Raw genomic sequence first — 57,671 nt, 5'->3', positions numbered from 1 at the left:
TTTGGCGACATGACGACTAGACGGCCATGCGGCATGACCTGCATGACCAGCATCGCCGTCATGACCGCCAATCGCCGGGTATGGTCCAATCGAAGGGAGTTCTATCGCGCATGGGCATCGAAACACTCAGGCAAATGCTGGCCGAAGCGACCGACAGGCTCAAGGATGCGGGCATCGAAACCGCCCGATACGACGCCCGATTGTTATTCGCCGAAGCTTGCGACACCAGCCCGCGCGACATTGATAAAGCCCTGCTCATGGGCGACGGATTCGAAGCCAGCGACCGTCAGCTCGCCGACTTCCACTCGATGATGGACCGTCGCGCTTCGCGTGAACCGTTGCAATATATTGTCGGTCATGTCCCGTTCCGCTACCTCGATTTGCAGGTCGGACCGGGCGTGTTCATTCCCCGTCAGGAAACCGAAGTCGTAGTGCAGGCAGGCATCGATTGGCTGACCCGTGAAGGCCTGTACGCCCCGAAAGTTGTGGATTTGTGTGCGGGCAGCGGTGCGATCGGCCTGTCCATCGTCACCGAAGTGCGCGGTGCCGAAGTGTGGGCTGTGGAGAAGTACCCGGAGACGCTCGCGTGGACGAAGCGCAACGCGAAACTGGTCGCAGGCAACGATCCCGCGGCCGGCTACAACTATCACCTCCAGGCCGGGGACGCCACGGATACGACCACACTGGCCGCGCTGGACGATTCGGTCGATCTTGTGGTCACCAATCCGCCATACGTGCCGATGTCCCAGCCGCCGCAACAACCCGAGGTACGTGATTACGATCCACAGGCGGCGTTGTACGGCGGTTCGGCTGACGGCACGCTGATTCCGGAGCAGATTGTCCGCCGGTCCGCGGCCCTGTTACGCAAAGGCGGCGCGCTGGTGCTTGAGCATGACATTACCCAGGCTGACCGGATGCTCACCTATGCGCTGTCGAACGGCTTTTCGCAGGCGCGCACCGGCTTGGATTACACGTCACGGCCGCGGTATCTGTTCGCAATCAAGTGATGCCGCCCGGCACTTCGCGTCCTGCGGCCCGAGCGCACGCCGGCTGGCCGGCACGTCGGGACGCGATGGTGCAATAGTGGTGAAACAATCGGAGGTTTTATGGGCGAGGTATGCACAGTCGATGACGGGTCCATTGCGCGGGCGGCGCAGATTATCAAGGATGGCGGGGTTATCGTCATCCCCACGGACACCGTGTACGGTATCGCCTGCGATCCGTTCAACAGCAAGGCCATCGACCGGATTTACGAACTCAAGCGGCGTCCGAGGTACAAGGCGTTGCAGGTGATCATGGCCGATGCGGACGATGTGGAGGATTTGGGCCTGTACCTTCCGGCCCCGTTGAACCGTCTTGCCGCGGCCTTCCTTCCGGGGGCGTTTTCGCCGATTGCCGTCGCTGAACAGGATTGCCGGTTGAAGACGATTCGCCGTGAATCCGATGGGCATGCGACGCAGGCGATCCGTGTGCCGAATTCCGCGTTGTCGTTGCGTATCCTGCGTGCGACCGGCCCGGTGGCGGCCTCCAGCGCGAACCGGTCCGGCGATGAAAGCGCCCAGACCGTTGACGAGGCCGTCGCCGCGTTCGGCGACCAGGTCGATCTGTATCTTGACGGCGGCCCGACCCAAGGCCATATTGCCAGTACGGTGGTCGCGGCCGACCCGACGGAACGCGACGGCATCAACGTTCTGCGCGAAGGCGTCATCCATCAGGCGGCGATTCGCGAAGCCCTGCACATCAACGGCGGGGGATTGGGCGCATGAGGGTCTACCTGTTCATCGCCGCGGTCGCCGGGGGAGCCACGTGGCTGATCACCCCGCTGATTCGCCATATCGCCATTCATATCGGCGCGGTCGGCAGGGTTCGCGCACGTGACGTGCACACCATCCCGACCCCGCGCATGGGCGGCTTGGGCATGCTGATCGGATTCGTGGTCGCCATGCTGTTCGCCAGCCGCATCCCGTTCATTTCCGGCTTGTTCACGGCGAATCATCAGGCTTGGGTGGTTATGGCGGGCGCGATCATGATTTGCCTGCTCGGCATGGCCGATGACTTGTGGGATTTGGACTGGATGCTCAAACTCGCCGGTCAGCTGCTCATCTCGGTGTTCGTGGCGTGGGGTGGCCTGCAGATTATCTCGCTGCCACTCGGGTCCTTGGTTACCGCGTCCCCAACGCTGTCGATGGCCATCACCGCATTCCTGATTGTCGCGTCCATCAACGCGGTGAATTTCGTGGACGGCCTGGACGGGCTAGCCGCCGGCATTGTCGCCATCGGCGGTATCGCGTTCGGCTTGTATTCGTATATTCTCGCGCGCTCGTCACCCAGTTACGCATCGATGGCTACGCTCATCGATGTCGCGTTGGTCGGGGTCTGTGTCGGCTTCCTGCTGCACAACTGGCATCCTGCGAAACTGTTCATGGGCGATTCCGGCTCGATGCTGCTCGGCTATCTGATCACCTGCGCGTCGATTGTGATGACCGGGCATTTGGATCCGGCTTCGTTGCACACGAGCGTGTATGTCCCGGTATTCATGCCGATTTTGCTGCCGATTCTCGTGCTGTTCCTGCCGGTGCTGGACATGTGTCTGGCCATTGTGCGGCGTTTGAGCAAAGGCCAGTCGCCGATGCACCCCGACCGCATGCATTTGCATCACCGGATGCTCAAAATCGGCCATTCCGTCCAAGGGGCGGTGCTGATTCTGTGGGGTTGGGCCGCGCTGATTTCCTTCGGGTCGGTCACCATCCTGTTCTTCCCGGTCAGATATGTGGTGATTGGCTTCCTTGTCGCCGCGGCGGTGCTGACCGTGCTCACCATGTTGCCGTATCTGCGCAGGAGGATTCCGGAGATTATGGAGGAGGACGCCGCGTATTCGAAGCACCATGCCGCCCAGCATGTGTGTCCGCAGTCGGGGCGGGGTGCCGATCGGCCGACTTCCGAGGCCGGGAATGAATCGCGGGATGCGGGAAAGGACAGGGAAAAGGACGCGGATCGTCCGTCGCAAGCGTGATCGGGCCTGTCTACCAGCAGGCGGATGCGGGATTGCGGCGCGAGCCCACGGTCCATGTCTTGCAACGCTGCGCTCGAAAAGCTCGTAATGACGCCCATTTCGGTCGTTCGCGTGTCGCAAGTCAGGTCACGACCTTATAGTGTGGTTATGGCTTCAAATTTTGATACGCAAGCGCAAGCATATGCTCCCGTCCCTCCGATTTTCGCCAAGCTCGGCCTCGCGTATGACGATGTGCTGCTGCTCCCGAACGAGACGGATGTGATTCCGTCTGAAGTTGACACCACCACCCACCTCACCCGCGAAATCACCATGAAGACCCCGGCGATTTCCGCGGCTATGGATACCGTCACCGAATCCGATATGGCTATCGCCATGGCCCGCAACGGCGGCATCGGCGTGCTCCACCGCAACCTGTCCATCGACGATCAGGCCGCTCAGGTTGATATCGTCAAGCGCAGCGAATCCGGCATGATCACCGACCCGCTGACCGTGAACCCGGAAGTCTCGCTCGCCGACCTTGACAAGCTGTGCGGCAAGTTCCACATCTCCGGCCTGCCGGTCGTGGACAAGGACAACAAGCTCGTCGGCATCATCACCAACCGCGATATGCGGTTCATTCCCTCCGAGGATTACGATCGTCTCGAGGTCAAGGACGTCATGACCAAGGACCACCTGATCACCGGTCCGTCCAACATCTCCAAGGAAGACGCGCATCGTCTGCTCGCCAAGTACAAGGTCGAGAAGCTGCCGCTCGTGGACAACGAGGGCCATCTGACCGGTCTGATTACCGTTAAGGACTTCGTGAAGACCGAGCAGTACCCGGACGCCACCAAGGACGACCAGGGCCGTCTGCGCGTGGCCGCAGGCATCGGTTTCTTCGGTGACGCCTGGCAGCGTGCCTCCGCCCTTATGGAGGCCGGTGTTGATGCGCTCGTCGTGGACACCGCCAACGGCGAAGCCCGTCTGGCACTCGACATGATTCGTCGCCTCAAGGCCGACAAGGCGTTCAACGGCGTGCAGATCATCGGTGGCAATATCGCCACCCGCGAAGGCGCACAGGCCATGATTGACGCCGGCGCGGACGCGGTCAAGGTCGGTGTCGGCCCGGGCTCCATCTGCACCACCCGCGTGGTCGCCGGTGTCGGCGTCCCGCAGCTGACGGCTGTCTATGAGGCCGCCCAGGCGTGCAAGGCCGCAGGCGTCCCGTGCATCGCCGACGGTGGCATCCACTATTCCGGCGATATCGCCAAGGCGCTGGTGGCTGGCGCGAGCACCGTCATGCTTGGCGGCGTGCTCGCAGGCTGCGAGGAAGCCCCGGGCGAGAAGGTCCTGCTGCATGGCAAGCAGTACAAGCTGTATCGTGGCATGGGCTCGCTGGGCGCAATGGCTCCGCGCGGCAAGAAGTCCTACTCCAAGGACCGTTACTTCCAGGCCGATGTCACCAGCAACGACAAGGTCGTGCCGGAAGGCGTCGAAGGCGAAGTCCCGTACCGCGGACCGCTCAACGCCGTGCTCTACCAGCTGATCGGCGGCCTGCACCAGTCGATGTTCTACGTCGGCGCGCACAACATCAAGGAACTGCAGGAGCGTGGCCGCTTCATCCGCATCACCGACGCTGGCTTGCGTGAATCCCATCCGCACGACATCGTTATGACCGCGGAAGCGCCGAACTACTCCGGCTTCCACAACAACTGATGTCCTGACAGCCCCGCGGGCGTGATTCCGCGGATTGCTGCCGGATTGCAAGGCGGCCGCCCTGTTGCCAGTGCATCAGAGCGGCCGCCTTCTTGGTACTACCGACGAAAGAGACGAACGAAAGAGACCTGCGAAAGACGTCCGCCCGCCCCACGGATAGGCTGCACACGTCGTCGTCATGATTGAGAGAAGAAGGGTATGGTCACCAAAGACTTCTGGGTATTGCTCGCCATGGTGCTGTATTTCGTCGCCATGCTGTCCATCGGATTCGCCTATTCGAAACGTTCGAACTCCTCGGCGAAACAGTATTTCGCCGGCGGTCGCGGTGTCGGCCCGTGGTTGACGGCCCTGAGCGCCGAAGCCTCCGACATGAGCGGCTGGCTGCTCATGGGTCTGCCCGGTCTGGCCTACTTCACCGGCGCTGCCGACGCCATGTGGACGGCGATCGGCTTGGCAATCGGCACATATCTCAACTGGCGGCTGGTGGCCCGGCGTCTGCGGCGATATTCGGTAGTTGCGGGCGACGCCATCACCGTGCCGGATTTCTTCTCCAAGCGCTTCCATGACAAGAAGAACGTCATCTCCACCATCGCAGCGCTGATTATCCTTATCTTCTTCTGCGTGTACGTGGGCAGCTGCTTCGTGACGGTCGGCAAGCTGTTCTCCACCCTGTTCGGCTGGGATTACCATCTGACGATGGTCGTCGGCGCGGCTGTCGTGTTCGCCTACACGCTGATCGGCGGCTACCTGTCCGTGGTTGTCACCGACTTCATCCAGGGCATGCTCATGTTCTTCGCGCTCGCCGTCGTGTTCATCGGCTCGATCGTCTCGGTCGGTGGCGTGGATAACACCGTGACCTTCCTGCGCGGCATCCCGGGCTTCCTCGACGGCACGCATCTGGCCACCCCGGTGCTCAACTCCATGGGCGAACAAATCGTGCGCGACGGCAAGGCGGTCTTCGGCGCGCCCACCGATTACGGCATTATCACTATCATCTCCATGCTCGCTTGGGGGCTGGGCTACTTCGGCATGCCGCAGGTGCTGGTGCGCTTCCTGTCGATCCGTAGCTCCGAGGAGATCCGCAAATCTAGGATCATCGCCACCACCTGGTGCGTGATTTCACTGGCATGCGGCGTGTGCATCGGTCTCGCGGGACGCGCGATGATGCCCACCCAGTTCGGCACGCAGGCCGCCGCCGAGAACATCTTCATCGTCATCGCACAGGCGCTGCTGCCGAGCTTTATCTGCGGCATCGTCGTCTCCGGCATCTTCGCCGCATCCATGAGCTCCTCCTCGTCATACCTGATTATCGGTGCGAGTGCGGTGGGGGAGAACATCTACCGCGGTGTCATCAACCGCAAGGCCACCGACAAGCAGGTGATGATGGTGGCGCGCACCACGCTGCTGGTCATGTTCCTGTTTGGCATTTTCGTGGCCTTCGACCAAAATTCCTCGATTTTCCAGGTCGTTTCCTACGCGTGGGCGGGGCTCGGCGCGTCCTTCGGCCCGCTGATGCTCCTGTCCCTGTACTGGCGTCGCACGAACAAGTACGGTGCCATCGCCGGCATGCTCGGCGGCACGGTCACGGTGCTCATCTGGCATAATCTCATCAAACCGCTCGGCGGTGTCTTCGCCATCTACGAGCTGCTGCCCGCGTTCATCATCTCGCTGCTGCTCATCGTCGTCGTCTCGCTGCTCACACCGGCGCCCGAAGATTCGGTGCTGTACGAATTCGACCACTATCTCGACGATCCCGCCGACCGCAAGGTCGATGACGATCTGGTCGCAGCCGAAATCCAAGCCGCCGAGGAACGTTCGCAAATCTGAGACGCGATGCTTCTCCCACCCCCGCGGTAACCTGAGAGGTCCGGTCCGCGGGGGTTCGCATGCCGCCGAAGTCGGACATGACCGTTGATACATGAGGAAAGAGGCACCATGGTAGACGCACATGACGCAGAGACCTATACCGCGCAAGATTCGCGCATGATCTGGATTGATTGCGAGATGACCGGACTGGATATCTTCCACGACGAGCTGTGCGAAGTGTCCGTCGTCCCCACCGATTTCGACCTCAACGTGCTCGACGAGGGCGTGGATTATGTCGTCAAGCCGTCCGACGCGGCTGTCGCCCATATGAATGATTTCGTGCGCGCCATGCACACCCGTTCAGGCCTGATCAACGAATGGGAACACGGGCTGAGCCTTGAGGAAGCCGAACGCAAGGTGACCGAGTATGTCGCGCGGTTCACCCCAGACGGGGTCAAGCCGTTGCTTGCCGGCAATTCCGTTGGCTCCGACAAGAAATTCCTCGACCGCTACATGCCCGGCCTCATGGAGCACCTGCACTACCGGGTCATCGACGTGAGCACCATCAAGGAGCTCGCCCGCCGCTGGTATCCGGACGTCTACCGCAACCGTCCGGCGAAGAACGGCGGCCACCGTGCGCTCGCCGATATCATCGAATCCATTGACGAGCTGCGCTATTACCGCGATATGCTGTTCGTCCCGACTCCCGGTCCGGATGCCCCGGCTGCACAGGCGGGTGCTCGCCATATCGAAGCGACCAGCCTGCTGCGTACCTACGAGAAGAACGGCAACGCCCTCGAGTAACGAGCTGTAACATGCCGTACCATGCCGGCGAGGGCTCTGGAAAAATCAGGCACGCTGCCGGCATTCATCGGCGATACCTCAATCGGCGATACCATCATGGGAAAGGACCAAGCATGAGCGCAACGCGATGGACCGCATCCACGCCGCTTGACGGCGATATCTCGATGGTGGTCGCTGATATGGACGGCACGCTGCTTGACGGCGACAGCCGCATTCCCGAGGGGTTCTGGCCGCTGCTGGAGCGGATGCAACAGGCAGGCATCGAGTTCGTGCCAGCGAGCGGACGGCAGATTTTCACATTGCGCGACATGTTCGGCGAGGCCATGCCATCCGGCTCATTCATCGCCGAAAACGGCAATCTTGTCGTCGCCCAAGGCCATACAGTCAGCGTGACCGCGCTGCCCGCGGACGCGGTGATGCGGATGATCGATATCCTTGCGCTCGCCGACCTGCCTCAAGGCCATGATGTCGGCATGGTGGTGTGCGGGGAACATAGCGCGTATATCAACCGCCGGGATACACCGTTTGTTGACGAGTGCCGGAAGTATTACCACCGTCTTGAGTTTCTCGACGATCTGCATGAGGCGGTGACCGGTGAGCGCGCTGACCGTGTTCTGAAAGTGGCGGTATTCGATTTCGGTGATGTCCGGGTGCCCGCGGACGAGCTGTTCGCACCATTGCGCGGACAGTATCAGGTGGTGGTATCCGGCGCACATTGGGTGGACATCATGGACGTGAACACCGACAAACGTCGAGGGGTGCTCGCCTTGCAACAGCAGCTGGGCATTACGCCCGCGCAGACCATGGTGTTCGGTGACTATCTCAACGACCTGCAGATGCTCGGCGCAGGGCAATGGTCGTTCGCCATGGCCAACGCGTACCCGGATGTGGTGGACCAAGCGCGTTTCATCGCCCCCGCGAACACGGACCAAGGTGTGCTGCGCGTCATCGAGGCCATGCTCGATGCTCGAGAGAACCCGGAATCATCAGGGGCATCCCATGCTGCAGACTGACGCGCTGAGGATCCTTGATACGGGCACAAGCGTATTCCTTACCGGCGCTCCGGGTGCGGGTAAGACGTATGTGCTCAATACCTTCGTCAAGCAGGCACGGGCGCGTGGAGCGTCCGTTGCCGTCACCGCATCCACGGGAATCGCTGCGACGCATCTTGACGGGCAGACCATCCATTCGTGGAGTGGCGTCGGCGTCGCCGAAGCGATGACCGACAGCCTGCTGAAACAGATCAAGACACGGCGTGGCAAACGGATTCGTGCCACTGACATCCTTGTCATTGACGAGATCTCCATGATGCACGCTTGGCTGTTTGACATGGTCGATCAGGCGTGTCGTGCGGTCCGGCGCAATCCGGAGCCGTTCGGCGGGCTTCAGGTGGTCATGTCCGGCGATCTGTTCCAGCTGCCTCCGGTTTCCCATGCCCGACGCGACCGCGAACTTATCGTTCCGCCGCCCCAGATGGTCGCCATGCGTGAACGATACGAGCGCGCGGGGCGCAATCCTGAAGGATTCGTCACCGAATCGCTGGTGTGGCCCGAGCTCAATCCTGTCGTATGCTATCTGACCGAACAACACCGTCAGAATACCGGCCAGTTGCTCGATGTCCTGACCGACATCCGGCATGGCGCCGTCACCGATGCCGACCGTTCGGCACTGGGCACCCGCATCGGCGTCGAACCGTCTGACGATGACGTCGCCGTCTACCTGTTCCCCAACAACCGGCAGACCGACGAGCTGAACAATCGTCGTCTCGCGCAGATCGACAGCCGTGAGCACGTCTTTGAAGCCGAGGCGTCCGGCCCCGTACAGTTGGTGAAACGGCTCAAAAGCACGATGCTTGCCCCTGAACTGCTGACGCTGAAGGTCGGGGCGGCTGTGATGGCGTTGCGCAACGACACCAATCAGCAATATGTCAACGGATCGCTTGGCACGGTGGTGGATTTCGTCGCCAATCGTGACGGCGACGAGTATCCGATGGTCCGTTTTGACAACGGGCATATCGTCGTCATGCAACCCGCCGCATGGGAGATGATGGACGGTGAAACGGTACTCGCCTCGGTCAAGCAGGTGCCGCTGCGCTGTGCATGGGCGATCACCATCCACAAATCGCAGGGCATGACTCTCGACCGCGCGCGGATGGATTTGCGTCGGACTTTCGCGCCCGGCATGGGGTATGTGGCTCTCTCCCGCGTCGAATCGATGAACGGCCTGTACTTGGATGGCATCAATGATCGCGCGTTTCTGGTGTCCCCCCAGGCGGTGGGGCTTGATGGCATTCTGCGCGACCATTCGCAGATGGCTGAGCGTGAGCTTGCCGAGCATGGCGAGGATGCCTTCCGTGACAAGGGCGAGGAGCCTCCAGAGGACGAATTCATGCAGGGCGGATTGTTCTAGACGGGGTTGCAGGCGGACAATCAATCTTCCCCGGGCTTCCCATGTGTGGTTTTCCGCGTGTGGATTCCCGCGTCACGGCGATGAGCAGGCTACACTGGTGGTATCGGATGCGTCCGGCTCATAGGAGAGCAGAACGCCATCGCAAGGAGGTTCGCCATGAAGAAATCGACTGTGGTATCCATCATCGGCTTGTTGATCATGTTCGTCGCGTTCGTGCTGTTCCAAACGTGGCCGCTTGTGCTGTTCGGCACGCTGAAACTCACGGATGTGCTCACCTTGGTCGGCGGCCTCATGTTCATCATCCCGGTATATCTTGATTCCGTGAAACGCAAGAGCGCCGACAACGCCCCGAATCCGGCGGTGTGGTCGACCTTGCCGCCGATCGGCATGGCCGTGGTTTGCGTCGGCATCCTGCTGCCGAACAGTTTGACGTTCTTCCATCTGTTCTCGCTGCCTGACGTGTTCTATCTGGTCGGCTGCCTGATGATGCTGCCGATTTTCCTGTACCCGATGTCCGGGCTGGAGCGTGCGGAACTCGAAGAGACCGTCGAGGAGGAGGTTGACGAAACAACAAGCGCGCCTGCGGGTGTCAAGAAGCATCAATAACAAACACATGGCCCTCTGCCTCGCTGGCATTGCGCTCAGCGTCGGCAGAGGGCCATGTTGGTATGGGGGAGAGATCACCAGATGGTGTTGAGCGTGTTCACCTTGCACGCGGTGACGTTGCCTTGGGCCTCGAGCTTCATCCGCACCTGCGGCTCACCGGCCTGGAACAGCATGGTTTCCGCTGCCTCGCCGTCATTGAGGAACACCTCGGCGACCTGATGGTCGAAGAACACCTCGATGTGGCGCACATCGCGAATGCCGCTGTCATAGGTGTTCTTGTCGAAATCACCTTGCCCGCTCGTCGCCAGACGGGTCACTCCATCACGACGCACCAAGCGCAGGCTTTCCGGCGTGCTGCCGTTGGTGTTGCGGTTCTCGGCGATCGTCAACGTGAAGTCGGCGTCGTCGTCCAGCGTGATATCCGCGTAATACAAGTCGTTCGGGCATGTCGCAGACCACTGCTTGACATTCGATGTGGTGCTGGTGGAGGCGTCGATCTGGATCGGGGCGCCGACCAGCTGATCGTACACTTCCTTGATCGGCTTGCCGATCAGACGGTCGTTGACGACGTGGAGTTCGCGCGGCAGCGACATGATGCCGTTGGCGCGGCATGGCCCCTCCCGACGGACGCCGGCATGGTCGACGATCCATGCGATGACGATACGGCGGTCGTGGTCATCGCGGAAGCTTTGCGTCGCATAGTATCCGAGACCGAAGTCGATCCAATCGCTGGACGTTACGGTCAGACGCGGTGCCTTCCCGTCATCGTTGAGATCGCCCACATACCAACGAACCGGCTGGAAACTGCCCTCTGCGGTGCGGTAGTGCATCAGCGCTCCGCAGGCGACTGTGCGGTTGTCAAGCGCGAACATATCCGGGCACTCGTAGGTACGGGAGACTTGGTGACCGAAATCAGCGAGGACCGGCCCCTCATACTGCCACACAGAGTTGCGGTGCAGCGGCAGGGCGGTGGAGAACAGCGTCATAACAGGCACGGTCGCCTGGTTTTCCTGCGCTTCACCCGGCTTGCCCATCGGGTAGGTGGCGAACCAGCCGGCGGTGGATGCGCGGCTGATGCCGGCATCGGCATGCTGGTCGAATTCGTCGACCGGCTGGTTGGTGGCGGTCACAATCCATGCGCGTCCGTTGTGCGTTGCGTTCAGCGGCAGGTTGGTTTCGATTTTCGGATCGCGGAAATCCAGCCCGGTCGTTGGCGTCGGCCGGGTGATCCATGGTGTTTCCACTTCGAAGTGGATGCCGTCATGGCTCAGGCAGGTTGTCTGGTATTCTTCGACGGAATGCTCATCGCCACGGGTTTCGGTGTGGCGCGTGAGCGCGAAGCGGATGGCATCGGCGTCTTCACCTTTGCATGGATAGCCGTCGTTGTTCACGGTGATGGCGGAGCCGGAGAACGCGCCGCCGGTCAGGGTATGGTCGGTGGCGAATTCAGGCTGCGGCTCCAGCACGATCGGCAGATGCGTCCAATGCACCAGGTCGCGGCTCACCGCATGGCCCCAATGCATGCAGTCCCAGCCCCATCCGTAGGGGTTGAATTGGAAGAACAGGTGGTAGCGTCCCCTGAACTCACACAGACCGTTCGGGTCGTTCATCCAGCGCGCAATCGGCTCGAAGTGCGATCCTGTGCGTTCCGGCTGGCGGTAGATGGCCGCCGTGGTAGGCAGCGTATCCCATTGTGCGAAATCCGGATCGAGATTGACGTATTGAATGCCCTTGTCGAGGTCATTGTCGCTTCCGCTCAGATATCCGAAACGGCACACCGCCTGATTGATGCTGATGTCCAGGTCGGTGCCGGCGGGCACGTCGAACTGGAAGTGGTGACGGTTTTCGTTCTTCGGCATGACCTCGTGCGCGATGGTGGTTCCATCACTGGGGCGAGTCAAGCTGATTGATGCCGGCTCGCCTGTGCGCTCGACGAACAGGTCGAGACGGGTGTAGTCGCCGGTGGCGATATGCGCGCTGGTGGTGTTGGTAGTGGGAAGCATGGTGCTCCTTTGCAATGGTGGTTGTTGGTTGAAAAATGGTTGGTTGCCGCGGGCACGGCAGGTTCTGGGCAGATGCCGCGACATGCGGCGGTGGCCTCGACGATGGGCTTATACAGCTCGTCTGGTTTGCCTGGGCCGATGTCGGTCAGCGCTTTGGTCTGCCGTTACTCGTTCCCATGAGGTGCGTGTTGGACGGAGTCCCGCTCGATGATCGAACCATGCACTGTCGTGAATGTATCGTCGGTGTCGAAGGATGAGCGAAACATCTGGTCGGGCTTGATGTCCGGCTTATCGCGCTGTTCGATCATCGCCACAAGCTGAAGGACCGCTTCGAAGCCCATCTCGTAATGCGGCAATTCGATGGTGGTCAGTCCTGGGCGCAACGCGTCGGTGATATTCGGCAGATTGTCGACGCTGACGATGGAGATGTCTTTGCCGATCGTCATGCCCAATGTATTCGCCGCGGCGTAAATGGATGAAGCTCGAACGTCATTGAAGCAGAACACGCCGTCAGGCGCGGCGTCTTTCAACAGGTCGACGGCCCGTTCATCGGCGTTCTGGTGTTCCGTCGCTCTCACAATCAGCTGCGGATCATCGTTCATACCGGCATCGTGCAGCGCCTTGCGATACCCTGCCAGGCGCTGCAGTTGAGCGATGATTCCTGATTCTGAGCCGAAGAATGCGATTCGTCGGCAACCCGCCTTGATGAGCCGGTTGGTCGCGTCATAGCCGATGCCGAATTCATCAGGGAAAATCGACGGCAGATCATGGTTCACGTCCTCAGCGTCGACCACAACCGTCGGCATGGAACGCAGGGCCGAAGGAACGTCCACGACGCGATGGTACATGAACGCGTATAGGAAGCCATCGGCGTGGTATCGCTTGAGTGTCGCGATTTCCTGCCGTTCCAGCGACTTGTCGTTGTTGGTGTTCATGGAGATGAGGATGTAGCCCAGTTTGCGGGCGGCTTCCTGTGCTCCAAGCATGATGCGCACTGCGGAAGGCGTGGTGATGATCTCGTCGGTGACGAAGCCCAAGGTGTGCGACTTGTTGGTTTTCAGCGTCCGTGCGAGCATATTCGGCTCATAGTGGAGCGATGCAGCGGTTTTACGGATATGCTCAGCGGTGGTGTCGCTTACGCGATTCTTGTACTTGCCATTGAGCACGAGGGATACGGCGCAGACGGAGACACCTGCCTGCTTGGCGATATCTTTGAGAGATACCATGTGTGCTCCTTACTTGTCTGCGGTGCCGGTCGTCTGCAAGTGCAGACGGGGCTTGTCGTCTTCGGTCGGCCTGACCATGCCCGGTACTTTGCCGAATTTGCCGACAATCATCATGACGAAGAACACTGGCAATGCTACTCCGAATGCGGGGACGAGTCCTGGCCATGTCATCCATGCGCATACGGTGAGGATGACCAGGACGGTCAGGCACAGGCTGCACAGTGGACGTGCGATGACCATCTGGAGGGTCATGCGGACAATCCACCAACCGGATTCATTGAAGTTGGCTCTCATTGCCCATGACAGGCTGCAGAACAGGCCGTAGAACACCATGCCAATCAGCAAGACGCCTGCACTGGCGTATCCCAGTGTTCCGGCGTCATGGAAGTTCACCACCCAGTAGTCGAACATCAGCAGCAGCCACAACAGCGCTTGAGACCAGCCGAACCGGTTCGCGCCGGCGAGCTCGTCCTTCCACGCGCGGTGAAAGACGGCCCATGTTTGGCGGATGCTCCAGCTGTGGTCTTCGTCAAGCCACCAGGTGCGGTATGTCGTGTAGGTCGCTGAAATCGAAGGGAACAGGCCGATGACGACCACGCCCATCAGCGTATGCACGAGGAACGCCACGTGGGTGACCGCGATCATGAGCACGACGCGGCAGAAGCGTTCGTATCCTACGGCGAATGAACGTAACATGACTCTCCTTCAAGTCAAGTCGTGTGCGGGTGACGGTGAGACCGTTGCACCCGCGGTTCGAGAAATCGCCGGGATGCCGCAAAGGGGATAACGACATCCCGGCAAGTGCGTTGTGGGCTCAGCCCTTGACCGCTCCGAGCATGACGCCCTTGTTGAAGTACTTCTGCAGGAACGGGTAGATGACCATGAGCGGCAGCGTCGAAACGATGATGATGCCGAACTTGATCTGGTCGGCGGCCTGTTGCTGGGCTGCGGCATCGACGTTGGTCGCGGTGCCTTGCGCAACGAGCAGCAGCTGCTGAAGCACGACTTGCAACGGTTGCTTCTCATCATCGGTGATGAAGATCAAGCCTGTCATGAAGTCGTTCCAGTGGCCGACGAAGTAGTACAGGCCGATGACGGCGAGAATCGCGGAGCTCAGCGGGATCACGATCCTGAAGAAGTAGCCGAGGTAGCTTTCGCCATCCAGCTGGGCAGCTTCGAACAGCTCTTCAGGAATCGAGGTCTCGAAGAAGGAGCGGGCCACGATCACGTTGTACACGCTGACCGCGCCCGGGAGAATGAAGACCCACATGGAGTTGAGCAGGCCGAGCTGCTTGTACAGCAAGTAGTTCGGAATCAGGCCGCCGGCGATGAACATCGTGACGGTGAACAGGAACAGAATGACACGACGCGGCTTGAATTCCTTGCGGGACAGGGCGAACGCGCAGGGGATGGTGACCGCAAGGTTCACCGCGGTGCCGACCACCGAGTAGATGATGGTGTTGAGGTAGCCCCGCCAGATGCGGGCGTTCGCGAACACTTTGGCGTAGCCGACGAAGGTGACGCCCTTCGGCAGGAGGAACACGTCGCCGGCGGCGACCTTGTTCGGGTTGGAGAAGGACGCGATGACCACGAACCAGAGCGGGTACAGGACCGTAATCACCGCCAGAGCGATGAGCCCGTAGATGATGATCGAGGTCACCCAGTCGCCTGGGGTCAGATGCTGGTGCTGGTGTTTGTTCCAGGGGATTTCATCGCCCGAGGTTTTCGGGGCTGGCGTAACTGTTGTTGTCGACATGGTTGGCTCCTAGAAAATGCTGGTTTCAGAGATCTTCTTGGAGATCGCGTTCGCCGTGATCAAGAAGACGAAGTTGACGACCGTATTGAACAGGCCGATTGCGGTGGAATACGAGAACTGGCTGTTGAGAATACCGATTTTGTAGGTGTAGGTCGAGATGACCTCGGTGGCGGGCAGGTTCAGCGAGTTCTGCATCAGGAAGATCTTGTCGAAGCCGACGTTCAAGACGCTGCCCATGCTCAGGATCAGCAGGATGCCTGCGGTCGGCATGATCGCGGGGATATCAACGGTGCGGATCAGCTGCCAGCGTCCGGCGCCGTCGATTTTTGCGGCTTCGTACAGGGAGGTGTCTACGCCGGCGAGTGCGGCGAGATAGATGATGGAGTTCCATCCGCAATGCTGCCAGACTTCAGAGATCCAGTAGACGGAAGTGATCGCCTTCGGGTTGCCCATGACGCTTTCAGGGCCGAGGAAACGGCCGATGATGCCGCTGCCGGGGGTCAGGAAGATGTTGAGCATCGAGACGATGACCACGACGGAGATGAAGTGCGGCATGTAGGTGACGGTCTGGACGAAGCCCTTGACCTTGGTGGAGTGAATCTGGTTGATGAGTAGTGCGAGGATGATCGGGAAGATGAAGCCCATGACCAGGGTCCACAGGCTGATGCGGATGGTGTTGGTCATGATTTCGCCGAACAGCGGGGAGTGGAAGAACTGGTTGAAGTAGTAGAATCCAACCCAATCGCCGCCGGTCAGGCCTTTGTCCGGGTCGAACTTGCGGAAGGCGAGCTGGATGCCCCACATTGGCACGTAGGCGAAGACCGCCACGAAGATGAGGGCCGGCGCGCTGAGCACCCACAGCTCCCAGTAGCGGCTGAAGTGGCGCGCGAGCTTGTCGATGATGTTGGGTTTCTTCTGTGTATTCGCTTCAGCGGCGTATGGCTGTCGGGTGGCTGGTGCCGACGGAGCCGCCGCTGCGGTGATTGATGGCGTGGTCATGCTAGCTCCAAATGTTGTTGGTGTATCGGCCGGGTGACGTGTGACGGCTGTGAACCTGCTTGTTCTGTGGTCGCGAGGCGTCTACAAGAGGAGGTGGTGGAGGAGCTCAGCTCCTCCACCGTTCAAGGAATCAGGGGGTAAGTCTTGTTGTTGTGCGGTGTGTCCGCGGGGCGCATGGGGCGCGATGCCTACGTCGCTTACGTCATGCGCCCCGCGGAATCCGCCTGATTGGCAGTCTACGAGAGGCTCAGGCCTGCTTGTCGTAGTACTTCTGCCAGATCTTGATGTTGGTGTCGAGGCCGAGTGTCGGTTCCTTGACCTTCTTGAGGTAGTCGCTCCACTCGCTGTCGATGCCGCCCTTCTGCACCCACTTGGCCAGCTGGTTGTCGGTGTAGTTGAAGATCGCGGTGTTGTTGTTCGACAGGGTGTCCATGTCTTCGCTGCTCGGGTGCACCCAGATCGGGATGACGTCCTTGACCGGGTCGACGTTCTTCTTGATGGTTTCGCGCACGGCCTGGTCGCTGGCGGTGACCTGCTCGGCGTTGGTGTCGTTGACGATTGTCACGTCATCGGGGATCCAGCCGGCGAAGCGATCCTGGAGTGCGACGGCACGGGTGTCCGGATACTCGGCGTAGGCCTTGGCCTTGTCGATGGTGTACTTGTGGTTGCCGTTGTCGGTCACGATATCCGGGATGGAGCCGTAGAAGCCGGAGACGGAGAGCTTTTCGCTGTACATCGCGTTGATGAGCTTGAGCGCTGCATCCTTGTTCGCGGTCTTCGGGTTGAGGCTGAGCACGTAGGCGTATTCAGCTGCCGGCTGCGAGTAATCCCACTTGACCTGGGAATCCGGGTCGGAGGCCTTCTGCTTGAGCGGAGGGAGTGTGATGTACTGATCGGCGAGCTTGTCACCGAACTCCGAGTAGTTGGACCAGCCGAAGGTGACACCGCTGATGGCAGTCTTGCCGTCGCTGATGGTCTGCGAGTTGTACTTGGAGGCGTCGCGGGTCAGCGCGTCCTTCGGGATAAGTCCTTCGGCCATCAGTGAGTGCAGGTAGCTGATGGTGTCCTTGAGCTCATTGGAGGTCAGGTAGCTGGCGACCTTGCCGTTCTTGACATAGTAGCCTTGGCTGGATGCGGAGGCGCCCATGAAGCTCGTGGTCAGGCCGGTGGAGTTCATCAGCGTCAGCGGGCTCCACAGACCGAAGCCCAAGCCGCGGATGTTCATCGGGACCTCATCGGCCTTGCCGTTGCCGTTCGGATCCTTGGTCTTGAAGGCCTCAAGCGTGGTCTTCAGCTCGCCCCAAGTGGTCGGGACTGGCAGGCCGAGCTTGTCAAGCCAGGTCTTGTTGATGAACATATGCGTGGCGGAGACACGGTAGCCCTTGCCGCGGTCGGAGGGGAGCAGATACAGGTGGCCGTTGTCTTCTGCGAACTTCTTGGCATCGGGCTGCGCCTTGAAGAACTTCTGGACGTTCGGCAGCTTGGACAGGTCCTTGGACATGTCCTCGAACTGTGAGGAATACTTGGTGACGTCGGTGGAGTCGTACAGCGCCAGGCCGATGTCGGGGAAGTCGCCGGCAGCCATCTTGGCGGACTTCTGCTGGCCCCATGCGTTATCGCTGATCTCCTGCCAGTTGATCGTGCAATTGCAGGCGGCTTCGAGATCCTTGGAGAATTGGGTCTTCTTCATCGGGTTGTCGGTGACGTTGCGCCTGACTTGGATGGTGACGATCGGTTTGCCGTTGGCGTCTGTTGTGGCCTTGCCGCTGCCACCGCAGGCGGCGAGGGGGATGAGCATGGATGCCGCGGCGATGGTAGCGATGGCCATCCGTACACTTCTTCGTGCCATTTCTCTGTCCTTCAACTTAATGATTTGTTTGTGGTGCTGCGGAACTTATTAGGATTCAACTGACAGGCTGTTGTGGATTGGATCCGTATTGCTTGCTTGCTGACTCCTGTGTCGGTTTCCGTTCGCACGCTCGATTGTAAAACATTAAACGTTTAACGGCAAACGTTAAACGTTTCACGCGTGTCGTTTTTACATGGGAACGTAACCATCCTTGATATCACAGCTAATTGCTGATCTTTGTCGGTGTTTGGTGATGCTTGGTGATGCTCAGTCTTGGTGGGGTGGCGGTGAGATTTGGTTGCGGGTTGTATGCGGTTGTGATAGCGGGTGGCATCCGGTGGATGGCGACAGGTGGCGGTGAATGTGTTGTGCCGGTGAATGGCGTCGACGAATGACGGTGATTTGGCAGTGGTGAGCGGGTAGCGGATGGTTAGTGCTTAGGACATGGCGGCTCTTGATATTCCTTGCTGCTTCATCAATGCTGCGTTCCACTTAGCCTGTCGCGCACTGAACCCGCCAGGTCGCTGATTTCGCCGAACTTACCAAGCCGCTGTGTCCGTGGAATCTGCCGAACCCGTCGTGCCGCCGATCCTGCTCAGCCCGTCGCGTCCACTGAACCAGCCGTGCCCACTGAACCGGCCGTGCCCACCGAACCCGCCAATCCCACCAAGTCCACCGAACCCCAAACCCACCGCGCTCATCGTGCTCGTGATCCCATCAATCGCACCAGCCCCACCGAACCCACCAAGCTTGCCGCGCTCACCGGCCCCACCGACGCCACCGCGCCCGCGATGCCAGCAGACGCTCGTCCCCCAATGTCCCATAACGCGAATACCTTGGGATTCATGAGTTCCAAAGCACTTCGTATGTCTACGCTGTTCCTGCGCACGCTGCGCGAGGATCCTGCCGATGCGGATGTCGATTCCGCGAAACTGCTGCAACGCGCCGGGTACATCCGCAAAGCCGCTCCAGGCATCTGGACGTGGCTGCCGCTCGGCCTGCGCGTCCTCGATAAGATCGAGGGCATCATTCGTGAGGAAATCAACGGTATCGGCGCCCAGGAAGTGCATTTCCCGGCCCTGCTGCCCCGCGAACCGTACGAGGCGACCCACCGCTGGGAAGAGTACGGCGAAAACATCTTCCGTCTCAAGGACCGCCATGGTGCGGATTATCTGCTGGCCCCCACGCATGAGGAGATGTTCACCCTGCTGGTCAAGGACATGTACTCCTCGTACAAGGACCTGCCGGTGACGCTTTACCAGATTCAGACCAAGTACCGCGACGAGTTCCGCCCGCGTGCCGGTCTGATTCGCGGCCGCGAGTTCATCATGAAGGACGCTTACTCCTTCACCGTTGACGAGGAGGGCATGCGCAAGGCCTACATGGACGAGCGCGGCGCCTACGAGCGCATTTTCACCCGCCTTGATTTGAAGTATGTCCCGGTGTTCGCCATGTCCGGCCCGATGGGCGGATCTGCGTCCGAGGAGTTCCTTGCCCCGATGCCGATTGGTGAAGATACCTTCGCGCTTGCCCCGTCCGGCAAGGCTTGGAACGTCGAGGCGCTGACCACGCCGGAACCGCCGGTCGAGGATTATTCCGACACTCCTGCCGCCGAAAAGGTCCCGACCCCTGACGCGATGAGCATTGACAACATGGTCGCGCGCGCCAATGCGGATCATCCGCGCAGCGACGGCCGTCAGTGGCAGGCGAGTGACATCCTGAAGAATGTGGTCATCGCCGTCAAACACCCTGAGGATTCCGACCATGATAAGCCGTGGCGCGAACTCGTGGTTGTCGGTGTGCCCGGCGATCGCGTTGTCGATATGAAGCGTCTGGAAGCCCAGTTCACCCCCGCCGAGATTGAGGAAGCGACCGAGGATGACTTGAAGGCACATCCGGAGCTGGTTCGCGGCTATATTGGCCCGATGGCCCTTGGCCCGCAGGCTGCGGCGCGCGGTGTCGAGCACCCGATTCGCTATTTCGTTGACGCGCATATCGCCCACGGTTCCGCGTGGTTCACCGGTGCCGATGAGCATGAAGTCGACTACTACAACCTCGTGTATGGCCGTGATTTCACCGCCGACGGCACTGTCGAGGCCGTCGAGGTTCGCCATGGCGATATGAGCCCGGACGGTTCCGGCCCGCTGAGCTTCGAACGCGGCGTGGAAATCGGTCAGGTCTTCCAGCTTGGTCTCAAGTATTCCAACGCGCTTGGCCTGAAGGTCCTCGATCAGAACGGCAAAGCCGTCCCGGTGTGGATGGGCTGCTACGGCATCGGCGTCAGCCGTGTGCTCGCGTGCGTCGCCGAAACCCATCATGACGACAAGGGTCTGGCCTGGCCTGCAGTCATCGCCCCGGCCCAGGCGCATGTCCTCGCCACCGGTAAGAACGCCGAGGCCTTCGACGCCGCCGAAAAGCTGGTCGCAGAACTTGAAGATCGTGGCATCGAAGTGCTGTATGACGACCGCAAGAAGGTCTCCCCGGGTGTCAAGTTCAAGGATGCCGAGCTGATTGGCGTGCCGCTGGTCGCTGTCGTCGGCCGTGACACGGTCAACAACGGCACAATCGAGGTCCGTGACCGTGACGGTTCGAACTCCGAGGCTGTCGCCGTCGATGCGGCTGCGCAGACCATCGCCGATCGTCTTGCCGCATTGCTTGACAAGTAGAGGCCGGGTATTGCACAGACAACGTACGGCAAGAGTACGGCATGATGTGATTCGTGTTCCGTGCGTGTGCGCGCAGATATGATTCAACCTGTGGCGGGCGTCATCTGAGTAAGGTGACGCCCGCCACTGCGTGTGGATGCCGCGGGATTCGCAGGATTCGTGCGATTTGCGGGCGCTGCGGGATTCGTCGGGATTCGTACGGGATTTGTGGAATTCATTGGATTCGCTGGGTTTGTCGAATCGGCGTCCTCGCCTGAACGACTGTTCTCGGCGGCTTCCAGCCGAGCGACTTTCCTGAAAACCTCATTACGCCGACGACATGTGCGCGTTAGGTTGCTGGCGCCACTACCCAAACCGGTTACGGTGGGACGGCGGGGACCCTGCCAATGTTGCTGGGATGTGGTATCTCGACCTGATTGTAAGCGGAAACGTCGAAGGCATTCCCAGCCGACGTTCTCGTTCAAACCGGCTGTCCTTGTGGCTCGTACCACATCGACAGACGCGAAGCAACACCGGTATCATGAGTTATCCACATTCCGCCGTTTCTCACTTTTCCTTGATTTCTTGCGGATTGCGATAGCTGAATGCATCTTTTGACCACATTTTCCGATTGGCTGGCGCAGTACCCATGCCATCCGGAAGAATGAATAGTACCGCAGACGCGACGGTGACATCCTGCAATACGACAGGCTTCTCTCCTCGCTCCAATCTCCAGTTGTGTGGTAGGACGTGTCCCCGTCGCGGCTGCAGTCCACATATCGCAGTCATGGATTCGCAATCATGAGGGGGAAAGCAATGGTGCAGCAAGGTCTGATAACCATCAATGGATACGCCGGTTCCGACCCGGTCAATTTCGGCAAGGATGTGCCCGCCTGTTCGTTCAGGATCGGGTGTACTCGCCGCTATTTCGACAACTCCGCAAAGGAATGGAGGGACCGCCCGACCATATGGATTACGGTCAAGGCGTTCCGTTCGCTGGCGCGCAATGTACTGGCTAGCGTGCATAAAGGCGATCCGATCATCGTGTCGGGCACGTTGGCGAACGAGCAGTGGGAACGCGATGGCGAAACCCATTCCAGAACGGTCATCGAAGCGGCTTCCATCGGCCATGATCTTGGACTTGGGGTATCGCAGTTCACTAGGCAGAAATCAGGATTTGCGTCCGGGGCACCGGCGCCTGGGACGTCGACGCAACCGCAGGAACAGCAGCAGCCGCAGGGACAACCGCAAATGCAGCAGGCTTCCATATCAGGTGCGCCTAATCAGGGAGCCGTGCCTCCGGAAGCCTCCGCCGGGCAAAACCAAGGGGGTCTTCCGCGCGACCCATTCGCTGAGACGCAACAGCCCCAAGCGGCTGAGGGTGAAGCATATCCCATGCCCGAAGATGATGAGAACCCTCCTGAGGAGGTATTTTGACCAGGGACGGCTTGAAAACGGGCAAACAAAAATGGCCACGAAGGCATGTGGGAGTCTTCGTGGCCACGTGGTGGGGAGGAATACTGCCGGTCGGTCATATCCGTGACACGACGGAATATGGCGGCGGTGCATGGTCCGGCGTCTGCAATCGTGCGCCCTATCGGCACACAGGTGGCATCACCAGATGCGTACCCGCTTGTCGGGGTCGAGCCACATCGCGTCCTCGGGCTGCACGTTGAACGCCGTGTAGAACAAATCGACATTGCGCACGATGCCGTTGGTACGGAATTCTGCGGGGGAGTGGGGGTCGATCTGCAGGTACTGCTCAGCGAGTTCGTCGCGCTGCTTGGTTCGCCAAATCGAGGCGTAGCTCAGGAAGAAACGCTGAAGCCCTGTGAAACCGTCGATGACGGGCGCGGTGTCGAGTGCTGCCTTGATGGCGTCGGTCGAGCCGTCCTCCGGTTTGCCGGCAGCGGCGTCGAGGGCGAAGGCGTATGCCTTGAGCGCGATATTCACGCCGCCCAGGTCGCCGATGTTCTCACCAATGGTTAGCGCGCCGTTGACGTGTGGGGCTTTGTCCGGCTCGTCGGCGTACTTCTCGACGAGCTGGCTCGGCACGAAACCGTTGTACTGCTCGATGAGCGCCTTGGTCCGCTGCTCGAAGTGCTCACGGTCCTCGTCGGTCCACCAGTTGTTGAGTTTGCCGTCGCCGTCGTACTGGCTGCCCTGGTCATCGAAGCCATGGCCGATTTCATGACCGATGACAGCGCCGATGCCACCGTAGTTCGCTGCGTCATCGGCTTCGGGATTGAAGAAAGGAGGCTGCAGAATTGCTGCCGGGAACACGATGACATTCAGTGACGGCTCATAATAGGCGTTGACTGTCTGCGGGTTCATCAACCACTCATCACGGTCCACAGGCTTGCCGGCCTTGGACAGTTGGTACCCGTTCTCGTACAGGGACGCGGCACGCATATTGTCCACAAGTCCGGCGTCATCGCGTACGTCAAGGGCGGCGTAGTCACGCCAATGACTGGTGTACCCGATTTTCGCGGTGAACTTTGAGAGCTTTTCCAGCGCCTTACCCTTGGTCGCTTCGCTCAACCAGTCGCTGGTGCTGATGGACACGCGGTAGGCGTCAATCAGATTCCCGACGAGCTGTTCCATGCGCTGCTTGGAGCTTTCAGGGAAGTGACGTTTGACGTATTCGCGCCCGACGTCCTCACCGCACACGCCGTTGACCAGCGAAACGCCGCGCTTCCACCGGTCACGCTGCTGTTTGGCTCCGGAGAGCACCTTGCCATAGAACGCGAAATTCGTCTCGTCGAACTCATGGCTGAGCATGCCCGCCCATCCGATGATGGTGTGGACGCGTGCCCACAGCTTGAGATCATCCAAGTCGCTTGCCGCCCAGAATGCGTCAAGCCCGGACAGGAAGCTCGGTTCATGCACGATCGTATGTTGCACAATCGCCCTGAAATCAAGCGGTTGCGCCTTGCCTGCCGTCGTTGCGTCGTATGCCGTCTGCCATGCGTCCACCCAATCGGATAGGCCGAAATGCTCCAGCGACTCGCTCAATGCCGCGTAGTCAGTGGGATTGTAGGTTTTCTGCGAATCCCTTGTGGCCACGTTGTCCCAATGGTGCGAAGCGATGGAGGTATCAACCTCGAGGAAGCGCTTCGCCTGTTCTTCTGATTCCAGCTCGTCGCCGTACCCGGCCTGGCGCAGTTGCTTGGCGACCATCGCCACATACTGTTCGCGGACCTGGGCGTAATGATCCTCGCGGTAGTATGCCTCATCCGGCAAGCCGATGCCCGCCTGTTCGATGTGTACGATGTTATGCTCGGGGTCTCCCGGGTCTCCATATATCGCCATCGCGAACAGGTCCGGTCCCCCGGTCGGGTTCAACGAGCCGAGCACGCGGGTGAGCGCGGTCTTATCCGCGGCATGGTCGATGGCATCAAGATCGGGGCGAATCGGCTCAATGCCAGCGGCGTCCACGGCATCGGTGTCGCAGAACGCGCGGTAGAGGGCACGGGACTTCGTCGCGGGGCAATCGTCATCCTCAAGGATGTCGCGAATCTGGCTTTCGGCGTTCTCTGCGAGCTTGTCGAAGGAGCCATAGCGGGAACGGTCATCCGGAAGACGATAGGTGTCGATCCAAGGCCCGTTCACGTAACGGAACAGGTCGTCGGCGGGCTTGATAACGGAGGAGAAAGAGGCCGGGTCAAGGCCGGAAACCAAAGCGTTGCTCATAGCTTCACCCTAGCCAGATTCGGTGACAATCCGGCATTGTTCCGTCGGGGGTACCTGGCGGGTGGAGCAGCCGACCCGCAGAGTGCGGGCACGGGCGCAAGAAACCGGACAATATTTCGCATGTCGTTGCCCCACAAGACCATCGTGCGCGAATACAATACGAAATGTAGGCAAAATCCGGTGCCTGTAAGGAAAGGAGTAGTCATGACTGATCAGAATATGAATCAGAATCCTTATGGACCGTATGCCAACAACCCCAACCCGAACGCGGGACAGAATCCCGAATCCGACGACAGGAACCAGTATTCGTTCAACCCGTTCCGCCTGGTCGAGGAGATGCTGCCGCAGCGTGCGAAGAACACCATCCGCGGAGCCTATGGGCTGATTGGCATCGTCGCCGTCATCCTCGGTGTCGCGTTGCTGGTATGGCCGGGCAAGACCCTGGTCGTCGCGGCCATCGCGCTGGGCGTATTCTTCGTTGTCGCCGGCGTGGTGCGTATCGTCAGCGCCATTGTCGAACTCGGTCTGCCCGCCGGATGGCGTGTGCTTGATATCATCGTCGGCCTGCTGCTGACCATTGGCGGCGTCATCATGTTCAAGTACACGGCGTTGTCCGCGCAGACCCTGCTCATCGTCATCACCTTGACCGTCGGCATCTGCTGGATTGTTGAAGGCATTATGGCGCTGACCGAATCCTGGATGCTACCGAAGCAGGGGTGGGCGATTTTCTACGCGATCATCTCGATTATCGCGGGCATCGCGATCCTGTTCTGGCCGGGGCCGTCGGCGTTGACGCTGATGATTTTCGGCGGCATCACGCTCATCGTGCTCGGTGTCAGCGCAATCGTGCGTGCGTTCACCTTCGGCAAACCCAGCAAGCGCTGAACGTAGCTGAAGAACAGTCATCGGAATGAGCGGGCCGCCTGCCGCAACTGGCAGGCGGCCCGCTCATTCCAGCCAACGGTTCGCCGTCTGGCTTCAAGGCAACGGCTTGCTTTGTAAGCCGCACGAAGTAGGGTTGCAATTATGATCGAACTGAAAACACCTCAGGAAATCGAAGCAATGAAGCCTGCCGGCCATTTTGTCGGTAGCATTCTCAAGGAACTGCGCGCCCAGACCGGCGTGGGAACCAATCTGCTTGACATCGACGATTACGTTCGCCGCCGCATCGAAAGCCGTAAGGGTGCAGAATCCTGCTACGTGGATTACGCCCCGGACTTCGGCACTGGCCCGTTCAAGCATTACATCTGCATTTCCGTCAACGATGCCGTGCTGCACGGCGTCCCCTATGATTATGACCTGAAAGACGGCGATCTGGTCAGCCTCGACCTGGCGATCAGCGTCGACGGGTGGGTCGGCGACTCCGCCATCAGCTTTGTGGTCGGCAAGAACAAGGATCCCGAGGACTTGCGCCTGATCAAATGCACTGAGGATGCGCTCGCCGCCGGCATCGCGCAAGCTCAGCCGGGCAACCGTCTCGGTGATATCTCCGCAGCCATCGGCGATGTTGCGCACGAGCAGGGCTACACCGTGAACCTCGAGTTCGGCGGCCACGGTGTGGGTCATATCATGCACGGCGATCCGCACGTCGCCAACGATGGCAAAGCGCATCACGGCTACAAGCTGCGCCCGGGGTTGGTCATCGCGATCGAACCGTGGTTCATGAAGACCACCGACGAGATCTACCAGGATCCGAAGGACGGCTGGACGCTGCGTTCCGCCGATGGTTCGCGCGGTGCGCACACCGAGCACACCATCGCCATCACCGAGAACGGCCCGGTGATTCTCACCGCTCGCGACGAATAAACCGCCCCGAATTACCTTGGGTATCCCCGGCGGGGGCGGAACGGGTATACGTTTCGCCCCCGCCGATTTTTCGTGTCGCCGCCAGAGCGTGGATATCGGACCATCGGCGTTCCGGTCCCCGCGAAAAGCGTCATGATGACCATTGTGCAAGACGGCCGGGTCATCACCAAGACACGGTCTGGTATCATGAACACACTCCAGAACATGCATGAACATTGTCGTATTATCGCCGTGAACAGCGTGTGGCAGATGCGAAGGCATTCTACAGAAAGGGGAGCTGATGGCGACAGCCGAGTTGAAGATCGATTCCGAACAGTACGATCTGCCGCTGGTCAAAGCGACCTCGGGTCCGGACGGCATCGTTGTGTCCAGTTTGCGCAACGACGGGTGGGTCACGCTTGACCCCGGTTTCCTGACGACCGCGCAATGTGAATCAAAAATCACGTTCATCGACGGCAACAACTCGATTCTGCGCTACCGAGGCTACCCGATTGAGCAGTTGTGCGAAAAGTCCGATTTCCTTGAAGTCGCCTGGCTGCTGCGTCACGGTGAGCTGCCCACCCGCCAGCAGTACGAAAAGTTCTGCTCCGACATCAACCATCGCACCATGGTCGGCGAGGATTTCCGCACCTTCATGGGGTCGTTCCCGCGCACTTCGCACCCGATGAGCGTGCTCGCCTCCGCCATCAACGCGCTCGCCGCATTCTACCCTGACACCACGGATGTCAACGATTCCGATCAGCTTGACGAAGCGGCCGAAATCATCATGGCGAAGGCGCGGACCATCGTCAGCTACATCTTCCGTCGCCGTCGCGATGAGCCCATGCTCTATCCGGACGTCTCTCGCGGCTATGTAGACGATTTCCTGCGCATGTGCTTTGCCGTGCCATACGAGCCGTTCGAATCCGACCAGCTGTATGTGCACGCGCTCGGCCGTCTGCTCATTATCCATGCCGACCATGAACAGAATTGCTCGACCTCCGTGGTACGCATCGCGGGCAGCGCGCACGCGAACCTGTATTCCGCGGTCGCCGCGGGTGTCAACGCGCTGTCCGGTCCGTTGCATGGCGGTGCCAACGAGGCGGTGCTGCGTCAGCTCAAAGCCATCCGTGATTCAGGCAAGACCGTCAAGGAATTCGTCGAATGGTCCAAGGACAACGGCAAGCGTATTGCCGGGCTCGGCCATCGCGTGTACAAGTCGTACGACCCGCGCGCGGCCATCGCAAAGTCGTATCTGACGAAAATCGTGGAGCATGAAGCGACGTTGAAGCTTCCGAAGGATGAGCGCGCGCTGTTCGACGTGGCTACGGAACTTGAGCAGATCGCGTTGAACGACGAGTATTTCGTCTCTCGCCATCTGTACCCGAACGTCGACTTCTACACCGGGTTAATTTACCGCGCGATTGGTTTCGACCCGGCCATGTTCACGACGCTGTTCGCGCTCGGCCGCATCCCCGGCTGGATTGCGCAGTACCGCGAAATGCTGGACGACCCGATGACCAAGATTGGCCGGCCGCGCCAGGTGTATACGGGTGAGGCGAAGCGCGATTATGTTCCGATGGATCAGCGCTGATTTGTGCTGATGGCGTTGACTTGGTTGGCTCCGTTGGCGGCGTTTCGAGTCGGATAGTGCCGAAGGCTTGAGTGTACCGGTGGCATTGATGGTCTTTGACGCTGATGGCGCTGATGATGTGATGACTGACGGCGTTGCTGGTGCCGGTGGTTGGCCGACGACCTTGGCTGATGGCGCGTTGATGGTGCCGGTTCGTTGGCTGACGACGTTGACCGATCACGTTGGTCGATGACGTTGCTGGTGCCGGTGGTTGGCCGATGGCGAGTCCGATGACGGTGTTGCTGGTGCCGAGGGTGCCGATGGTCTCACAGATGGTGTCGAAGGGCTGAGAATACCGATGGTCCGGGGAAGTGGGATTGCTTGTCTCTGGTATCTCTCTGGTATCTTCGTCCTGGCGCAATCGTGTCAGCAACATAGAAACACTGACGAGCGCAGTCTTCCCATGGCGGGGTAGATTCCCGTTGACCGTGCCGATGACGGGCGCCGCACAACCTGTATCGCGGCGCCCGTTAGTGTTTGACTGGGTTGGATTACGCTTCGCCCAGCCCTCGTACGTCGTGATTGCCCTGTCGTGATTGCCCGTGTCGTGATTGCCCGTGTCGTGTGATCGCCCATGTCGTGTGATCGCCCGCATCTGTGCAAGCCGCCCTATGCGCTCATCCTCACGTTGGTTGTGAGTCGTGGCTCACAATCGGTTGTGTTCTGTCGTGTCGGTGCGTGGATGAGCGTCGTCAGCGTGTTTGGTTGTGAGTGGCGGCTCACAACGTGGGCGCAGTGGGTCCCAACCTATGGCTGTTCTGTTCGTTCGCGCTGCAGATTGTGAGTGGCGGCTCACAATCAGCGGTGTGGAATATAGTCCGGCGGCCGATAGCCGTCGCTCTGATCGTTGGTTGTGAGTGGTGGCTCACAACCAACAACAAAGAGAAGCTGTTCGCGGTCGTCATTGATTGCGTCGTGTTGTCGATTGTGAGTGACGACTCACAGCCAGGACAGAGGTGCGGTCAGTGCCTCTCAAATGCGTGGCGTTTGCCAGCGTGTTGTGAGCGACGACTCACAACCAACATGGGAGAAGGACAAATGACCTTGATGGGTTTGAATTCGCCAAGCTTGCGGTTGATTAATCCCCGGTCGGTGAATGTTCCGATTCATCAAGATCTCGATTATCCGAGACCTAGCCGTGCGAGTCTAACCCTGCCTTGGGCTCTGCCGGTTCGGACTCCAGCCGACTAGAACCCAAGACGCGCAGTTTCGCCCAATCTGAGTCCCAACCTGCCCGAGCCCGTTGGAATCAATAGCGCATCATCAGAGACAATACGCGGAATCCGCCGCTCATACTCCAAAAACGAGCGTGAATACCAAAGCGACGATCGCGATTCCGCCCTGCTTCAGAATAATCCACGGACTGCTGGTATAACTGCCATATGCGGCGACTGCGATGATGTATCCCAAGAGCCATGCGACCGCTGCCTGCGAGTGGTATGCGAACAGCGCGATCAGCAACAGGACACCGATCAGCAGGTTATACACCCCTTGGTTGCGGAACAGCGTTGTCACAGAATCGCGCGACAGTTCCTCGTGCGTCATGCCGAACACGCGCCCCGTCGAGGATGATGTAGTCGCGATGGTCTCCAAATAGAAGATGTACATGAATTCAAGAGATACCAAGGTCACAAGGACCATGCTGACAATGTGCATGATAGTACTTCTTTCTTCTGTTTCTCACGATTGCGTGTGGAACGGACCGTAGATAACGCTCGACATCCGCATCACTGCAGATGGCTTGACGTTCGCCGTCGGTTGCATCAGAAAACGGGGCAAACGAAAAGTAATACAGGTTGTATGATTCATCTGCCCCGCATTTTTCGAGATATTCGTCAGTTCTTGTGCAGCTTCTCGTTGAGCGCGATGCCGACCTTGCGGTAGCGTGCCTCGATGCGGCCGCTGACCGAATTGCGGATGAACAGGATGTTGTTCTTGCCGCTCAAGTCCGAACCCTTGACAACGTCGAGCGGTTCGCCGGCCGCGACTTTCGCCTTGTCGTAGACGGTCACCTTGGTGCCGGCGGTTACGTATAGGCCCGCTTCGACCACGCAGTTATCGCCCAGGGAGATGCCGATGCCGGCGTTGGCTCCGAGCAGCGAATGCTCGCCGATGGAATTGCGCAACTTGCCGCCGCCTGACAGCGTTCCCATAATCGATGCGCCGCCGCCGATATCCGAGCCGTTGCCCACGACTACGCCCTGTGAAATGCGGCCTTCAACCATGGAAACGCCGAGCGTGCCAGCGTTGAAGTTTACGAAGCCCTCATGCATGACTGTCGTGCCCTCCGACAGGTAGGCGCCGAGCCGCACACGGTCGGCGTTGCCGATGCGCACGCCGGTCGGGACCACATAGTCGACCATACGTGGCATCTTGTCGACGAGCATGACTTCGACGTTGGCACTGGGGGCGCCGTTGACGACGTTCGCTGCGGCCGCCTGTACATCCATCTTGCGCAGGGCGAAATCTTCGATCGCGAACGGGCCGTAGTTCGTCCAGACGACGTTCGTGAGCACGCCGAAGATGCCGTCAAGATTGATGGTGTTCGGCTTTGCCAGGCGCAAGCTCAACAGGTGCAGACGCAGGTAGGCATCGGCTGCATCCGTGGGGGCTGCGTCCAAATTGCTGACCGTGAAAATCGGGATGCGTCGTACCCCGCGTGCGTCGGCTTGTTCGCGGACGAGAGCGTCGAACCCGGGTGCCGGGCGGTCGGCTGGCGATGGAGCGGTGCCGAGGGTAAGTTTCGGATACCACACGTCGAGCGTGGTGCCGGCGGCGTCGATGCTTGCCAGTCCCCATCCCCATGCGGTGCGTTGGTCTGCCATGATATTCTCCTGCTTTCTGGTGCCTTGAGGTGCCAATGTCCTAGAGGTTTGCGATGTCCTGAAGGTGCGCTTTATGCATGGTGCGCTTACTGGCGAGTATATTACGGTTCGCCGGTTATCGACAGGCGGATTCCGGTGCGCGAGTTGCGTTGCGGTGATGGGGTGGGCTGGGTGGCATCTGGCCGGGTGGTGTTTGTCGTGGTGGTGTTTGGCGGTTGATGGTGCCGTCCTGATTGTTGGTTGTGAGTGGTGGCTCACAATCGGTAAGTGGAGTGGTTGCATCTGTAGTTGTTTGGGGCGCCCTGTTGTTGGTTGTGAGTGGCCGCTCACAATGTGGGTGTGTTGGGTCCCGTTCTGCTGCGGTTCTGCTCGTTCATGCTGTTGGTTGTGAGTGGCGGCACACAATCGGTTGCGTTCTTGTACGTCGAGTACACGGAGAGCAGTCATCAAGGTGTTTCGTTGTGAGTGGTGGTTCGCAATCGATGGTGTGGAATGCTGTCCGTTGGTTGGTTGTTGGTGTCCTTATCGTTGGTTGTGAGTGGGGCTCACAATATGGACGCAGCAGACCCGTTCTGCGGCTGTTCTGTGTGTCAATATCGTTGGTTGTGAGTGGCAGTTCGCAACCAACGATGTGGAATCTAGTTAGGCTGTCGATTGTTGTCGCCGTGATCGTTGGTTGTGAGTGGTGACTTGCAACCAACGATACTGGCCTGTCGGTCGGTGGTTGGTTATTGCCGCTCTTGTCGTTGGTTGTGAGTGGGCGCTCACAACCAGTTGTGTTCTTATGCGTCGGTGCGGGGACAGCCATCGTCAACCTGTTTTGTTGTGAGTCCCGGCTCACAGCGGACGCATGCCGGAGACCGTCGGATCCCTGGCAGGTCACAAGCGAAAACTCGACGGATGCTGGGCACATACCTGAGACAGATATCAGACTCTTGCGAGGCGGATATCGGGAATAGATACCGATAGATGCCACACTGCCCGCTGCCGCCGACCGCCTCCCGCCTGCGACAATCAGGGAACGACCTTACTGTGGATAACTTCATCTTCTGACCACATTGTCCGTTCCAGCTTCCGACGGAAAGCGCGACAAGCTAGCGTCGACCGTATGAACATGAACACCGTTGAACATCGAAGATCGGGGCTGATGACGCAGGCGAATGGCCGTCGCACCGAAACGACTCAGGTCCGTCTGTTACGTATCCAAGCTGAGACGCTGATCCGTTGTCGTGAACTTCAGGCGCGCGCCGCTTCCCCGCTGATTTTTGCGCTGAGCACCGCATTGAAATTGCTGTGCATCGATGTGCCGAATGAATTGAATCATGACGAGTTGGTCGTGGTCGCGGATTCGCAGAAAACTCGCAGACGGATCGCGGGCGTCCGCTGCGTGTATTGGAGCTATCCCACGCGGCTGGTGCATCTTGAGGGTATTACGTGCGTCGCGCCGGATACGACGTGGCTGATGTACGCGCGTCGTTCGAGGCTGGAATCGTTGGTGTTGCTGGGCGATGCGTTCATGCGCAGGGATAGCGATCAACGGTGGATGACGTTGCGTGATTTTCGCGATTCGTGTCATGCGACGCATGAGCAGATTCGAAAAGCCAAGCGAAGAATGCCGGCGGGCACTGTGAATTCTCGCAGAGCCATGGTGCTGATGAGGGAGAACACTGATTCTGTCCGAGAAAGTGAATTGCGGTTGATGCTGCTGTCCTATGGCTTGCCGATGCCGCAAGTCAATCCGCACGTCGATATCAGGAATGACACCGGGCAGGCGAACGTGGGCGGACGTCGGCGATTCTTCCTCGACCTTGCATATTCTGAGTGCAAAGTCGCTGTGGAATACGACGGTAAACAGCATGCGAGCAATTGGGAGGAGGATGTTCGCCGTCGTACGTTGCTCGAGGATGCTGGCTGGATGTGCGTGAATGTCACCTGGAATGATATGCGCAGTGATGTTGAACGACGCGCGCTCGCTGTAAGTGTGGCCTCGCGCCTGGAACGCCGGTCGGGGAGGAAACATGCCGTGACTGGGCCGATTCCATTGCGACGATTGGCTTCTCGCTTGCTGCGGATAGATAAAGAGGCTGATGATTCTATGACCGAGAAGGCTGATGCGCACGGTTGATGGGTTGATGGTGTGTTAATTGCGCAGTGCGGACAATTTGGTTGTTGTTGGGCGATGGCAGTGCTGATGCCTGATTGCTGGGAGAAAACTGACGGTTTACTGACGGTTGCAGGCGGTTGCCGGCGACATTGACTTCGATTCCGCACTCGGTGTCGCACGCAAGACGCGCGTTGGATTCATGGGCCGGTGACGGGAAGATCACTGATGTCATGGCGATATTTGACACGCCTGATGATTGCGCAATGTGTGCCAAATTTGTGGCTGGATTGACGTCGGTCCGGTAGGAAATCGTGCAATGTGGCGCGGCTTCGAAATAATCACGTGGACGTTCTTGCTGCGTTGCGGTCGAAAAGTCGATGATGTCCCTTTGCTTCTCGGTTGCACCGTAGGTGTCGTCGTTGCGTGTAACGTTTTGGAATCCGATTGTGCCCGGACGGAATCATGTCCTCCGGGGCGGTGTGTAGTTACCGAGGTTGTCGCGATTTTCCCGGCGTGGCTACGAGTGTGACGCAAACCGTGACTGTGTCAGAGGTCTGTTCCTGGGACTCTTGCGATTCGACGTCGCTGTAGTTTCGTAGGCATCCGTGTTGCGCCGTTTTCCGCCGACCTCGCCGCGCGTCATGTACGCTGCACCGCTCGCCTCGTCGACCTCCGCGCCCATCAACGCGTCCGGCATCAGCTCCAGCATCCGTGAGGGCCGGTAACGCATCTCCTCCTGCCCGCGCGCGACCTGCAACAGCAAGTCCCGCGCCTGTTCATCGTCCAATGATGCTACCGTATGCCTTACGGTCATCGTCTGGTCCTTCCCGCCATCAATTTCACTTATCCATCAATGGCGATACTAGGCGGTGATCCTTTTCAAAGCCCGCAAGAAACAGGGCTTCATACACCAATTTCTGGGACATAACTGACCGGTGGTTTGGCATGACCAGCGGTTTCGTTCGACTGACTATGTGGCTTGACTGGCTTGACCGGCTTCTTGACTCGGCTCCCTTGATTGTGAGTGGTGGCTCTCAATCATGCGGCAACAAGTCCGAATACGTCGTCACCCGTCCGTGCATCCCACTTGATTGTGAACGTCCACTCACAATAACCCACAATGATCTTGGGTGATGAAGGCATCGCTGTTTGCTCTGACGATGATTGTGAGCACTGACTCACCTTGCGCACACGAATGAGCAATTGCCGGCGACTGATATGGTCTCTCCCTGTCTGATTGTGAGTTGTCACTCACAACTGTTCGTTTGTATGTCCCAACTGGTAGCTGAAGCCGACCGATGACTGGTAACTGGTGATTGGCGATAGGTGGCTAGTCGCTGCTAACTGCTGGCTGCTGACGACTGACGGTGACTGGTGAGAGCTGGCATCGTTGACATAGCTTGGCGGGTTGCGAGCGCTGGCTCACAATTAGGCGCAGGGGCCGTGGTGATTGGCGACCGTAGGGGGGGCTGGAGCTTCGGTTGTGTTTGTCGACTCACAATCAGATAGGGGAAGATCGCGCTCGCCGCATGATAGCGGGGGAGGTTGCGCTTGACGCCCAGATATTGGTGAGTGCTGACTCACAATCAGATCGGAGGAAGACCAGCTCGTGACCAAATGGGAGCGGAATCACAGAAAATTGTGAGTGCTGACTCACAATCCTGGCAGGGGAGACGCGTGTGTCGCGCGTGGTACGTGATTTCGGAGTTGGGCTGTGAGTGCCGGCTCACAATCAGCGAAGGGTGTGAACGTTCGGACGGGTCGGCGGACGATTTCCGCCTGTGCCTGTAAGGTGGATAAACGTGGCAGACTATGACTTTACGCAAGATTTGAACGAGACCAAGGCGAAATTTGACATGATCGCCAAGGCCATCGATATGGACGCCCTTGCCTCGTCAATCAAGGATCTCGAGGTAGAGGCGAGCGCGCCCGGCCTGTGGGACGACCAAGAACACGCTCAGCAAGTTACCAGCAAGCTCTCGGCAGCGCAATCCCAACTGAAGCGTCTCAAGGACGCCCAACGGCGCATTGACGACGTCGAGACCCTGTACGAGCTCGGTTCGGAGGAAGACGACAAGGATTCCATGGACGAGGCCGTCAACAATCTCAAACAGCTCGATCAGGACCTCGTCGACATGGAGGTCCAGACCCTCATGGACGGCGAGTACGACGCACGTTCCGCCGTGGTCACCATTCGTTCCGGCGCCGGCGGCGTCGATGCCGCCGATTTCGCCCAGATGCTGCTGCGTATGTACCTGCGCTGGGCGGAACGGCATAATTTCAAGACGAAGATGATGGACACGTCCTATGCCGAGGAAGCCGGCATCAAATCCGCCACATTCCAAGTCGATGCACCGTACGCGTACGGCCGGCTATCGGTCGAGGGCGGCACACATCGTCTGGTGCGCATTTCGCCGTTCGATAACCAGGGCCGTCGTCAGACATCCTTCGCCGCGGTCGAGGTGATTCCGCTCGTGGAATCCACCGATCACATCGATATTCCGGACTCCGATATCCGTGTCGACACCTTCCAAGCGTCGGGTCCTGGCGGTCAGGGCGTGAACACCACGTATTCCGCGGTGCGCATCACCCACTTGCCCACGGGCCTCGTGGTTTCCATGCAGGATGAACGCAGCCAGATTCAGAATCGTGCGGCCGCCATGGCGGTGCTCCAGTCCCGCCTGCTGGTGCTGCGTCACGAAGAGGAAGCCAAGAAGAAGAAAGAACTCGCCGGCGATATCAAGGCCAGCTGGGGAGATCAGATGCGTTCCTACGTGCTGCATCCGTACCAGATGGTCAAGGATTTGCGTACCGGTTATGAGACTTCGCAGACTCAGGCTGTGTTCGATGGCGATATCGATGGTTTCATCGAGGCTGGCATCCGTTGGCGTCACGACCAGCGCAAGCAGGCCGCCGAGGAAGCTGCCCAAGCCTAAGGCGACGCAGGCCTTGGAACATCGAAAGCCTTGAAACAACAACTGAACCACATCTGACAACACTTGACAACGTGCTGCCTCGTATCCGCCTTGGGGCAAGAATTCGGGGCACACGTCCGGTAATCGACACGGAAGACGGGAATCATGTCGCTGATAACGCTTGATGATGTTACAAAGATTTATCCGAAAGGCACACGGCCGGCACTGGATGACATCACGCTGCATATCGACCGTGGCGATTTCGTATTTCTTGTGGGCGCGTCAGGTTCCGGCAAAACGACGTTGCTGAGCCTGCTGTTGCGTGAGGAGGAGGCGACCGACGGGGAGATTCGCGTCGCGGGCAATGACCTGCGTCGTTTGACGAATCGGCAGGTCCCGCAGTACCGCCGTTCCATCGGCTTTGTGTTCCAGGATTACAAGCTGTTGAACAACAAGACGGTCTGGCAGAATGTCGCGTTCGCGCTTGAGGTGATTGGCACGAGCCGCTCAACCATCAGGACGTTGGTGCCCAAGGTGCTTCAGACGGTCGGGCTTTCCGGCAAGGAGAAGAACTATCCGCATGAGCTGTCCGGCGGCGAGCAGCAGCGCGTGGCTATCGCGCGTGCGTATGTGAACCATCCGCAGATCCTGCTTGCCGACGAGCCTACCGGCAACTTGGATCCGACGACATCGCTCGGCATCATGGAAGTCCTTGATGCAATCAACCGCACCGGCACGACCATCGTGATGGCCACGCATAACGAGGAAATCGTCAACTCGATGCGCAAACGCGTCGTCGAGTTGCATAACGGCAAGATTGTGCGCGACGAGCAGCATGGTTCATATGATTCAGCCTTGTATTTCCCTGATCGTGATGTCGAATCGAAAGCTTCAAACGCGAACGCGGTGCGGACGTCTGAGGGCCAGGACGAAGTGTCCGGGCGGCAGGCCGGAACTTCCGATGCCATGGCGGTCGAAGCTAGTGCTGACGATCCTGATGCGAAGTTCCGTCCTCAGCGTTCCGCGTCACCGCAGGCTTCGGCGACGCTTGGTGTCGCCCAATCACTGATGGCTTCGGAGAACGGCGATGAGGGTATCGCCCGACTCGCCCATTCGGTTCATTCCGGGCGCACAGGCCGATATGGCGAGGTCTTCCAGTCCGTGGAAACCACGATGACCTGGGGCAAGGGTCTGAGTGCAGAGGATATCGCCGCGAAGCGCGAGCATGAGGAAGCGTATGCCAAGCGGCACGGCACGAATGTTGAGACATCCGGGCCACACAGCCACGAAGGTCAGCCCTCGGATGAGCAGGCTGTACAACCGCAACAGGGGGGTGCATACAACAGCCGGGTGGCGCCTCCCGCCCCGCCATCGCCTCCTGCCCCGCCGATGCCGCCCGCCGTTGATGGCGAAGCAGCTACACAACGAGTAGATGGGACGCAAGCCACGAGCGAAACGCAAGACACCAGCGACGCACAAAACACGAATGATGCGGATGGGAAGGAAAGTCAGCAGTCATGAGATTACGGTTCATTCTTTCCGAGACATGGACGAGTCTGCGTCGCAACGTACCGATGATCCTGTCGGTCATGCTGGTCACGTTCATCTCCTTCCTGTTCATCGGCGCCTCTGTGCTGATGCAGGCGCAGATTACCAAGGCGAAAGGCGACTGGTACGACAAAGTCGAGGTCGTGGTCTGGCTGTGTCCTGACGGCACGAGCCAATCAGCGAACTGCTCGTCCGGCAAGGCTCCTACGGACAGCGAGGTCGTGGATATCGAGGAGAAGATTCAGGATGAGCTTGGATCCGTGGTTTCCAAAGTCACGTATGTCAGCCGTGAAGAGTTCTATAAGAACACCTTCCTCAAGCAGTATCCGAACGGCGTATATCAGGGCAGGACGCTGACTGCGGCGGATATGCAGGCATCGTTGAGGCTCAAGCTTACCGATCCGACCAAATACCAGCAGGTTTCAGAAGTGCTGTCGGGCGTGAGCGGGGTTGAGGAAGTCCAGGATCAGCGGCAGATCTTCGATCCGGTGTTCAATGTGCTGAACAAGGCGACGGTGGTGACGGTGGTCCTCGCAGGTGTCATGATTGTGGTCGCCGTGCTGCTCACTGGCACGACCATACGTATGAGCGCCGCATCGAGGAAGAACGAGACCGAGATTATGCGGCTGGTCGGTGCGTCGAACTGGACGATTCGTCTGCCGTTCATCCTTGAAGGCATGACAGCATCCATGATCGGCTCACTGCTGGCGGTCGGCGCATTGAGCGGAATTGTACAGATTTTCATTACCGATGGAATCGCGCAAACCGTTCAGTGGATGCCGTTCATCACGCAGAAAACCGTATGGCTTGCGGCGCCGGCACTCGTCATCGGCGCGATGGTGTTGTCCGCGCTTTCGTCCGCTGTGTCGTTGCGACGCTACCTCAAAGTGTAAGGAAAGTGCGCGGTGCCTATGGGATGTGCAGGCATGTCCGAATGCCGAGAGAACTCGTCTCGGTCGGCGGTCAGCGCCATTCTTGCCGCCGCAGCGTCGTTCAAGCTCGTCTTGAATTTTGGTATTGAGATGCTCCAGGTATACACGTCGATGGCAGATACGCGACGGGGGTATTCCCATTGACCATTGAGCATCGTTATGTACAATGTGCGATACACCACAAGAAAGGCTGTGATATGAAGCGCACGAAAAAGATCGACGCCATTGTGGGCGCACTGATCGCATCGCTCACTTTTATCGCTGCAGGCACTGCAAGCATGATCGCGCCGCCGCAGCCGGCGCAGGCGGTTACGATGCAGCAGTACAAGGCAAAGCTCCAAAGCCAGAGTGATCTCAAAGCCAAACTGGCGGGTGTCAGCGCGCAGTTGGCGAATCAGATCCTGCAACTTAACGATCTGAACCAGAACCAGATCCCCGCCGCGCAGCAGGCGTTGGAAGACGCGCAGAACAGCGCGCAACAGGCGCAATCCCAAGCGCAGGCTGCGCAGGAGAGGCTTGAGGCCGCTCAGCAGGACAAGGCAAACTTGCAGGAGCAAATCAAGCAGACCGGCGCGAACTATGACGATGCGAAGGAAGCAGTCGCCCAGATGGCGCGTGAAAGCTTCCGCGGCACCACTGCCTCGGAAGTGATGAATGTGGTGACCAATTCCACGACGACCGAGGATTTCGTCAACAAGATGCAGGCCGATGCCGCAGTCACGCGAACCGAAAGCAATGCTGCAAGCGACGCCGCGACGCAGCTGAGCACTGCGAAGAACCGCGAGCAGCGGCTTGCGGCAATCGAGGATGAAATCACCACGCTCAAGCAGAAGTACGACACGCAGGCGGCCGCGGCCCAGAAGGCCGTGGAAACTGCCCAAGCCAAGCAGTCCGAGCTGAATGATCTGTTGGCTCAGGGCAATGCCGAGCGTGCCTCGTTGGAAAGCCAGAAAAGCCAGCTGACTTCGCAGTCGGCGAAGGAGGCTGCCGAGATCGTCGCGATGGAGTCGGAGATCACTTCCTGGTCCAGCAACTATTCAAATCAGCAGGTATCACCTTCCAACGGCGGTGCGCAGTATACCGGCAAGAAGCCTTCGTCGGGTTCCAGTTCCAAGGGACCAAGCGGCTCGACTGCGTCAAGACCGAGTGCTCCGAGCAATTCGAATTCGTCGAATACTTCGCATAATTCAAATAATTCAGGTAGTTCGGGCGGTTCCGGCGCCTCAGGTATGAATTATGGCGTGCCGGGAAGTTGCCCTGCCGGCTCTTCATTCTGCTACGGGCATCGCACAGGCAACATCGGCAACGGCAACACTTATCCGGCGCGGAACTGCACCCTGTGGGCGTATATTCGCCGTTCGCAGTTGAGCCTGCCGGTGGGTTCGTATATGGGCAACGGTGCCGACTGGGCGGGTACCGCGCGTTCGCTGGGATATTTGGTGAACAACACGCCACATGTCGGAGCGGTGATGGTATTCGCTCGCGGGCAGCGTGTGACACGTTGGTATGCGAATGCGGCGTACGGTCATGTCGCCGTAGTCGAGCGCGTGAACTCTGATGGTTCGGTGCTGGTTTCCGAAGGCGGCACCGGGTTCGCGACATTCCCCGCGTATGAGACGATTTCGAACGCCGGGAGCTATCAGTACATTCATTACTGATCCGAACCGCTGGGCTGAACCACTGGACTGCTGAGCCGTCCTTTGGCTGACGGGCTGGGTCTTTCGCCCTCTCAAAATGGCGGGAGCGTGTTGCTTGATGCGACGCACTCCCGCCATTCCTATACGCGGAGTCGATGGCGCGGCTGTGTGCGGTTTCCGGCGAGGTAGGAGGGAAGAACGGAAGAGAAGAGAAGAAGAGAAATCGTTCGCGTTGATTGTGAGTGGCGACTCGCAATCAAACTGTGGAATCGTGAAACGTCCCACGATTGTTGTCCTCTTCGCGTTGATTGTGAGTGACTGTTCACAACCTGAGCAGACCTGGGCGGTTGTTCTTGACAAAATGATCTCCGGTTACTGATGTTTGTGAGTGACTGCTCACAAACAAGGCGAATGACACTGTCCCGGAGAAGATTTCCTGCCATTGTTCGGCTGATTGTGAGTCGCCGTTCACAACCTTGGACGATTGCGCGTTGTATCTACTGTCATCCGCACTCGTTGCATCATTGTTTGTGAGTGGCGACTCACAAACAAAATAGTGGAGTGCGTGAATAGGGACGCTGACGAGGTCACGGCCGTTTGATTGTGAGTGATGACTCACAATCTTGTTGTTGAATCGATTGATGATGGTAATCGTGGTGGGAGTTGACGGAGCCACGGCTCACGATTGTGAGTGGTGACTCCGAGCTTGATTCGTGAAATCGGGAGATAGACATGTGATTGACACAGAAAATCACCCGTTGTGAGTGGCGACTCGCAATCGACGTTTTTCTGCGGTGGCATAAGAGACTGATGCGATGCTGGCGGCTGGTTGTGATTGGCGGCTCACAACGATTGTTGATCAGATGTTGGGTGGTGGATGTCGGCGGTTGTTTTGCCATTGATTGTGAGCGGCGGCTCACAATCTGTGATGTAGTGCGGCAATTACGAAGAGATGCGTGTATCCCGCCATTGCTGGTTGTGAGTGGGACACACAGTCAATGCCGGAACTGTCTTGTGAGAGAGATCTGCAGTCCTATTGTCGTTGATTGTGAGTGGGGACTCACTAGGTCTCAGCAGGAAATTGTCGGTAACGAATATGTGGCATGGAACCGCTGCTGATTGTGAGTGGCGGCTCACAATCGGTGGGTTGATGGTGGGTGAGGGGTTTGCGGGATCAGGAGTATGTAGCTGATTGTGAGTGTCGACTCACAATCAGCGGTTTGGGGATAGCCCGGTTACTGTTGGGCGGTTCGGATAGTTGCTGGTTGTGGGTGGGGACTCACAATCGGTTGGATGATGGGCGCAAAGGGTATGCGACGATAAGGGGTCGCCGCCGGTGGGTAGTGGTGACTCACAATCAATCGACTGTTTCGGTTGGAGAAGAGGATCGGAAGATGGTGCAGGGGAAGATGGTGCAGGGGAGAAGCAGCAGAGAAAGGTGGTGCATGGAAAGAGGTGCGCTGAGCGGCGGGACGGACACAGATGCCGGACTCTATACGGGCGTGTGCGACTTCGTGTACAATGGTTGGTTCGACAGGCAGCGTGGCGGGCACCGCATACGTTCTCGCTCATCGTAGGGTGATGGACGACGCGACGATCCCGCACATCATCGGGGCATCCAAGACGAGAGCGTGCCCCAGGGACATGAGGAACGAGGACGGAATGGCGAAAGAACAGGGGACTGTGATGATTGCGCAGAACCGCAAGGCGCGGCACGACTATAGCATCGAGGACACGTACGAGGCTGGACTGGTGCTCACGGGAACCGAGGTCAAGTCGCTGCGCGAGGGACGCGCGTCGCTCGCTGAAGCATTCGTCAGTATTGATAGGCGTGGCGAGATGTGGCTTGAGGCTGCAAATATCCCGGAATATCTCAACGGCACGTGGAACAATCACGCCCCGAAGCGCAAGCGTAAATTGCTGCTGCATGCTGCGCAGATTGAGAAGCTGCAGCGTCAGACCCAGGCGAAAGGCTATACGATCATTCCGCTGAGCCTGTATTTCAAGGACGGCAGGGTCAAAGCAGAAATCGCGCTCGCACGAGGCAAGAAGGAGTACGACAAGCGTCAGGCTTTGCGTGAGGAGCAGGACAAGCGCGAGGCGTTGCGCATCATGCGCTATAAGAACAAGCAGGTGATCTGAGCGTTATCGTTGCGCTGGTCTGCGAAGATGGTTGATGGCGCGGGCATTCAATGTTGGCCGTCTTGCTGCGGAATCGTGACACCGTCGTCCACAATCGTGCCCGCATATCGAGACTCCCCGTTGCAAGCCTACACTGCACGGTTACGGTGAAGTGTAACGTCGCCGTAGCATGGCGGGCTTATTCTGCGGCTATCGGCGAGGACGGGGCATCCGCCCGGGTGCCCATGCCGATGGCGCGGCCGCTAGGCTCTTGCGTCCGGAACAGAGAGAGGGTTCAGCCATGTCAGTCATGTCTTATTTTCGCCACGCTGGAAGCCAAACCGCAAGCATGCTGAAACGTTTCGGCGCCGCCGCTTGCTGTGTTGCCATGCTCGCCGGCGCTGCTGCATGCGGTACGAGCGATGCATCGGATACGAAGTCCGGCTCCGGTTCGTCGCCAAGCTCGTCCACGGCCGGTTACGATGTCTCCGGTGTGAAGAAGGACGCCTCGATTGCGGCGTTGCTGCCTGATTCGGTGACCAAGGACGGCAAGCTCACCGTCGGCATGGATACGTCGTACGCGCCGGCCGAGTTCCTCGCGGAGGATGGCAAGACTCCGGTCGGATATGACGTTGACATCGTCAAAGCGATGGCGAATATCTTCGGTTTGAAGGCGGACCCGGTGACCGCGAATTTCGATTCGATCATTCCGTCGGTCGGCAGCAAGTACGATATCGGCGTGTCGTCGTTCACGGTGACGAATGAGCGTCTTGATTCCGTTGATTTCGTGACGTTCTACAAGGCGGGTTCCACGTGGGTGACCAAGAAGGGTAACCCTGAGAAGGTGGATACTTCGGACCTGTGCGGCAAGAAGATTGCCGTGCAGACCGGTACCACGCAGGAGGAGTCGGTCGCCGAGATTTCCAAGCAGTGCAAGGCGAATGGCAAGCAGCCGGTGGACGTGCTTTCGAGCAAGTTGCAGACCGATGTGACGACGAATGTGGTGACTGGCAAGGCGGTCGCGTTCTATGCGGATACCCCAGTGGCCGGCTATGCGATCTCGCAGACCGGCGACCAGCTTGCCACGCTCGGTGAAGATGAGGGTGTCGCCCCGGAGGGCGCAGCCATCAAGAAGGGTGATTCCGCCACCGACGAGGCGGTGCAGAAGGCCCTGCAGAAGCTCATGGATGACGGCACGTACGGGAAGATCCTCAAGCATTGGGGTGCCGAGGGCGGTGCCGTGACCAAGGCGGAAATCAACCCCAAGGTCGAGGACTGAGCTGCGCGTCTCGTCCGGGCGTGTTGCCTACGCGCCCGCAGGGTATCCATGGTATGCCGGTCGTGTCGCGGATGACGCCTGTTGCGTCCCGGCACGACCGGCGTGTCTTTTTCGTGCCGCAGTCTGCGGCATAGTATATTATGCGAAGCAATGCATAGATATGCATGTTGGAATGGCAGACAGTCTGACCACATGCATGAAGAGAGGAACATATGTCATTCAAGGCTTTCAAGACCGCGCTCGCCTGCACGCTGAGCGCCGCCATGTTGCTCGGTGCCGCCGCATGCGGTACCACCGATGAAGCGACGTCCGGCTCCGGTTCTTCGTCGAGTTCGTCCACGACCGGTTACGATGTCTCCGGCATCAAGAAGGACGCGTCCATCGCTGCCATGCTGCCTGATTCGGTGACCAAGGACGGCAAGCTCACCGTTGGCATGGAGCTCACGTATGCTCCGGCTGAATTCCTTAAGGAAGACGGCAAGACTCCGGTCGGCTACGACGTCGACCTGTCCAACGCGCTGGGCAAGGTGTTCGGCCTGGACACTCAGATCATCTCCGCTTCCTTCGACTCAATCGTCCCGTCGGTCGGTAGCAAGTACGATCTTGGCATCACCTCGCTGACCATCACCAAGGAGCGTATGGACGCGGTCAACTTCGTCAGCTACTACAAGGCTGGCGCCACATGGGTGGTCAAGAAGGGCAACCCGCAGAAGGTCGATACCTCTGACCTGTGCGGCAAGAAGATCGCAGTGCAGACCGGTACGGTCGAGGAGGAGGACGCCAACAAGGCGGCCAAGCAGTGCAAGACCGACGGCAAGAAGACCATCGAGGTGCTCTCCAGCAAGCTGCAGACCGATGCGGCAACCAATGTGGTGACCGGCAAGGCCGATGTCTTCTATGCGGATTCCCCGGTCGCGGGTTATGCGATTTCCCAGACCGACGGCCAGCTTCAGGCGCTCGGCAAGGACGAGGGCTCGGTCAAGCAGGGCATCGCCATCGCGAAGAACGACGACCAGACCACCAAGGCCGTGCAGAAGGCCGTGCAGAAGCTTATGGACGACGGCACATACATGAAGATCTTGAAGCACTGGGGCGTGCAGTCCGGCGCTTTGGACAAGGCGGAGATCAACCCGACCGATTTGAGCTGACCAGCTGGCCAGCTGGTATCAGTTGGTATCAGTGGGTGTCAGTTGACATCAGCGGAAGAGACATGCTGATACGCCCGTCGGTCATGCGACGTAAGCCGCATAGCCGGCGGGCACACTCATTGGGGAATCATCGTTGGGGAATCAATCGTGACTGATACAACAGCCTGACCATGCGGCGTGCGGCACTGATTTGTGATATTGGGATACGGACATTATCTTGACTGTGTCGCAGGGCGTGGCGACAATAAAGTTCACAAGGTGTTCACGCTGATGGTGTGAACTGGGCAACGAACCGACAACAGGAGATGGCGCAAACCATGGCGAAGAAACAAGTCGACGGCGAAGGTCTGGACATACCCGACCGTATCCACGCGTTGCCCGTGAAGCGTACCGGCCCAGTGGTCGCCGCTGTGATTGTGGCGCTGCTTGCGGCGATGCTCGTGCAGGGGCTGGTCACCAACCCGCGGTTCGAGTGGAACATCGTATGGAAATACCTGTTCAACGAGAACGTGCTCGAAGGCATCGGTTATACCCTGCTGCTCACGGTGATTTCCATGGTCGTCGCAATCATCCTGTCGGTGATTCTGGCGATTATGCGCAAGTCCATCAACCCGGTGCTGCGCGGGGTCAGCTGGTTCTTCATCTGGTTCTTCCGCGGCACACCTGTGTACACGCAGCTCGTGTTCTGGGGCCTGTTCTCCGTGCTGGTGCCCAAGCTGTCGCTCGGCATCCCGTTCACGTCGGTGACCTTCTGGAGCATCGACTCGTCCACGATCATCACCGCGTTCAACGCGGCGTGGATTGGACTCGCGCTCAACGAGGCGGCCTACTTGTCCGAAATCGTACGTGCCGGTCTTGAAGCCGTGGACCCGGGGCAAACCGAAGCGGCGAAGGCGCTCGGCATGAAACGCTCGTTGATTATGCGGCGCATCATCCTGCCGCAAGCTATGCGCATCATCATCCCGCCGACCGGCAATGAGACCATCGGCATGCTCAAGACCACGTCGTTGGTACTCGCCGTGCCGTTCACGCTGGAACTCCAGTTCGCCACCAACGCCATTGCGAACCGCATCTACAAGCCGATTCCGTTGCTTCTGGTCGCCTGCATCTGGTACCTGCTGATTACTTCCATCCTCATGGTCATCCAGTCCCGTCTCGAAAAGCATTTCGGCAAGGGCTTCGAAGCCCGATCCATCGTGGCCGAAGATAATGGCGATCAGCAGCTGGACGGCCCGGTCGCCGTCAGTGAGACGAAGAAAGACCGCATCGCCCGCGGCAACAACGTGAAGATGATCGGGCTCAACGCGTGAGCGTGAGGGAGGAAACAGACATGAGCGACCAGACAGCAACCGATACCGCGTTCCCGCAGCAGACCTCTTCGCAGCAACACGACGAGTTGACGACGCAACACACCACGCCGGCGGTCGAGGCGATCGGTGTGCACAAGGCTTTTGGGCACCTCCATGTGCTCAAAGGCATCGACATGACCGTCATGCCGGGCACTGTGACGGTGATTCTCGGTCCGTCCGGCTCGGGCAAGTCGACCTTCCTGCGGCTGATCAACCAGCTGGAGACCCTGACCGGCGGCGAAATCCGCGTGGACGGCGAGATGATTGGCTTCAAGAAAGTTGAGCATAAGGGCAAGGAAGTGCTCCAGACCCTGAACGACAAGGAGATCGCGGCACAGCGATCCAAACTCGGCATGGTTTTCCAGCGGTTCAATCTCTTCCCGCATATGACGGCGTTGGAGAACGTTATGGAAGCGCCGGTCCATGTGAAGCATATGGGCAAGAGTGAGGCGCGTGAACTGGCGGTCGCCGAGTTGCAGCGCGTCGGACTCGGCCAGCGGCTTGACTATTACCCGTCCCAGTTGTCCGGCGGCCAGCAGCAGCGCGTGGCCATCGCCCGTGCTCTCGCGATGAAGCCTGAAATCATGCTCTTCGACGAGCCGACATCCGCGCTTGACCCCGAATTGGTGGGCGAGGTGCTGAGCGTCATGCGTCAGCTCGCCGACGAAGGCATGACCATGATTGTGGTCACTCATGAGATCGGGTTCGCCCGTGAGGTCGCCGACCAGGTGGTGTTCATGGACGGCGGTGTGGTGGTTGAGCATGGTGGTCCTGAGATTATCGACCATCCGAGCGAGCCGCGTTTCAAGGATTTCCTCCAGCACGTGCTGTGACACGGGTTGTCGCGAAGGAAAACGGTATGCGAATGATTTATTGCAATGATGCATGGCGTCATGGTGGTTGTGCCGCATTGGCGATGTACCTTGCGATTATCGTTGGCGTTTGCGGTCTGTCTACAAGAATCACTGATAGCCGGTGCGATGATGCGTTTTTGTCGTCGGTTTCCGTGAGCGTTGGCGTCTTGTTGGGCGAATGCCCCAAGTGGTTTCCATGGTGCATGGTCTGACGCAAGTCAGCTAGCACAAGGGGCGGGGCTGCGGGCGCTGAGCGTCGTATGCTCGGAAACTTGCTGAACAAAACGGGTTCATGGAACGAAACGTGAGTACTCAGTTGGCGTGTTGCAGCGGCGATTGAGCATTCACGTAACCGTGGTCTTGCGGGTGCAACGGGATGCGCGCGTAGAGCGTCCACGTCTCGTCCTCGCTGTTGAATCGCAGCTCGCCGCCCAGCGATTCGATGATGCCGCGGTGGAGCACCAATCCACTTTGGGATTGTGGCAGAGCGCCGTCATGGCTGGCCGAAGCCTGGGCAACTTTTGGCGACTGCTGGTCTGTGCCGCTACCACGTGTGCACTTTGGTGTCAGCGCGTTCGTCTGCATGAGTGACATGTTGTCGTCATCGTAGCTGATGGTGAGCATGGGCGCGCTGTCAGGGGACGCGTGCCGCAGCAGATTCGTGAAGATCTCCCCGATGAGGGTCACCGCCTCGTCGCCTGACCGTGTGCAGGCGGGAGATGATATCTGCCCTGACGTATGCACATCGACATGCATATGGTGCGGGGCCAGCAGATGCTGCCCCTGCTCGATCGCGATGCCGATGCGCTGCGGTAGCGGAAGGTTGTGTAAAGCGCCATCCAGATGATCCTCAGGGCGTTCGTCCGAGGCGTTCATGGTCCTGATGACCGAGCGGATACTGGCAAGGGCGCTCTCGCTGAGCTGCCGGACGGTCCGCCAATCCTCGTCTGACGCATCCGCCGTCTTGCCGGCCGTGTCCAACGTGTCAATATGCTGTTGCGCGAGCAGGAATATACTCGACAGGCTTGCCGTGACCGCGTCATGGGTCATTTGCGCGAATCTGGTGACTTCCCGCTGATGTGCCTGCTGTGTTTGCAACAGCTCCAGCTCGGCGTCGCGGTGCCGTTGCCGATCGTCGATGGCGATGGTGCGGATGGACGCGCACATCACATACGTGACGATGTACAAGGCGAGCAGCACGAAGAAGGAGAGCGCGTCCCCCTGCGAGAGCGCTTCGCGGGGGTCGAAAGCCAGCAGCAAGGTGACGATCGAAGCGACAAGACTCCAGATTGACCATCGGGTGGGTGTCGAATACGCGAGCGTACCTATGGCCAGCGGCGTAAGCATATGAATGATCGAACCGGCATCCGAGAGTGATATTCCGGGAGTGAACATCAGCAGTAGTACCACGGCGAATGAGACGATGGACATCGGTACCGGTGCGAAGGCGATGCCCAGCGGGCAGCAGCAGGCGATGATACAAGCCACCCATTGCACCGGGGTCTTCGCAGGGAAGAACGCCAGCACTGCAATCATGAGTATCGTGGTCACCAAGCAAAGGGCGACGTGCAGTTTATGGTGGCGCAATCGTTGCGGAATGACGGTTGTGATGGTGTTGCTGATTACAGTCCGATGGTTTTCGTCCATAACGCCACCGCCTCCCGTTTGCTGGCCACGCCCATCTTGCGCGACGCGCGTGTGATGTAGGTGTTGATGGTCGACGGGCTAACGTCGAGCACCTGCGCGATATCGGCGTTGCTATATCCGTGCGAACACATGGTGAGCACCTGCTTTTCCTGCTGACTCAGCGAGAGGATGTACGGCAGGCCTTCCTGCCGGATGCGCAGATGCGCCCGCCCCGGTGCCTCGAAGGGCGGTCGGACGGCGAGAGCGCCGGTGTCCGCGACCTCCATGATGATGCTTTTGAGGGCCGACAGCTCGTTCTTGCCGATAACCGCCTGCATGCCGGCGTCGGCGGCATCATGGTAGAACTGGGTCGGCTCGTATGAAGTGATGCCGAGTATCGGCATCGTGCCGTTGGTGTAGCGGATGGCTCGGCTCATATCGACGCCCGACAGGCCGCGCATCGAGATGTCGGTGATGAACAGGTCCGGCAGATCGCGGATGCCGGATTCGCATTGTCGGTAGTGGTCGAAGGCGTCCGAGCCGTTATATTCGGTCCAGGTGATGGCGACGCGCGGCCACGCGGACATGATCTCGCGCAGCATCTTCAGCGCCAGGATGTCGTTGTCGACGAGCACGACCTGCACGGTGCCCGTCGTCTGGTCGCTGCCGGTCGCGGATGGTGTCTGCTGTTGGCTCATGGTGGTGCCTGGCTCCGTGCTTGTTCGAATACGGTATTCATACACCAGCATAGCTCTGTGTCGGCGCCGCCGGATTGGCGTCAAACGATGGGTTTCATGGAAACCGTTCCGCAGGATATTCCAAAAACAGCGCCAATATGTGAGACGCGCAATCATGATTTGCTTGGGAGATGAGGCGCTGTATCGGCGGAAAGTCAACGAAAAACGGGTAATCGTGCCGCAAAGCCATGTTTGGCGCGAGTGCCAGTATCGCGACCGTGTAGGTATTTGCACGACAAGGATTTGCTTGCGGATTCCTCCCTGCCGATAATGGCTACGTTTCGATTCTGCACGAAGGAGCACAGAATGCGGCTACATCATCCGAAAACCGGTACGAACCGGAACATGGGCCGCAACACTGTGTCCGTCTCCGTGGCTGTTCTGCTCGCGCTCGTCATGCTGGCGGCCGGCGTGTGCGGCGGGTTTCTGCTCACCCGTGAGCCCCAACCTACCGCGTTCGAGTCGACTACGCGCGCGGGCACACTTGCCGTGCGATCGGAACCATATGATGACGAGCGTTCCGTCACCGTCACGGTGGAACGCAGTGAATCCGGTTCCGTAGCCGCTCCGGTTGGGGGAGTGGTTACGGAGTTGAGACAGTGCGCGGCCGGAAGCAACATCGAATCAGGCTCCGCGTTCATTGCCATTGACGGACAACTCCAACTCGCCCTGTATCTCAGGACTCCACCGTATCGGACGATGACCAGTGGCATGAAGGGCGGTGATATCGCGGCGCTCAATGCGGAGCTCAGACGGCTCGGATATGCGGCTCCGGATTCGGACGTGATGACGTGGGATACGGTGAAAGCCTTCAATGCGCTTGCCACAACCGCCGGGACGCAGGGAACCACGCAAGAGCGCCAGTGGAGCATCGATACGTCGTTGTTCGCATGGTTGCCCCAACAGCAGGTGACTGTCAAGGAGTGCCAAGCCCGATATGGCGGGCAGGTCGAGCAGGGAGCCGATGTGCTGACGACTACCAGCCAACCGGTCCGTGCGACGTTCCGACGCAATGATTCCTCGATGGTGCAAGGTGATCGGGTCATGGAAGTCAACGGTGCGACGTTCACCATCACCGATCAGACAGCAGACAGCACTGACGCCTCCCTGCTCTCAGCCATCGGTGCGAGCAACGAATACCGTGCCGCCCAACAGCCGACAGCCTCCGGGCAGGCTTCCGATACCGGAGGGGCCCAAAGCGACACGGGACAAGACACCGCTCCGAACACCATCAACGTTACATATCGCTGGAAGCTCGCCAAAGCGCTGAACGTGGTCTCGGTGCCGCCGGCGGCGATGTACGATGTCTCCGCGGATTCGGCATGCGTGGTTTCGCGCGGCAAGCCGGTCGCCGTCCATGTGGTCGCCTCCCAGCTTGGCAAATCGATGGTCAGCGTGCAATCCGGCGCATCCCTGACTTCCGTCGATGTTCCCGCCAGCACAGGCAAGGCGTGCCGATGAGCGGGCAAGACCGGCTCGAGTCCATACGACCCGCGGTTGCAGGATTGGCGGGAACCAGTACAGTTCAGGACAATTCCGGTGATGAGCAGTCTGCCCATGTCAAGCTCGACGATGTCGGGCACAGCTTCGACGGGGACGACTGGCTGTTCAGACATATCACCATGACGCTGTATCCCCGGCGCGTTTATGCGCTGGTCGGTCCTTCCGGCTCGGGCAAATCCACGCTATTGTCCATCATTGCCGGTTGGCAGCAACCGGTTCAAGGCGAGGTGTCGCGGGTTTCATGTGGCAGAGTGTGTTGGGTGTTGCAGAATCCTCATGGCGTTGCGCGCAGAAAGGTTATCGACCATGTGGCACTGCCATACATCTCGCGGGGAGAACGTCGAGGCGAAGCAGAGGAACATGCCATGGCGTTGTTGCGTGTATTCGGACTCGATCATCTTGCCGACAAACAGTTCCGTGATCTGTCCGGTGGTGAAGCGCAGCGGCTGATGTTGGCACGCGCGGTCGCTTCCCATGCGGGATTGCTTCTCGTGGACGAACCGACAGCACAACTTGATTTGGCGACTGCGGCGAGCGTGAACCGAACCTTGCACGGGTTGTCGATATCAGGGGCGATTGTCGTGGTCGCCACACATGATCCGCGCACCCGCGACGCGTGCACGGACATCATCGATTTGAGGGACTACCAGTGAGCCGGGAACAAGATACCGTTGCGCCTGCCATTGACCGGGATACGGCTGCGACAGGGCGTATGCGTCTGCGTGGTGTCGTGGACGAAGCATGGCGGGATATCGTGTCCGGAACCTCGCATGCGTTCATGCTTATGTTGATTCTCGCCGCGTTGGTCGGCGGGTTGTCTGCTGCCGACCTGTTCAGCATTCGGTCAATAGCGCAGCAGGTTGACCGGTATATCGCATCGGGCGCGTCGACGTACGTCATCGAGTTCAAAGGCAGGATTAGCGGTGAAGCATGCGAACGGTTGTCCAGTGTGGACGGGGTGCTCGCATCCGGCGCGTTACGGTCGAAGAACGACAAGGTCACATCCGCCGTCCTGCCATCTGCGAGTATTCCTTCGCTTGATGCCACGACCGGGGCGCTTGGTGTCTTTGCTTCTTCGACCCGTTCCGGCACTGTTACGTTGTCTACCAGGGATTACGATGGCATCTGGCTCTCCTCCCAGGCAGCGCAGTCTGTGAACGCTTCCGCCGGAAGCAAACTCGCATTGCATGCCGGTGGCAGTGTACGGATCGCCGGCGTATTCCAGTATCCGGACGACGGTAGGTCATCCAATTACCAATATGTGGCGCTCAGCCAGGTTCCGGTTGATGCAAACGATTTCGACCAGTGCGTGGTGAAGACCTGGCCGGTTCCGGATGCCCTGCAGGCATTGTTGCAATCCACGGTATCCTCATGGCCTTCGGATGCTTCGCAGCAACCAACGATCAGCCAATTGAATGCGACGCAAGGCTCGAAGTTGGATGCCGTCAAGGCGTTCCGGGAGAGACAGAGTGCACTGGCTCCACTCGTGATGCTGGTCATTGCGTTCTTCATCGGATTCGCCGTTGTCCGTGTCAGGCGGCTCGAACTTGCATCCGCCATGCATTGCGGCGAACCCAAGACCGCGCTCTGGCTGCAGATGCTGCTCGAGGCGTTGGTCTGGTGCTGTTCGGCGATACTGGTGACGCTGCCATTGACGATCTGGGCGATTACCCATATGGATACGGGGATCATCATTGCCTCACCGACGCTTGTTGGTATTCTTTCCAGAGTTCCAGCGGCGGCCCTTGCGGGTGTGTTGGCCGGTGTCACGCTTGCGATGCTGGTCACTCGCGAACGTGACCTGTTCAGATATTTTAAGAATCGATGACCGGAAGCTGGGATTTGTAGTGTTTTTAACGACAAGGATTTGCATCGTGCGATGAAGTGCGAAACAATGCAATCGTGACGTCAATGAGGCATCGCCTAAGAGGCACAAGATAGAAAAGGGGTTTCAACGATGAGAATGATGACAATGATGCAAGGGCATTGGTATGCGTATGAGTGATTGGTCCGGGATGTTGACTCATACCGTTGCTCGTATTCGAAATGTGTTTTTGATTTTCGGCGTCATCGTGGCATGCCTCTTGTGCATCGCCTGCGGCTCGGGACATCAGAACGCGACCCCAGCCCCATCGCAAAGCACTGCGAAGGCCGAGAATGGACATGTGTTCAAAGGTCCATACGCTCGAAAATTCGCAGACACGTACAACAGCCTTCAGACCGGTTTTGCCCGGGGACTCATAGAGGATGGCAAGATCAGCGAGAAGGACATCAATGCTTTGGAATTCAAAGTCGAGGGTTGCGTAGATGCCCAAGCTCAAAGCGAAGATGATTTCATCACCTTCATTTGGGAGGAAGGCACGACGACACCGACTCCATACCATGGTGCGAATGCGAAGAGGATGAACAAGATTGCGAAGCAATGCATGGAACGTTACGACGGGTATAAGATCAACGATCTGTCCCACTACGTATACGTCCATGAACATCCCGATGATAACGATCAATCCAAATGATAAATAACCGCGAAGGCGGGCTTGCGCTACGGGACTCGCGGCACAAGCGCACCTTCCGACTCTGCGAAACGAAAGAATCACCACTCCGAGAAGTGAAATCATGAAAAAGACCAACAATAGGGGGAACCGTCACACCGCTGTGACAGTCATGGTATGCGCCATGGCGTGCTGTGCAACATTGCTTTCGGGCTGTGCGGGCGGAGGACATACCGCTCCGTCCACTGGCACCGCGACAAGTGCATCGAGTAGCGCCACTGCGAAGGACGGTACCGTCTTCACCGGATACTACGCGCAACAAATCAAACGCACCTACGATGATGCACACCAGTCCCTGACCAAGAAGATACTGAAGGACAGCAAAATCACCGACGAAGAGTTCAACGAACTCAGCGAGCATTTCAGCGATTGCGCGAAACAGCAAGGCGTCGATGTCACTTTTGACTCGCAAGGCGGCATGCAAACCACGTATCCCGCCGGAATGAGCCAAAGCGATGGCGATTCCGCTGTCGCCCAATGCGACGAGGACAATGATTTCACCAGCATGAGCATTCTGCACGACAGCATGAAAAGCAATCCCAAGAACGAGGATCCAGCGGTACCGTTGCTCCAATGCCTGAAGAAAAACGGGCTCGCCGAACAATCCATGACGGTGGATGATTACAAGGCGATCGTCAGCGACGAGAACAAGGACAAGGACGTATTCGGCAAGTATTTCGACGAATCCGCCCCAGGGTATGATGCCGCGAAGGCGAAACTGTACGAAGCGTGCCAAACGAATTCGTGATGTGCATTCCAAGCGCCGATTGGCCGGTTATGTGAAAGTGACTTTCGCCATCGGCGCTTGACATAATCGTCCGATACACTGGTGTGCTATGTGCGGAATCGTAGGATATGCAGGCGGCATGACCGCATGCGGCAAACCATTGGAAGTATGCATGCAAGGCCTGGGCAGGCTGGAATACCGTGGATATGATTCCGCGGGCGTCGCACTTGCCGCACCTGGCATGAATCTCGTAGCCGTTCGCAAGAAGGCAGGTCGCCTGGACAATCTCAAAGCCGACCTCAAGCGTTCGCCTCTTCCGGACGCAACGGTCGGCATCGGACATACGCGGTGGGCCACGAACGGCGAGCCCAGCGACACCAACGCGCATCCGCATGTGAGCGCGGACGGGAAAATCGCCATCATCCACAATGGCATCATCGAAAACGCATCACAGCTGAAAATGGATCTGCAATCCGAAGGGTACGTGTTCTCCTCCGGCACTGATACCGAAGTCGCCGCGAAGCTGCTCGGCAAGGTCGCCAACATCATCATCAAGGAAACCGGCAAACCCGACCTGTTTGAAGCGTTGCGGCGCGTGGCCCGTATGCTGACCGGCGCGTTCACCATCCTCGCCGTGGACTGCCGCCAGACGGATATCGTCGTCGGCGCGCGCCATGATTCTCCGCTGGTCGTCGGCCTAGGCAAGGGGGAGAACTTCCTCGGCTCGGATGTCGCCGCGTTCGTCGCCTACACCAAGCAGGCCATGGAAATCGGGCAGGACCAGGCCGTGTGCATCAGCGGCGACCAGGTGATCGTCACCGATTTCAACGGCAATCCGGTGAAGGATTCCAAGCGTTTCACCGTCGATTGGGACGCTTCCGCGGCGGAAAAGGGTGGCTGGCCCTCGTTCATGGACAAGGAGATTCACGAGGACCCGGAGGCCGTGGCCAATACGCTGCTCGGCCGCTTTGACGACCAGGGCGATATCGTGCTCGACGAAGTGCATATCGGGCTGGACGTGTTCCGCCAGGTCGACAAGATCATCGTCGTGGCGTGCGGCACGGCAAGCTATGCGGGCATGGTCGCCAAATACGCGATCGAGCATTGGGTGCGCATCCCGGTCGAGGTGGAGCTTGCGCACGAATTCCGCTACCGCGACCCGATTCTGACCCCGCGTACGCTGGTCGTCGCGATCTCGCAGTCCGGCGAGACGATGGACACGCTGATGGCCTTGCGGCACGCCCGTGAGCAGGGGTCGCGGGTACTGGCGATCTGCAATACACAAGGCGCGAGCATCCCGCGTGAATCCGACGCCGTGCTGTACACGCATGCGGGCCCGGAGATCGCGGTCGCCTCCACCAAGGCCTTCGTCGCGCAGATCGTCGCCGCCTATCTGCTGGGCTTGTATCTGGCGCAGGTGAAGGGCACGATGTACCGCGACGAGATCAGGCACATCCTCGAGCAGCTCAAGGACATGCCGCAGAAGATCCAGTGGGTGCTGGACAACCAGGCGGGCAATGTCGAGCAGGCCGCCAAGCAGATGGTCAATGCACATTCCTTCCTATTCCTCGGCCGTCATGTGGGCTATCCGGTCGCGCTGGAAGGCGCGCTGAAACTCAAGGAAATCGCCTACACCTTCACCGAGGGCTTCGCCGCGGGCGAGCTCAAGCATGGCCCGATCGCGCTGGTGGACGCGGGTGAGCCGGTCGTCGTGATCGTGCCGTCGGCTCGCGGGCGCAACATTCTGCACAACAAGGTGATTTCCGGCATCGAGGAAGTCAAGGCGCGTGGCGCGTACACCATCGCTGTTGCCGAACTGGGCGACCCGGATGTCGAACAGTACGCGGATGTCGTCTTCTGGCGGCCGGTATGCCCCACGCTGCTCAGCCCGCTCGTGGACGTGGTGCCGTTGCAGCTGTTCGCCATGGATATGGCCACGCTCAAGGGCTATGACGTTGACAAGCCGCGTAATCTCGCGAAATCCGTGACCGTCGAGTGATGTCGCACATACCCGCGGCGACTCGCAGCGTCGGGGCGTCCAGTATGGCTTCACTGCCTGAGGGGCGTTCCGACGCGCAATCCGGCTCCGGTGAAGACAGACGGCATACGCCGCAAGCCAGGCGGCACCGCTGGGTGACCAATGAGCCTGAAATCCCGTTCCGGTGCCGCGTACTGTACGAGGACGAGCGGATCATCGTCATCGACAAGCCGCATTTCGTGCCGACCACGCCGCGCGGCATGTGGTATCGACAGTCCGCGCTCATCAGACTGCGCGAGCACTACGGAGAACCGCAGATCACGCCGGCGCACCGGCTGGACCGGCTGACCGCCGGCATCGTGGTCTTCGTGCGTGACCCGGCCTGTCGTGGCGCCTACCAGATGTTGTTCCAGAACCATGAGGTGCGCAAGACCTACGAATGCCTGGCCCCGGCGGCACCGGTCACACGCCCGCATACCGGCACGCTCACACGCCTCAACGCCCCGGCGGTGTTCCCGCTCCTGCGCTGCTCGCATATCGTCAAGGACCGCGGCCGTCTGCAAGCCTACGAGGTACCGGGGGAGCCGAACGCGCGGACGATCATAGACCTGCCTGACGCATGCGGCATGACCGACGACACTCCAGACGCCACGGCGCTGCCCGCCGGCACCCGCCGGTACGTTTTACACCCCGTGACCGGCAAAACCCACCAGCTGCGGGTCCACATGAGCTCGATTGGCCTGCCGATCATGGGCGACCCGTTCTACCCGACGCTCAAACCTTGTGGGCCGGATGATTTCAGTACGCCCTTGCAGCTGGTCGCGCGCCGGCTCGAGTTCACAGATCCGGTCAGCGGGCGGGACATGGTATTCGTCTCGTCGGCGCCGTTGCGGTGGCGATGAATACGGCCGAATGGTCTTGGAATGTTGTAACAATCACACCGGCGGATGGTGCACGGCCGCGAATCGGCTAATCGCAACTGAAGCAGTTAAGTTCAATCACCGCAAGAAAGGCTGGTTTTTCAGGCGCTTGACCGCCTCTGCATAGGTGAGACGCAGTGGGTATCCGACGTACGGGTATCGCCTATACTTGGCACCGTATCAACAGCTATCAAGGGGCGAACAATGAACCGGAACCTGACTGTCTCCATGCAGGATGTCGCAAGGGAAGCCGGCGTTTCGCCCCAAACGGTCTCCCGCGTCACCAACGGGAGCAAAGGTGTGCGTGACGAAACCCGAGTGCGCGTCGAGGAAGCGATGGACAAGCTCGGGTATCGTCCCAACTATGCCGCACGTGCGCTCAAATACGGCCGGTTCAACGATATCGGCGTCGTGGTGTTCAGCCTGTATGATTACGGCGATTCCCGCATTCTTGACGGCATCGTCGCGGCTGCGGTGGATGAGGGGTACGCGGTCACCGTACGCACGATGGGCGTCGGCAAGGAACGTTCGCTGCAGGCTGCGGTCGAGCGCATGGCGCAACTGCCGGTTGACGGCATCATCGTCGTGCTGCAGCAGGATGTCCCTGATTTTGATACCTTCGTTCCGCCGAAAGAGATGCCGGTCGTGCTCGTGTGCGAGGGGGCATCTACGAACTGCCCCACGGTGGACGCCGACCAGTATGGGTGCTCCACGAGCATTGTCGATTATCTGTTGGAACAAGGGCACAGCACCGTGCATCATATCGCTGGGCCGATGCAGTCGCGTGCGGCGCGCAGCAGACTGCAAGGGTGGAGCGACCAACTTGACCGCCATGGCATCGCCGCACCGCAAGCCCTGATTGGCGACTGGGGGGCGGACAGCGGGTATCGTGCCGGATTCGAGCTCGCCCACGACCCCGAATGCACAGCCGTGTATGCGGCAAACGACCAGATGGCGTATGGCGCGATCCTTGGTTTGAAGGATGGCGGCCGTC

45 protein-coding genes (1 of these 45 cut by a window edge) are annotated in these 57,671 nt (G+C 59.2%); 33 read left to right on the top strand and 12 right to left on the bottom strand.

The genetic code is table 11. From position 1 onward, the window contains the following. Positions 1-110: 110 nt before the first annotated feature. The 9 genes from prmC (at position 111) to CQR48_RS06390 (ending at position 10,333) form a co-directional block, all read left to right on the top strand. Positions 111-1,007, top strand: a complete 897-nt coding sequence (gene prmC, locus CQR48_RS06430) for a peptide chain release factor N(5)-glutamine methyltransferase (RefSeq protein WP_101452542.1) — start codon at positions 111-113, stop codon at positions 1,005-1,007. A gap of 99 nt (positions 1,008-1,106) precedes the next feature. Beyond that, positions 1,107-1,766, top strand: coding sequence for an L-threonylcarbamoyladenylate synthase (locus CQR48_RS06425; protein WP_015450820.1), 660 nt, complete (start codon positions 1,107-1,109; stop codon positions 1,764-1,766). After that, a complete protein-coding gene (locus CQR48_RS06420) occupies positions 1,763-3,013 on the top strand; it encodes an MraY family glycosyltransferase (protein WP_015450819.1) in 1,251 nt (416 codons plus the stop codon). The genes CQR48_RS06425 and CQR48_RS06420 overlap by 4 nt, the downstream gene beginning before the upstream one ends. Before the next feature lie 147 nt (positions 3,014-3,160). Further along, the gene (gene guaB / locus CQR48_RS06415) at positions 3,161-4,708 is read left to right on the top strand and encodes an IMP dehydrogenase (protein WP_015450818.1); all 1,548 of its coding nucleotides are present in this window, start codon (positions 3,161-3,163) and stop codon (positions 4,706-4,708) included. Between the two features lie 198 nt (positions 4,709-4,906). Next, positions 4,907-6,535, top strand: coding sequence for a sodium/proline symporter (locus tag CQR48_RS06410; protein ID WP_101452392.1), 1,629 nt, complete (start codon positions 4,907-4,909; stop codon positions 6,533-6,535). 108 nt (positions 6,536-6,643) lie between these two features. Continuing rightward, the gene (orn, locus tag CQR48_RS06405; RefSeq protein WP_101452391.1) at positions 6,644-7,318 is read left to right on the top strand and encodes an oligoribonuclease; all 675 of its coding nucleotides are present in this window, start codon (positions 6,644-6,646) and stop codon (positions 7,316-7,318) included. A gap of 113 nt (positions 7,319-7,431) precedes the next feature. Continuing rightward, a complete protein-coding gene (locus tag CQR48_RS06400) occupies positions 7,432-8,331 on the top strand; it encodes a Cof-type HAD-IIB family hydrolase (RefSeq protein WP_101452390.1) in 900 nt (299 codons plus the stop codon). Beyond that, positions 8,318-9,727: a PIF1 family DEAD/DEAH box helicase gene (locus CQR48_RS06395; protein WP_101452389.1), complete on the top strand. Its 1,410-nt coding sequence runs from the start codon at positions 8,318-8,320 to the stop codon at positions 9,725-9,727. The genes CQR48_RS06400 and CQR48_RS06395 overlap by 14 nt, the downstream gene beginning before the upstream one ends. Positions 9,728-9,883: 156 nt before the next feature. Then, positions 9,884-10,333 carry a permease gene (locus tag CQR48_RS06390; protein ID WP_101452388.1) on the top strand — a complete coding sequence of 150 codons (450 nt, stop codon included), beginning with the start codon at positions 9,884-9,886 and terminating at the stop codon, positions 10,331-10,333. Between the two features lie 74 nt (positions 10,334-10,407). On the opposite strand, the gene CQR48_RS06385 is transcribed toward CQR48_RS06390, so the two are convergent. The 6 genes from CQR48_RS06385 to CQR48_RS06360 all read right to left on the bottom strand — a co-directional run bounded on the left by CQR48_RS06385 (position 10,408) and on the right by CQR48_RS06360 (position 18,166). After that, complete coding sequence (locus CQR48_RS06385) at positions 10,408-12,336, bottom strand: GH32 C-terminal domain-containing protein (protein WP_101452387.1); 1,929 nt, start codon at positions 12,334-12,336, stop codon at positions 10,408-10,410. 164 nt (positions 12,337-12,500) lie between these two features. After that, positions 12,501-13,562, bottom strand: a complete 1,062-nt coding sequence (locus CQR48_RS06380) for a LacI family DNA-binding transcriptional regulator (RefSeq protein ID WP_101452386.1) — start codon at positions 13,560-13,562, stop codon at positions 12,501-12,503. A gap of 9 nt (positions 13,563-13,571) precedes the next feature. After that, a complete protein-coding gene (locus CQR48_RS06375) occupies positions 13,572-14,258 on the bottom strand; it encodes a YesL family protein (protein WP_101452385.1) in 687 nt (228 codons plus the stop codon). Positions 14,259-14,376: 118 nt separating this feature from the next. Then, positions 14,377-15,318, bottom strand: coding sequence for a carbohydrate ABC transporter permease (locus CQR48_RS06370; protein ID WP_101452384.1), 942 nt, complete (start codon positions 15,316-15,318; stop codon positions 14,377-14,379). 9 nt (positions 15,319-15,327) lie between these two features. Beyond that, positions 15,328-16,317, bottom strand: coding sequence for an ABC transporter permease (locus CQR48_RS06365; RefSeq protein WP_101452383.1), 990 nt, complete (start codon positions 16,315-16,317; stop codon positions 15,328-15,330). 247 nt (positions 16,318-16,564) lie between these two features. After that, a complete protein-coding gene (locus tag CQR48_RS06360) occupies positions 16,565-18,166 on the bottom strand; it encodes a type 2 periplasmic-binding domain-containing protein (protein WP_101452382.1) in 1,602 nt (533 codons plus the stop codon). Between the two features lie 845 nt (positions 18,167-19,011). Here CQR48_RS06360 and CQR48_RS06355 point away from each other — a divergent pair. After that, complete coding sequence (locus CQR48_RS06355) at positions 19,012-20,832, top strand: proline--tRNA ligase (protein ID WP_180335125.1); 1,821 nt, start codon at positions 19,012-19,014, stop codon at positions 20,830-20,832. A gap of 780 nt (positions 20,833-21,612) precedes the next feature. Beyond that, positions 21,613-22,248, top strand: coding sequence for a single-stranded DNA-binding protein (locus tag CQR48_RS06345; protein WP_081602308.1), 636 nt, complete (start codon positions 21,613-21,615; stop codon positions 22,246-22,248). A gap of 177 nt (positions 22,249-22,425) precedes the next feature. Here the strand turns inward: CQR48_RS06345 and CQR48_RS06340 are convergent, their stop codons facing one another. Then, the gene (locus tag CQR48_RS06340) at positions 22,426-24,504 is read right to left on the bottom strand and encodes a M13 family metallopeptidase (RefSeq protein WP_033491891.1); all 2,079 of its coding nucleotides are present in this window, start codon (positions 24,502-24,504) and stop codon (positions 22,426-22,428) included. Positions 24,505-24,708: 204 nt separating this feature from the next. On the opposite strand from CQR48_RS06340, the gene CQR48_RS06335 reads away from it, so the two are divergent. The 4 genes from CQR48_RS06335 (at position 24,709) to CQR48_RS09160 (ending at position 28,115) form a co-directional block, all read left to right on the top strand. Further along, complete coding sequence (locus CQR48_RS06335) at positions 24,709-25,389, top strand: HdeD family acid-resistance protein (protein WP_033491892.1); 681 nt, start codon at positions 24,709-24,711, stop codon at positions 25,387-25,389. A gap of 141 nt (positions 25,390-25,530) precedes the next feature. Continuing rightward, the gene (map, locus tag CQR48_RS06330; protein ID WP_015450800.1) at positions 25,531-26,310 is read left to right on the top strand and encodes a type I methionyl aminopeptidase; all 780 of its coding nucleotides are present in this window, start codon (positions 25,531-25,533) and stop codon (positions 26,308-26,310) included. A gap of 280 nt (positions 26,311-26,590) precedes the next feature. Then, entirely contained in the window at positions 26,591-27,883 is a 1,293-nt protein-coding gene (locus CQR48_RS06325) for a citrate synthase (protein ID WP_015450799.1), read from the top strand. Between the two features lie 79 nt (positions 27,884-27,962). Continuing rightward, entirely contained in the window at positions 27,963-28,115 is a 153-nt protein-coding gene (locus tag CQR48_RS09160; protein ID WP_168983689.1) for a hypothetical protein, read from the top strand. A gap of 1,097 nt (positions 28,116-29,212) precedes the next feature. Here CQR48_RS09160 and CQR48_RS06320 read toward each other — a convergent pair. Further along, positions 29,213-29,578 (bottom strand): DUF1304 domain-containing protein, encoded by a 366-nt coding sequence (locus CQR48_RS06320; RefSeq protein ID WP_015450798.1) that lies wholly within the window; start codon positions 29,576-29,578, stop codon positions 29,213-29,215. 179 nt (positions 29,579-29,757) lie between these two features. Beyond that, the gene (dapD, locus tag CQR48_RS06315; protein ID WP_101452379.1) at positions 29,758-30,747 is read right to left on the bottom strand and encodes a 2,3,4,5-tetrahydropyridine-2,6-dicarboxylate N-succinyltransferase; all 990 of its coding nucleotides are present in this window, start codon (positions 30,745-30,747) and stop codon (positions 29,758-29,760) included. A 1,108-nt stretch (positions 30,748-31,855) separates the two neighbouring features. On the opposite strand from dapD, the gene CQR48_RS06310 reads away from it, so the two are divergent. Further along, entirely contained in the window at positions 31,856-32,872 is a 1,017-nt protein-coding gene (locus tag CQR48_RS06310; protein WP_015450796.1) for a DUF559 domain-containing protein, read from the top strand. Between the two features lie 496 nt (positions 32,873-33,368). Here the strand turns inward: CQR48_RS06310 and CQR48_RS06305 are convergent, their stop codons facing one another. Then, entirely contained in the window at positions 33,369-33,665 is a 297-nt protein-coding gene (locus CQR48_RS06305) for a hypothetical protein (protein ID WP_101452378.1), read from the bottom strand. Between the two features lie 988 nt (positions 33,666-34,653). Between CQR48_RS06305 and prfB the strand changes: the two genes are divergently transcribed. The 9 genes from prfB to CQR48_RS06260 all read left to right on the top strand — a co-directional run bounded on the left by prfB (position 34,654) and on the right by CQR48_RS06260 (position 46,613). Further along, complete coding sequence (prfB, locus tag CQR48_RS06300; RefSeq protein WP_015450794.1) at positions 34,654-35,787, top strand: peptide chain release factor 2; 1,134 nt, start codon at positions 34,654-34,656, stop codon at positions 35,785-35,787. A 144-nt stretch (positions 35,788-35,931) separates the two neighbouring features. Next, on the top strand, positions 35,932-37,287 hold the full coding sequence (gene ftsE, locus CQR48_RS06295; RefSeq protein WP_101452377.1) for a cell division ATP-binding protein FtsE: 1,356 nt from the start codon (positions 35,932-35,934) through the stop codon (positions 37,285-37,287). Next, entirely contained in the window at positions 37,284-38,207 is a 924-nt protein-coding gene (ftsX, locus tag CQR48_RS06290) for a permease-like cell division protein FtsX (RefSeq protein WP_101452376.1), read from the top strand. Before ftsE ends, ftsX begins: the two co-directional genes overlap by 4 nt. Before the next feature lie 236 nt (positions 38,208-38,443). Continuing rightward, positions 38,444-39,904, top strand: coding sequence for a CHAP domain-containing protein (locus CQR48_RS06285; RefSeq protein WP_101452375.1), 1,461 nt, complete (start codon positions 38,444-38,446; stop codon positions 39,902-39,904). Positions 39,905-41,545: 1,641 nt separating this feature from the next. Beyond that, entirely contained in the window at positions 41,546-42,025 is a 480-nt protein-coding gene (gene smpB, locus CQR48_RS06280; RefSeq protein ID WP_015450789.1) for an SsrA-binding protein SmpB, read from the top strand. 328 nt (positions 42,026-42,353) lie between these two features. Next, the gene (locus CQR48_RS06275; RefSeq protein ID WP_101452374.1) at positions 42,354-43,283 is read left to right on the top strand and encodes an ABC transporter substrate-binding protein; all 930 of its coding nucleotides are present in this window, start codon (positions 42,354-42,356) and stop codon (positions 43,281-43,283) included. 212 nt (positions 43,284-43,495) lie between these two features. Further along, positions 43,496-44,431, top strand: coding sequence for an ABC transporter substrate-binding protein (locus tag CQR48_RS06270; RefSeq protein ID WP_015450787.1), 936 nt, complete (start codon positions 43,496-43,498; stop codon positions 44,429-44,431). 317 nt (positions 44,432-44,748) lie between these two features. Continuing rightward, positions 44,749-45,741: an amino acid ABC transporter permease gene (locus CQR48_RS06265; protein WP_015450786.1), complete on the top strand. Its 993-nt coding sequence runs from the start codon at positions 44,749-44,751 to the stop codon at positions 45,739-45,741. Positions 45,742-45,761: 20 nt separating this feature from the next. Beyond that, entirely contained in the window at positions 45,762-46,613 is an 852-nt protein-coding gene (locus CQR48_RS06260) for an amino acid ABC transporter ATP-binding protein (RefSeq protein ID WP_244898957.1), read from the top strand. A gap of 333 nt (positions 46,614-46,946) precedes the next feature. Here the strand turns inward: CQR48_RS06260 and CQR48_RS06255 are convergent, their stop codons facing one another. Together CQR48_RS06255 and CQR48_RS06250 are read right to left on the bottom strand one after the other, a co-directional pair. Continuing rightward, on the bottom strand, positions 46,947-48,281 hold the full coding sequence (locus tag CQR48_RS06255; RefSeq protein WP_101452373.1) for a sensor histidine kinase: 1,335 nt from the start codon (positions 48,279-48,281) through the stop codon (positions 46,947-46,949). Then, on the bottom strand, positions 48,257-48,958 hold the full coding sequence (locus CQR48_RS06250) for a response regulator transcription factor (RefSeq protein ID WP_229089154.1): 702 nt from the start codon (positions 48,956-48,958) through the stop codon (positions 48,257-48,259). The genes CQR48_RS06255 and CQR48_RS06250 overlap by 25 nt, the downstream gene beginning before the upstream one ends. 384 nt (positions 48,959-49,342) lie before the next feature. On the opposite strand from CQR48_RS06250, the gene CQR48_RS06245 reads away from it, so the two are divergent. From CQR48_RS06245 to CQR48_RS06210, 8 genes are all read left to right on the top strand, one after another. After that, complete coding sequence (locus CQR48_RS06245) at positions 49,343-50,458, top strand: hypothetical protein (RefSeq protein ID WP_244898956.1); 1,116 nt, start codon at positions 49,343-49,345, stop codon at positions 50,456-50,458. Continuing rightward, positions 50,455-51,153, top strand: a complete 699-nt coding sequence (locus tag CQR48_RS06240) for an ATP-binding cassette domain-containing protein (protein WP_101452371.1) — start codon at positions 50,455-50,457, stop codon at positions 51,151-51,153. The genes CQR48_RS06245 and CQR48_RS06240 overlap by 4 nt, the downstream gene beginning before the upstream one ends. Beyond that, complete coding sequence (locus CQR48_RS06235; protein WP_033491901.1) at positions 51,150-52,328, top strand: hypothetical protein; 1,179 nt, start codon at positions 51,150-51,152, stop codon at positions 52,326-52,328. Before CQR48_RS06240 ends, CQR48_RS06235 begins: the two co-directional genes overlap by 4 nt. A 169-nt stretch (positions 52,329-52,497) precedes the next feature. Continuing rightward, the gene (locus CQR48_RS06230; RefSeq protein WP_238552114.1) at positions 52,498-53,016 is read left to right on the top strand and encodes a hypothetical protein; all 519 of its coding nucleotides are present in this window, start codon (positions 52,498-52,500) and stop codon (positions 53,014-53,016) included. 160 nt (positions 53,017-53,176) lie between these two features. Beyond that, a complete protein-coding gene (locus tag CQR48_RS06225; RefSeq protein WP_015450777.1) occupies positions 53,177-53,800 on the top strand; it encodes a hypothetical protein in 624 nt (207 codons plus the stop codon). 88 nt (positions 53,801-53,888) lie between these two features. After that, positions 53,889-55,778 carry a glutamine--fructose-6-phosphate transaminase (isomerizing) gene (gene glmS, locus CQR48_RS06220; protein ID WP_101452370.1) on the top strand — a complete coding sequence of 630 codons (1,890 nt, stop codon included), beginning with the start codon at positions 53,889-53,891 and terminating at the stop codon, positions 55,776-55,778. Between the two features lie 134 nt (positions 55,779-55,912). Continuing rightward, positions 55,913-56,659 (top strand): pseudouridine synthase, encoded by a 747-nt coding sequence (locus CQR48_RS06215; RefSeq protein ID WP_180335138.1) that lies wholly within the window; start codon positions 55,913-55,915, stop codon positions 56,657-56,659. A gap of 222 nt (positions 56,660-56,881) precedes the next feature. Then, positions 56,882-57,671 carry the 5' portion of a LacI family DNA-binding transcriptional regulator gene (locus CQR48_RS06210; protein WP_101452368.1) on the top strand. The gene runs 224 nt beyond the window's last position, so the window shows 790 of its 1,014 coding nt (coding positions 1-790); its start codon is at positions 56,882-56,884; its stop codon lies off the right edge, out of view.

Source organism: Bifidobacterium thermophilum (assembly GCF_002846655.1).
In the GTDB taxonomy this organism is placed as follows: Bacteria; Actinomycetota; Actinomycetes; order Actinomycetales; family Bifidobacteriaceae; genus Bifidobacterium; species Bifidobacterium thermophilum.
Note: the sequence above shows the minus strand (reverse complement) of the source record. Positions and strands in the feature narration are given on the sequence as shown.

Bases quoted from the DNA above. Each gene is read 5' to 3' on its own strand.
- CQR48_RS06390 (WP_101452388.1), top strand. From the start codon at position 9,884: ATGAAGAAATCGACTGTGGTATCCATCATCGGCTTGTTGATCATGTTC.
- CQR48_RS06270 (WP_015450787.1), top strand. From the start codon at position 43,496: ATGTCATTCAAGGCTTTCAAGACCGCGCTCGCCTGCACGCTGAGCGCC.
- CQR48_RS06385 (WP_101452387.1), bottom strand. From the start codon at position 12,336: ATGCTTCCCACTACCAACACCACCAGCGCGCATATCGCCACCGGCGAC.
- CQR48_RS06305 (WP_101452378.1), bottom strand. From the start codon at position 33,665: ATGACCGTAAGGCATACGGTAGCATCATTGGACGATGAACAGGCGCGG.
- prmC (WP_101452542.1), top strand. From the start codon at position 111: ATGGGCATCGAAACACTCAGGCAAATGCTGGCCGAAGCGACCGACAGG.
- guaB (WP_015450818.1), top strand. From the start codon at position 3,161: ATGGCTTCAAATTTTGATACGCAAGCGCAAGCATATGCTCCCGTCCCT.
- CQR48_RS06365 (WP_101452383.1), bottom strand. From the start codon at position 16,317: ATGACCACGCCATCAATCACCGCAGCGGCGGCTCCGTCGGCACCAGCC.
- CQR48_RS06240 (WP_101452371.1), top strand. From the start codon at position 50,455: ATGAGCGGGCAAGACCGGCTCGAGTCCATACGACCCGCGGTTGCAGGA.
- glmS (WP_101452370.1), top strand. From the start codon at position 53,889: ATGTGCGGAATCGTAGGATATGCAGGCGGCATGACCGCATGCGGCAAA.
- CQR48_RS06230 (WP_238552114.1), top strand. From the start codon at position 52,498: ATGAGTGATTGGTCCGGGATGTTGACTCATACCGTTGCTCGTATTCGA.
- CQR48_RS06420 (WP_015450819.1), top strand. From the start codon at position 1,763: ATGAGGGTCTACCTGTTCATCGCCGCGGTCGCCGGGGGAGCCACGTGG.
- CQR48_RS06425 (WP_015450820.1), top strand. From the start codon at position 1,107: ATGGGCGAGGTATGCACAGTCGATGACGGGTCCATTGCGCGGGCGGCG.
- ftsE (WP_101452377.1), top strand. From the start codon at position 35,932: ATGTCGCTGATAACGCTTGATGATGTTACAAAGATTTATCCGAAAGGC.
- CQR48_RS06345 (WP_081602308.1), top strand. From the start codon at position 21,613: ATGAGGGGGAAAGCAATGGTGCAGCAAGGTCTGATAACCATCAATGGA.
- CQR48_RS06375 (WP_101452385.1), bottom strand. From the start codon at position 14,258: ATGTTACGTTCATTCGCCGTAGGATACGAACGCTTCTGCCGCGTCGTG.
- CQR48_RS06360 (WP_101452382.1), bottom strand. From the start codon at position 18,166: ATGGCACGAAGAAGTGTACGGATGGCCATCGCTACCATCGCCGCGGCA.
- CQR48_RS06250 (WP_229089154.1), bottom strand. From the start codon at position 48,958: ATGAGCCAACAGCAGACACCATCCGCGACCGGCAGCGACCAGACGACG.
- CQR48_RS06265 (WP_015450786.1), top strand. From the start codon at position 44,749: ATGGCGAAGAAACAAGTCGACGGCGAAGGTCTGGACATACCCGACCGT.
- CQR48_RS06335 (WP_033491892.1), top strand. From the start codon at position 24,709: ATGACTGATCAGAATATGAATCAGAATCCTTATGGACCGTATGCCAAC.
- CQR48_RS06245 (WP_244898956.1), top strand. From the start codon at position 49,343: ATGGGCCGCAACACTGTGTCCGTCTCCGTGGCTGTTCTGCTCGCGCTC.
- CQR48_RS06260 (WP_244898957.1), top strand. From the start codon at position 45,762: ATGAGCGACCAGACAGCAACCGATACCGCGTTCCCGCAGCAGACCTCT.
- CQR48_RS06340 (WP_033491891.1), bottom strand. From the start codon at position 24,504: ATGAGCAACGCTTTGGTTTCCGGCCTTGACCCGGCCTCTTTCTCCTCC.
- map (WP_015450800.1), top strand. From the start codon at position 25,531: ATGATCGAACTGAAAACACCTCAGGAAATCGAAGCAATGAAGCCTGCC.
- CQR48_RS06380 (WP_101452386.1), bottom strand. From the start codon at position 13,562: ATGGTATCTCTCAAAGATATCGCCAAGCAGGCAGGTGTCTCCGTCTGC.
- CQR48_RS06395 (WP_101452389.1), top strand. From the start codon at position 8,318: ATGCTGCAGACTGACGCGCTGAGGATCCTTGATACGGGCACAAGCGTA.
- dapD (WP_101452379.1), bottom strand. From the start codon at position 30,747: ATGGCAGACCAACGCACCGCATGGGGATGGGGACTGGCAAGCATCGAC.
- CQR48_RS06310 (WP_015450796.1), top strand. From the start codon at position 31,856: ATGAACATGAACACCGTTGAACATCGAAGATCGGGGCTGATGACGCAG.
- ftsX (WP_101452376.1), top strand. From the start codon at position 37,284: ATGAGATTACGGTTCATTCTTTCCGAGACATGGACGAGTCTGCGTCGC.
- CQR48_RS06400 (WP_101452390.1), top strand. From the start codon at position 7,432: ATGAGCGCAACGCGATGGACCGCATCCACGCCGCTTGACGGCGATATC.
- CQR48_RS06225 (WP_015450777.1), top strand. From the start codon at position 53,177: ATGGCGTGCTGTGCAACATTGCTTTCGGGCTGTGCGGGCGGAGGACAT.
- CQR48_RS06285 (WP_101452375.1), top strand. From the start codon at position 38,444: ATGAAGCGCACGAAAAAGATCGACGCCATTGTGGGCGCACTGATCGCA.
- CQR48_RS06355 (WP_180335125.1), top strand. From the start codon at position 19,012: ATGAGTTCCAAAGCACTTCGTATGTCTACGCTGTTCCTGCGCACGCTG.
- CQR48_RS06370 (WP_101452384.1), bottom strand. From the start codon at position 15,318: ATGTCGACAACAACAGTTACGCCAGCCCCGAAAACCTCGGGCGATGAA.
- CQR48_RS06320 (WP_015450798.1), bottom strand. From the start codon at position 29,578: ATGCACATTGTCAGCATGGTCCTTGTGACCTTGGTATCTCTTGAATTC.
- CQR48_RS06275 (WP_101452374.1), top strand. From the start codon at position 42,354: ATGCTGAAACGTTTCGGCGCCGCCGCTTGCTGTGTTGCCATGCTCGCC.
- orn (WP_101452391.1), top strand. From the start codon at position 6,644: ATGGTAGACGCACATGACGCAGAGACCTATACCGCGCAAGATTCGCGC.
- smpB (WP_015450789.1), top strand. From the start codon at position 41,546: ATGGCGAAAGAACAGGGGACTGTGATGATTGCGCAGAACCGCAAGGCG.
- CQR48_RS06325 (WP_015450799.1), top strand. From the start codon at position 26,591: ATGGCGACAGCCGAGTTGAAGATCGATTCCGAACAGTACGATCTGCCG.
- CQR48_RS06410 (WP_101452392.1), top strand. From the start codon at position 4,907: ATGGTCACCAAAGACTTCTGGGTATTGCTCGCCATGGTGCTGTATTTC.
- CQR48_RS06255 (WP_101452373.1), bottom strand. From the start codon at position 48,281: ATGGACGAAAACCATCGGACTGTAATCAGCAACACCATCACAACCGTC.